This window comes from Amycolatopsis speibonae, assembly GCF_042647925.1.
GTDB classification, from domain to species: domain Bacteria; phylum Actinomycetota; class Actinomycetes; order Mycobacteriales; family Pseudonocardiaceae; genus Amycolatopsis; species Amycolatopsis speibonae.
In genome coordinates, this window is record NZ_JBHRWK010000004.1 from 54,653 (window position 1) to 110,342 (window position 55,690).

Annotated in this window: 53 protein-coding genes (2 of these 53 cut by a window edge); 27 read left to right on the forward strand and 26 right to left on the reverse strand. The window is 68.5% G+C overall.

Annotation, left to right across the window (positions count from 1 at the left end):
* Together ACFOSH_RS01740 and ACFOSH_RS01745 are read right to left on the reverse strand one after the other, a co-directional pair.
* Positions 1–277: the beginning of a globin domain-containing protein gene (locus ACFOSH_RS01740; protein ID WP_378236859.1), read on the reverse strand. It extends 824 nt beyond the left edge of the window; only the first 277 of its 1,101 coding nucleotides appear in the window; the start codon lies at positions 275–277; its stop codon lies beyond the left edge, outside the window.
* A gap of 531 nt (positions 278–808) precedes the next feature.
* Entirely contained in the window at positions 809–2,014 is a 1,206-nt protein-coding gene (locus ACFOSH_RS01745) for a globin domain-containing protein (protein WP_378236797.1), read from the reverse strand.
* 269 nt (positions 2,015–2,283) lie between these two features.
* Here ACFOSH_RS01745 and ACFOSH_RS01750 point away from each other — a divergent pair, with 269 nt between their 5' ends.
* The 4 genes from ACFOSH_RS01750 (at position 2,284) to ACFOSH_RS01765 (ending at position 7,615) form a co-directional block, all read left to right on the forward strand.
* A complete protein-coding gene (locus ACFOSH_RS01750) occupies positions 2,284–2,748 on the forward strand; it encodes a MarR family winged helix-turn-helix transcriptional regulator (RefSeq protein WP_378236798.1) in 465 nt (154 codons plus the stop codon).
* Positions 2,749–2,823: 75 nt separating this feature from the next.
* The gene (locus tag ACFOSH_RS01755) at positions 2,824–4,008 is read left to right on the forward strand and encodes an MFS transporter (protein WP_378236799.1); all 1,185 of its coding nucleotides are present in this window, start codon (positions 2,824–2,826) and stop codon (positions 4,006–4,008) included.
* Positions 4,009–4,097: 89 nt separating this feature from the next.
* A complete protein-coding gene (gene clpB, locus ACFOSH_RS01760; protein ID WP_378236800.1) occupies positions 4,098–6,695 on the forward strand; it encodes an ATP-dependent chaperone ClpB in 2,598 nt (865 codons plus the stop codon).
* A 209-nt stretch (positions 6,696–6,904) separates the two neighbouring features.
* Complete coding sequence (locus ACFOSH_RS01765) at positions 6,905–7,615, forward strand: hypothetical protein (RefSeq protein ID WP_378236801.1); 711 nt, start codon at positions 6,905–6,907, stop codon at positions 7,613–7,615.
* Here ACFOSH_RS01765 and ACFOSH_RS01770 read toward each other — a convergent pair whose 3' ends face one another.
* A complete protein-coding gene (locus tag ACFOSH_RS01770; RefSeq protein ID WP_378236802.1) occupies positions 7,616–8,749 on the reverse strand; it encodes a hypothetical protein in 1,134 nt (377 codons plus the stop codon).
* Between the two features lie 129 nt (positions 8,750–8,878).
* On the opposite strand from ACFOSH_RS01770, the gene ACFOSH_RS01775 reads away from it, so the two are divergent.
* From ACFOSH_RS01775 to ACFOSH_RS01800, 6 genes are all read left to right on the forward strand, one after another.
* Positions 8,879–9,646 (forward strand): SDR family NAD(P)-dependent oxidoreductase, encoded by a 768-nt coding sequence (locus ACFOSH_RS01775; protein WP_378236803.1) that lies wholly within the window; start codon positions 8,879–8,881, stop codon positions 9,644–9,646.
* Between the two features lie 307 nt (positions 9,647–9,953).
* Positions 9,954–10,712, forward strand: a complete 759-nt coding sequence (locus ACFOSH_RS01780) for an ABC transporter ATP-binding protein (protein ID WP_378236804.1) — start codon at positions 9,954–9,956, stop codon at positions 10,710–10,712.
* Positions 10,712–13,246: an FtsX-like permease family protein gene (locus tag ACFOSH_RS01785; RefSeq protein ID WP_378236805.1), complete on the forward strand. Its 2,535-nt coding sequence runs from the start codon at positions 10,712–10,714 to the stop codon at positions 13,244–13,246. Before ACFOSH_RS01780 ends, ACFOSH_RS01785 begins: the two co-directional genes overlap by 1 nt.
* A 46-nt stretch (positions 13,247–13,292) precedes the next feature.
* Positions 13,293–13,856: an orotate phosphoribosyltransferase gene (gene pyrE, locus ACFOSH_RS01790; RefSeq protein WP_378236806.1), complete on the forward strand. Its 564-nt coding sequence runs from the start codon at positions 13,293–13,295 to the stop codon at positions 13,854–13,856.
* A 120-nt stretch (positions 13,857–13,976) separates the two neighbouring features.
* The gene (locus tag ACFOSH_RS01795) at positions 13,977–14,369 is read left to right on the forward strand and encodes a DUF2784 domain-containing protein (protein ID WP_378236807.1); all 393 of its coding nucleotides are present in this window, start codon (positions 13,977–13,979) and stop codon (positions 14,367–14,369) included.
* 14 nt (positions 14,370–14,383) lie between these two features.
* Complete coding sequence (locus tag ACFOSH_RS01800; protein ID WP_378236808.1) at positions 14,384–15,040, forward strand: TrmH family RNA methyltransferase; 657 nt, start codon at positions 14,384–14,386, stop codon at positions 15,038–15,040.
* 96 nt (positions 15,041–15,136) lie between these two features.
* Here the strand turns inward: ACFOSH_RS01800 and ACFOSH_RS01805 are convergent, their stop codons facing one another.
* On the reverse strand, positions 15,137–17,272 hold the full coding sequence (locus tag ACFOSH_RS01805; protein WP_378236809.1) for a molybdopterin-dependent oxidoreductase: 2,136 nt from the start codon (positions 17,270–17,272) through the stop codon (positions 15,137–15,139).
* 73 nt (positions 17,273–17,345) lie between these two features.
* Here ACFOSH_RS01805 and ACFOSH_RS01810 point away from each other — a divergent pair, with 73 nt between their 5' ends.
* Positions 17,346–18,362, forward strand: a complete 1,017-nt coding sequence (locus ACFOSH_RS01810; protein ID WP_378236810.1) for a glycoside hydrolase family 76 protein — start codon at positions 17,346–17,348, stop codon at positions 18,360–18,362.
* A gap of 230 nt (positions 18,363–18,592) precedes the next feature.
* On the opposite strand, the gene ACFOSH_RS01815 is transcribed toward ACFOSH_RS01810, so the two are convergent.
* The 3 genes from ACFOSH_RS01815 to ACFOSH_RS01825 all read right to left on the reverse strand — a co-directional run bounded on the left by ACFOSH_RS01815 (position 18,593) and on the right by ACFOSH_RS01825 (position 21,166).
* Positions 18,593–19,126, reverse strand: coding sequence for a GNAT family N-acetyltransferase (locus ACFOSH_RS01815; RefSeq protein WP_378236811.1), 534 nt, complete (start codon positions 19,124–19,126; stop codon positions 18,593–18,595).
* 47 nt (positions 19,127–19,173) lie between these two features.
* Complete coding sequence (locus ACFOSH_RS01820; protein ID WP_378236812.1) at positions 19,174–20,043, reverse strand: LacI family DNA-binding transcriptional regulator; 870 nt, start codon at positions 20,041–20,043, stop codon at positions 19,174–19,176.
* Positions 20,044–20,131: 88 nt separating this feature from the next.
* Positions 20,132–21,166 (reverse strand): LacI family DNA-binding transcriptional regulator, encoded by a 1,035-nt coding sequence (locus tag ACFOSH_RS01825; protein WP_378236813.1) that lies wholly within the window; start codon positions 21,164–21,166, stop codon positions 20,132–20,134.
* 115 nt (positions 21,167–21,281) lie between these two features.
* Here ACFOSH_RS01825 and ACFOSH_RS01830 point away from each other — a divergent pair, with 115 nt between their 5' ends.
* The 7 genes from ACFOSH_RS01830 to ACFOSH_RS01860 all read left to right on the forward strand — a co-directional run bounded on the left by ACFOSH_RS01830 (position 21,282) and on the right by ACFOSH_RS01860 (position 26,968).
* On the forward strand, positions 21,282–22,298 hold the full coding sequence (locus tag ACFOSH_RS01830; RefSeq protein ID WP_378236814.1) for a substrate-binding domain-containing protein: 1,017 nt from the start codon (positions 21,282–21,284) through the stop codon (positions 22,296–22,298).
* Positions 22,298–23,287 (forward strand): ABC transporter permease, encoded by a 990-nt coding sequence (locus ACFOSH_RS01835; RefSeq protein ID WP_378236815.1) that lies wholly within the window; start codon positions 22,298–22,300, stop codon positions 23,285–23,287. The genes ACFOSH_RS01830 and ACFOSH_RS01835 overlap by 1 nt, the downstream gene beginning before the upstream one ends.
* Positions 23,284–24,105 (forward strand): ATP-binding cassette domain-containing protein, encoded by an 822-nt coding sequence (locus tag ACFOSH_RS01840; protein WP_378236816.1) that lies wholly within the window; start codon positions 23,284–23,286, stop codon positions 24,103–24,105. Before ACFOSH_RS01835 ends, ACFOSH_RS01840 begins: the two co-directional genes overlap by 4 nt.
* A 6-nt stretch (positions 24,106–24,111) precedes the next feature.
* On the forward strand, positions 24,112–24,981 hold the full coding sequence (locus ACFOSH_RS01845; protein WP_378236860.1) for a PfkB family carbohydrate kinase: 870 nt from the start codon (positions 24,112–24,114) through the stop codon (positions 24,979–24,981).
* Entirely contained in the window at positions 24,978–25,625 is a 648-nt protein-coding gene (locus ACFOSH_RS01850) for a nucleoside/nucleotide kinase family protein (RefSeq protein WP_378236817.1), read from the forward strand. Before ACFOSH_RS01845 ends, ACFOSH_RS01850 begins: the two co-directional genes overlap by 4 nt.
* Positions 25,622–26,368, forward strand: coding sequence for an SDR family oxidoreductase (locus ACFOSH_RS01855; RefSeq protein ID WP_378236818.1), 747 nt, complete (start codon positions 25,622–25,624; stop codon positions 26,366–26,368). The genes ACFOSH_RS01850 and ACFOSH_RS01855 overlap by 4 nt, the downstream gene beginning before the upstream one ends.
* 186 nt (positions 26,369–26,554) lie before the next feature.
* Positions 26,555–26,968, forward strand: coding sequence for a VOC family protein (locus tag ACFOSH_RS01860; protein ID WP_378236819.1), 414 nt, complete (start codon positions 26,555–26,557; stop codon positions 26,966–26,968).
* Positions 26,969–26,987: 19 nt separating this feature from the next.
* Here ACFOSH_RS01860 and ACFOSH_RS01865 read toward each other — a convergent pair whose 3' ends face one another.
* The 3 genes from ACFOSH_RS01865 to ACFOSH_RS01875 all read right to left on the reverse strand — a co-directional run bounded on the left by ACFOSH_RS01865 (position 26,988) and on the right by ACFOSH_RS01875 (position 30,603).
* On the reverse strand, positions 26,988–27,659 hold the full coding sequence (locus tag ACFOSH_RS01865; RefSeq protein WP_378236820.1) for a DedA family protein: 672 nt from the start codon (positions 27,657–27,659) through the stop codon (positions 26,988–26,990).
* 151 nt (positions 27,660–27,810) lie between these two features.
* Positions 27,811–30,081, reverse strand: coding sequence for an MFS transporter (locus ACFOSH_RS01870; protein WP_378236821.1), 2,271 nt, complete (start codon positions 30,079–30,081; stop codon positions 27,811–27,813).
* A gap of 3 nt (positions 30,082–30,084) precedes the next feature.
* Positions 30,085–30,603 (reverse strand): MarR family winged helix-turn-helix transcriptional regulator, encoded by a 519-nt coding sequence (locus tag ACFOSH_RS01875; protein WP_378236822.1) that lies wholly within the window; start codon positions 30,601–30,603, stop codon positions 30,085–30,087.
* Between the two features lie 234 nt (positions 30,604–30,837).
* Here ACFOSH_RS01875 and ACFOSH_RS01880 point away from each other — a divergent pair, with 234 nt between their 5' ends.
* Positions 30,838–31,263 carry a PPOX class F420-dependent oxidoreductase gene (locus ACFOSH_RS01880; protein ID WP_378236823.1) on the forward strand — a complete coding sequence of 142 codons (426 nt, stop codon included), beginning with the start codon at positions 30,838–30,840 and terminating at the stop codon, positions 31,261–31,263.
* 57 nt (positions 31,264–31,320) lie between these two features.
* Here ACFOSH_RS01880 and ACFOSH_RS01885 read toward each other — a convergent pair whose 3' ends face one another.
* Entirely contained in the window at positions 31,321–31,851 is a 531-nt protein-coding gene (locus ACFOSH_RS01885; protein ID WP_378236824.1) for a TetR/AcrR family transcriptional regulator, read from the reverse strand.
* A 91-nt stretch (positions 31,852–31,942) separates the two neighbouring features.
* On the opposite strand from ACFOSH_RS01885, the gene ACFOSH_RS01890 reads away from it, so the two are divergent.
* The gene (locus ACFOSH_RS01890) at positions 31,943–33,427 is read left to right on the forward strand and encodes an MFS transporter (RefSeq protein WP_378236825.1); all 1,485 of its coding nucleotides are present in this window, start codon (positions 31,943–31,945) and stop codon (positions 33,425–33,427) included.
* Between the two features lie 19 nt (positions 33,428–33,446).
* Positions 33,447–34,838, forward strand: coding sequence for an FAD-binding oxidoreductase (locus ACFOSH_RS01895; protein ID WP_378236826.1), 1,392 nt, complete (start codon positions 33,447–33,449; stop codon positions 34,836–34,838).
* A 634-nt stretch (positions 34,839–35,472) separates the two neighbouring features.
* Here the strand turns inward: ACFOSH_RS01895 and ACFOSH_RS01900 are convergent.
* The 4 genes from ACFOSH_RS01900 to ACFOSH_RS01915 all read right to left on the reverse strand — a co-directional run bounded on the left by ACFOSH_RS01900 (position 35,473) and on the right by ACFOSH_RS01915 (position 38,568).
* The gene (locus tag ACFOSH_RS01900) at positions 35,473–36,189 is read right to left on the reverse strand and encodes a DedA family protein (protein ID WP_378236828.1); all 717 of its coding nucleotides are present in this window, start codon (positions 36,187–36,189) and stop codon (positions 35,473–35,475) included.
* A 54-nt stretch (positions 36,190–36,243) separates the two neighbouring features.
* A complete protein-coding gene (locus ACFOSH_RS01905) occupies positions 36,244–36,672 on the reverse strand; it encodes a hypothetical protein (RefSeq protein WP_378236829.1) in 429 nt (142 codons plus the stop codon).
* Positions 36,673–36,689: 17 nt separating this feature from the next.
* A complete protein-coding gene (gene nagA, locus ACFOSH_RS01910) occupies positions 36,690–37,901 on the reverse strand; it encodes an N-acetylglucosamine-6-phosphate deacetylase (RefSeq protein ID WP_378236861.1) in 1,212 nt (403 codons plus the stop codon).
* Positions 37,902–37,992: 91 nt separating this feature from the next.
* Entirely contained in the window at positions 37,993–38,568 is a 576-nt protein-coding gene (locus ACFOSH_RS01915) for a SigE family RNA polymerase sigma factor (protein ID WP_007032484.1), read from the reverse strand.
* A 164-nt stretch (positions 38,569–38,732) separates the two neighbouring features.
* Here ACFOSH_RS01915 and ACFOSH_RS01920 point away from each other — a divergent pair, with 164 nt between their 5' ends.
* The gene (locus ACFOSH_RS01920; protein ID WP_378236830.1) at positions 38,733–39,017 is read left to right on the forward strand and encodes a YciI family protein; all 285 of its coding nucleotides are present in this window, start codon (positions 38,733–38,735) and stop codon (positions 39,015–39,017) included.
* A 4-nt stretch (positions 39,018–39,021) separates the two neighbouring features.
* On the opposite strand, the gene ACFOSH_RS01925 is transcribed toward ACFOSH_RS01920, so the two are convergent.
* From ACFOSH_RS01925 to ACFOSH_RS01950, 6 genes are all read right to left on the reverse strand, one after another.
* Positions 39,022–40,026, reverse strand: a complete 1,005-nt coding sequence (locus tag ACFOSH_RS01925) for a PDR/VanB family oxidoreductase (protein ID WP_378236831.1) — start codon at positions 40,024–40,026, stop codon at positions 39,022–39,024.
* Entirely contained in the window at positions 40,023–40,901 is an 879-nt protein-coding gene (locus ACFOSH_RS01930) for a metal-dependent hydrolase (protein WP_378236832.1), read from the reverse strand. The genes ACFOSH_RS01925 and ACFOSH_RS01930 overlap by 4 nt, the downstream gene beginning before the upstream one ends.
* A complete protein-coding gene (locus ACFOSH_RS01935; RefSeq protein WP_378236833.1) occupies positions 40,898–42,367 on the reverse strand; it encodes a flavin-containing monooxygenase in 1,470 nt (489 codons plus the stop codon). The genes ACFOSH_RS01930 and ACFOSH_RS01935 overlap by 4 nt, the downstream gene beginning before the upstream one ends.
* 81 nt (positions 42,368–42,448) lie before the next feature.
* The gene (locus tag ACFOSH_RS01940) at positions 42,449–42,922 is read right to left on the reverse strand and encodes a pyridoxamine 5'-phosphate oxidase family protein (protein WP_378236834.1); all 474 of its coding nucleotides are present in this window, start codon (positions 42,920–42,922) and stop codon (positions 42,449–42,451) included.
* Positions 42,923–42,928: 6 nt separating this feature from the next.
* The gene (locus ACFOSH_RS01945; RefSeq protein WP_378236835.1) at positions 42,929–43,828 is read right to left on the reverse strand and encodes an SDR family oxidoreductase; all 900 of its coding nucleotides are present in this window, start codon (positions 43,826–43,828) and stop codon (positions 42,929–42,931) included.
* Between the two features lie 147 nt (positions 43,829–43,975).
* The gene (locus tag ACFOSH_RS01950) at positions 43,976–44,887 is read right to left on the reverse strand and encodes an aldo/keto reductase (protein WP_378236836.1); all 912 of its coding nucleotides are present in this window, start codon (positions 44,885–44,887) and stop codon (positions 43,976–43,978) included.
* Between the two features lie 50 nt (positions 44,888–44,937).
* On the opposite strand from ACFOSH_RS01950, the gene ACFOSH_RS01955 reads away from it, so the two are divergent.
* On the forward strand, positions 44,938–45,759 hold the full coding sequence (locus ACFOSH_RS01955; protein WP_378236837.1) for an LLM class F420-dependent oxidoreductase: 822 nt from the start codon (positions 44,938–44,940) through the stop codon (positions 45,757–45,759).
* Positions 45,760–45,842: 83 nt separating this feature from the next.
* Positions 45,843–46,874, forward strand: coding sequence for a class II fructose-bisphosphate aldolase (gene fbaA, locus ACFOSH_RS01960; protein WP_378236838.1), 1,032 nt, complete (start codon positions 45,843–45,845; stop codon positions 46,872–46,874).
* Between the two features lie 98 nt (positions 46,875–46,972).
* Here the strand turns inward: fbaA and ACFOSH_RS01965 are convergent, their stop codons facing one another.
* A complete protein-coding gene (locus ACFOSH_RS01965) occupies positions 46,973–48,190 on the reverse strand; it encodes a hypothetical protein (protein WP_378236839.1) in 1,218 nt (405 codons plus the stop codon).
* A gap of 395 nt (positions 48,191–48,585) precedes the next feature.
* Here ACFOSH_RS01965 and ACFOSH_RS01970 point away from each other — a divergent pair, with 395 nt between their 5' ends.
* Positions 48,586–48,993 carry a DUF3151 domain-containing protein gene (locus ACFOSH_RS01970; protein WP_378236840.1) on the forward strand — a complete coding sequence of 136 codons (408 nt, stop codon included), beginning with the start codon at positions 48,586–48,588 and terminating at the stop codon, positions 48,991–48,993.
* Positions 48,994–49,061: 68 nt separating this feature from the next.
* Here the strand turns inward: ACFOSH_RS01970 and ACFOSH_RS01975 are convergent, their stop codons facing one another.
* Positions 49,062–50,288 carry a lipase family protein gene (locus tag ACFOSH_RS01975; protein WP_378236841.1) on the reverse strand — a complete coding sequence of 409 codons (1,227 nt, stop codon included), beginning with the start codon at positions 50,286–50,288 and terminating at the stop codon, positions 49,062–49,064.
* A gap of 134 nt (positions 50,289–50,422) precedes the next feature.
* Between ACFOSH_RS01975 and ACFOSH_RS01980 the strand changes: the two genes are divergently transcribed.
* On the forward strand, positions 50,423–51,004 hold the full coding sequence (locus tag ACFOSH_RS01980) for a TetR/AcrR family transcriptional regulator (protein ID WP_378236862.1): 582 nt from the start codon (positions 50,423–50,425) through the stop codon (positions 51,002–51,004).
* Here ACFOSH_RS01980 and ACFOSH_RS01985 read toward each other — a convergent pair.
* The 3 genes from ACFOSH_RS01985 to ACFOSH_RS01995 all read right to left on the reverse strand — a co-directional run bounded on the left by ACFOSH_RS01985 (position 51,001) and on the right by ACFOSH_RS01995 (position 55,374).
* Positions 51,001–52,320 carry a GGDEF domain-containing protein gene (locus tag ACFOSH_RS01985; protein WP_378236842.1) on the reverse strand — a complete coding sequence of 440 codons (1,320 nt, stop codon included), beginning with the start codon at positions 52,318–52,320 and terminating at the stop codon, positions 51,001–51,003. The two genes, ACFOSH_RS01980 and ACFOSH_RS01985, sit on opposite strands and share 4 nt — an antisense overlap.
* Before the next feature lie 201 nt (positions 52,321–52,521).
* Complete coding sequence (locus ACFOSH_RS01990; RefSeq protein WP_378236843.1) at positions 52,522–53,775, reverse strand: MFS transporter; 1,254 nt, start codon at positions 53,773–53,775, stop codon at positions 52,522–52,524.
* 459 nt (positions 53,776–54,234) lie between these two features.
* Positions 54,235–55,374 carry an LLM class flavin-dependent oxidoreductase gene (locus ACFOSH_RS01995; protein WP_378236844.1) on the reverse strand — a complete coding sequence of 380 codons (1,140 nt, stop codon included), beginning with the start codon at positions 55,372–55,374 and terminating at the stop codon, positions 54,235–54,237.
* Between the two features lie 123 nt (positions 55,375–55,497).
* Between ACFOSH_RS01995 and ACFOSH_RS02000 the strand changes: the two genes are divergently transcribed.
* On the forward strand, positions 55,498–55,690 hold the beginning of the coding sequence (locus tag ACFOSH_RS02000; RefSeq protein WP_378236846.1) for an FAD/NAD(P)-binding protein. The gene runs 1,796 nt beyond the window's last position; 193 of the gene's 1,989 nt are visible here — the first part of the coding sequence; it begins with the start codon at positions 55,498–55,500; its stop codon lies beyond the right edge, outside the window.

The following is a 55,690-nucleotide window of genomic DNA, read 5'->3' on the forward strand; positions in this document are numbered from 1 at the left end:
CGACGCCGACCGCGTCGTAATGACGGCCGAGGACGTCGAACTTCCGGTGATCCCGGCCGAGCTGACTGAGGAAGGTGGTCAGTTCTTCGGGCCGGTCCACCATCTGCACGACGTAGACGAGTGCGCGAAGTAAACGATTTCGTTGCGTGGCCATGTTGATCGGGAACAGTGCCCTGGTATCCGGCGAAACGGAGAAAAGTGCCCCGTAGAAGTACTGGGACAGCTCCTCGGCCCTCGTTTCGACGGAGGCGAAACTCTCGCGGACGAGCTTGGCCATCTGGACGGTCTTGTCCGCCGCGGGCGTTTCGATCAAGGGCGGGACGGGAATCGGTCCGGTGGCGGGATTCCGTGGTGGTGAAGATCTGGACGAACTCGGTGGATGCACGTACTTCACTGTTTCTGCAGTCATGGCTGAACGATGTTCTCCAGTTGTATCGGGCATATTCTCCAGACCCGATGTCGTGATGGCGATCGTGTTCCCCCGAGGGTTCCTGACTGTATGCCCGAAAGTCGGGAAAGGATCCGGTAAAAGATGTTTCCCGCTCGAACGGAGCAAACGATATACGCGCCGTCAACCCCGTCTGGCACTAAGTAAGGGTGATCATGCAAGGGGTATTTCCCTTGCTTCACCAGTGTTTTTCGCCAGTTTTCGGCGAAACCTGATCCGCCGATCGGGTGGCTTTCTTTCCGTGCTCAGCGGGTTGCGTAACGGTGCGCGGTCTTTTGCTGATCTCCATTGTGGAATAGCATTCAGCCGACGCGTTTCGAGGGCAGCCGGTGATCTTTGAACGGAGTGGGGAAAGACCTGTTAGTCGATGGTGAAGGGGTCGTACGCGATCTGGTCGAGAGCGCTGCCCGCCACCAGCATCCGCGACACGGTCGCCCGGATCATCGCGGGCGAGCCGGAGACGAGGATGCGATGTCCCGGCCAGGATCCTTGCTGTGTAACGGCTTCCGCGAGCGTGCCCTGGACGCAGCCGGGCGCTTCGTCACCGCGCTCGACCACCGGGGTCACGGTGAGCCACGGGTTCGTGGCCGCGAGAGCACGCAACTCGTCGAGGTCGTAAAGGTCCTCACGCGACGGTCCGCCGTAGAACAGCTGGACCTTCGGGTTCTCGCCCCATTGTGCGAGGTCGTCCAGAATGGCGCGCAACGGCGCGACGCCGGTGCCGCCCGCGATCATCAGGACGGCGCGGCCGTCGGCCCGGTCGATCGCGAGCCTGCCGAGCGGCGGCCCCAGCCGCCAGACGTCGCCCGGCTGCGTGTGGCTCACGATGGCGCGGGAAACCCAGCCGCCGTCGACCGCGCGCACGTGGAACTCGATGCCGCCGTCCTCGCGCGGCGCGTTCGCCGGCGACAGATAGCGCCAGAGCCTCGGCCGCTGCGGGACTTCGACGCTCATGTACTGACCGGGCTGATACGGCACCGGGAATTCGGGCTGGACCCGGACCAGGGCGAGATCCCAGGTGAGCCGCCGGTGTTCGAGCACGGTGGCCGACCACGACGCCGGGTTGACGTCGGCCGCGGCGGCCTCCTGCATCGCGCGGGCGACGATGGTGAACGCCTCCGCCCAGGCCCGTTCGACCTCCGGTGTCCACTCCGGCCCGAGGTGGCTCTTGAGTGAGGCGAGCAGTGCGGTGCCGACGGCCTCGTAATGCCGCGGGATGACGCCGAACTTGCGGTGGTCGCGGCCGAGCTGGGTCAGGAACGGCACGAGATCGTCCGGCCGGTCGACCATCTGCACGATGTGGACCAGCGCGCGCACCAGCCTGCCGCGCTGGACCTCCATGTTGATCGGGAAGAAGTCGCGGGTGGCGGGCGCGAGGGTGAAGAGCATCCCGTAGAAGAACTGGGAGATCTCCGGGATGAAGGGTTCCGACTTCGCCCAGGTTTCACGGATGAGCCGGACCATCGCGGTGACCGCGGGCGGGGCTTCTCGTGGCGCCGACGACCGGGGTACCGGACTGACCGCGTCGGCCGTCACGGGCTGGGAGTCGTTGATCGGGAAGCGCATACCGGTAGAGAGTTTCCCAGGTTCACGGACGAGTGACCACTGGAGAAGAATTCACGGATCATTCACCTCTCCGGTCAGTGGCTGGCGGCCGGTCGGCTGGTTCCGGCTCGCTCGCGAGACTAGCTGCCGAGAGCCCTTTTGCCTGCATCGTTGCTCCGGACGGGTGTACTCGAATCCGGCGGGCAGTGGGCGATCTCACGAGGTAAATAGTTGTCTTACGCAAGCTTCGCCGAATAAGGTTGTACTGTACAAGTAGCCAGGAGGCGCCGATGAGCTCCGACGACGACGTCAGGGTCGAACTGATGCGTGAGCTGAAGGCCGCCTCCCAGCTGCAGCACGCCTGGATCATGCAGGCCTGGCAGGACGATCCCGGCCTGCATCCGGCGGCCGCGATGCTGCTGTCCGATCTGGCGAAGCACGGCGAGGCGCGCCCCTCGGAACTCGCCAAACGGCGCTTTGTGGACCTTTCGGTCGTGAGCCGTCAAATCTCCCAGCTGTCCGCCGCGGGTATGGTCGACCGCCGTCCCGCGCCCGAGGACGGCCGCGCGTCGATCATCAGCATCTCCGAGCGGGGCCGTGAGGAACTGGGGCGGCGGCGGACCGGGTATCTGGAGTTCATGGAGCGCGCGCTCGGCGCTTGGGACGACGAGAAGGTCGTCGAGTTGACCATGCGCCTGGCGGAGATGAACGCCGACGTCCGCGCCGTCCTGTCCGTCCGCACGTGCGACGTCTGACGGGTGTCGTTGCTACCCGCCGGTCTTGACTGAACGGACCTTTCGTAGCGCTGTCACGCCGGTAGCGTCGAAGGTGTGCGGAGCAGGGTCGCGTTGCTGGTCGCTTTGGGAATCGACAACTTCGGCTCGGGACTCTTCCTCCCGCTGGGCCTCGTCTTCGTCATCCGTGTGGTGGGTCTGCCGCTCGCCCAGGCGGGGGCCGCCGTCACTCTCGGTGCGCTGGCCGGGCTGCTCGTCCCCGCGTTCGCCGGGCGGCTCGTCGATCTGATCGGCCCGCGGACGGTGATGATCTGCGCCCACGTCCTGCAGGCCGCCGGAGTGAGCGCTTTCCTGCTCGCCGGTGGCTTCACCGGCGTCGTCGGCGCGTCGGTCATGCTCGCGGCCGGGCAGCAGCTCTTCTACAGCTCGCAGTTCTCGCTCATCGCCGACGTCGCGGGCGAAGGGCCGAAGGACCGGCCGTTCGCCGAAGCCGCGATGGTCCGCTCCGCGGGCTTCGGGCTGGGCGGGCTCGCGGCGGCCGGACTGCTGGTGTGGATCGGGCGCGAGGGCCTGTACGTCGCCGTGATGGTCGACGTCGCCACCTTCGTCGTCGCCGCGGCCATCCTCTCGACCCTGGTCACGCCGGTGCCGCGGCATTCGCGACGGCTCTCGGGGCCCGCGCGGGTCTGGCGGAACCGCCCGTACCTGGCGCTCATCGTGTTCAGCGGGCTCTTCGCGCTCACGATGGACTTCTTCCTCATCGGGATGCCGGTGTACGTCTTCAACTCCCTGCAAGGCCCCCGCTGGCTGCCCGGCGCGATCATCGCGCTGCTCACCGTCGTCACCAGTCTGGGTGGAGTCGTCGGATTGCGGCTCACCCGGAAGCTGACCCGGATCGCCGCGATGCGCGCGGGCTCGGCGTTGTTCGCGGTGTGGTGCCTGGCGTGCCTCGTGGTGGTGTTCGTGCCGAAGGTCTTCCAACCGGTCTACCTGCTCGGCGCGACCCTCGTGCTGGCCGCGGGCGATCTCGCGTTCGGCCCGCGGTCCGGGGCGCTGGCCGAAGCCGCGGCGCCGCCCGAGGCGCGAGGCCGCTATTTGGCGGCCTTCCAATACGCGTTCACGCTCGCCGCGGTGATCGCTCCGGCCGTCGTCGGGCTGTTCTCCGTGGCAGTGTGGATCCCGTGGGTGCTCGTGGCCGCGTGCGCCTGTACGGCCGTCGTCGGACTCGGCCGGGTAGGCCCGCGCCTGCCCGCGGAGGCCGTCTCGCCGACGGGGAGTTGAACTTTTCTCAAGTTGAGCGGAACAGACTCAACTTTGCTGACGTTGTACGAGTCGAGAAGAACTTCGCAGGACCTAGTACGAGGTGAGGGATGGACGCTTTCAACCCGACCACGAAGACCCAGCAAGCGATCTCGTCGGCGGCGCAGGCTGCCACGATGGCGGGAAACCCGCACGTCGCGGCCGCGCATCTGCTCGGCGCCCTGCTGGCGCAGGGTGAGGGGCTCACCGCACCGCTGCTGACCGCGGTCGGGGCCGATCCGGAGCAGGTGCACAAGGAGCTGGAGCCGCTGATCGCGGCGCTGCCGTCGGCGACCGGCGCCACGGTGTCGAGCCCGCAGTTCGACGCGAACGCGGTCAAGGCGCTGACGCACGCGCAGAAGCTCGCGACCGAACTCGGCGACGAGTACGTCTCGACGGAGCACCTCCTCGTCGGCCTCGCCACCGAAGGCGGCCCGGTGGCCGACCTGCTCAAACGGCACGGCGCCACCCCGGACGCGCTGCGCGAGGCGTTCGCCAAGGTGCGCGGCTCCGCGCGGATCACCAGCGCGGATCCGGAGAGCACCTTCAAGGCGCTGGAGAAGTACGGCGTCGACCTGACCGAGCGCGCCCGCGCCGGCGAGCTGGACCCGGTGATCGGCCGCGACACCGAGATCCGCCGTGTGGTGCAGGTGCTCTCGCGCCGCACCAAGAACAACCCGGTGCTCATCGGCGAGCCCGGCGTCGGCAAGACGGCCATCGTCGAGGGGCTCGCCCAGCGGATCATCGCCGGTGACGTGCCGGAATCGCTGCGCGGCAAGCGCGTCGTGGCGCTGGACCTCGGCTCGATGGTCGCGGGCGCCAAGTTCCGCGGCGAGTTCGAAGAGCGGCTGAAGGCCGTGCTCAAGGAGATCACCGACTCCGCGGGCGAGGTCGTCACCTTCATCGACGAGCTGCACACCATCGTCGGCGCGGGCGCGACCGGCGAGGGCGCGATGGACGCGGGCAACATGATCAAGCCGATGCTCGCCCGAGGTGAGCTGCGCATGGTCGGCGCGACCACGCTCGACGAGTACCGCCAGCACATCGAGAAGGACGCCGCGCTGGAGCGGCGCTTCCAGCAGGTGCTGGTCGGTGAACCGTCCACTGAGGACACCATCGGCATCCTGCGCGGGCTCAAGGAGCGGTACGAGGTGCACCACGGCGTGCGCATCACCGACGCCGCGCTGGTCGCCGCCGCGACGCTGTCCGACCGCTACATCACCGCCCGGTTCCTGCCGGACAAGGCGATCGACCTGGTCGACGAGGCCGCGTCGAAGCTCCGCATGGAGATCGACTCCCGGCCGGTCGAGATCGACGAGGTCGAGCGCGCCGTGCGGCGGATGGAGATCGAAGAGATGGCACTGTCCAAAGAGGACGATGCCGCCTCGAAGGACCGGCTCGCCGTGCTGCGTTCGGAACTGGCCGAGAAGCGGGAGACGCTGACAGCGTTGACAGCGCGCTGGCAGAACGAGAAGGGCTCCATCGAGCGCGTCCGCGACCTCAAAGAGCAGCTGGAGCAGCTGCGCGGCGAGTCCGAGCGCGCCGAGCGCGACGGCGACCTCGGCAAGGCCGCCGAACTCCGCTACGGCCGGATTCCCGCGCTGGAGAAGGAGTTCGAGGCCGCGATCGCCGCCAGCGAGGTCAGCCAGCAGAACGTCATGCTCAAGGAAGAGGTCAGCGCGGACGACGTCGCCGACGTGGTCAGCGCGTGGACCGGCATCCCGGCGGGACGGCTGCTGGAGGGCGAGACGGGCAAACTGCTCCGGATGGAGGAGGAGCTCGGCAGGCGCGTCATCGGGCAGAAGGAGGCCGTGCAGGTCGTCTCGGACGCGGTGCGCCGCACCCGGGCCGGCGTCGCGGACCCCGACCGGCCGACCGGTTCGTTCCTGTTCCTCGGCCCGACCGGCGTCGGCAAGACCGAGCTGGCGAAGGCGCTGGCCGAGTTCCTGTTCGACGACGAGCGCGCGATGCTGCGGATCGACATGAGCGAGTACGCCGAGAAGCACTCGGTGGCGCGCCTGGTCGGGGCGCCTCCGGGCTACGTCGGCTACGACCAGGGCGGGCAGTTGACCGAGTCGGTGCGCAGGCGGCCGTATTCGGTCGTGCTGCTGGACGAGGTCGAGAAGGCGCACCCGGACGTGTTCGACGTGCTCCTGCAGGTGCTCGACGACGGACGGCTCACCGACGGCCAGGGCCGGACGGTGGACTTCCGCAACACCATCCTGGTGCTGACCTCGAACCTCGGCTCGCAGGCCATCGCCGACCCGGCGCTCGACGAGCGCCAGCGCAACGACGCGGTGATGTCGGTGGTCCAGCGGCAGTTCAAACCGGAGTTCCTGAACCGGCTGGACGACATCGTGGTCTTCCACGCGCTCGGCACCGACGAACTGACGTCCATTGTGGACATCCAGATCGAGCGGCTCGCCTCGCGGCTGTCGCGGCGCCGCCTGACGCTGGACGTCACCGCCGGGGCCCGCGAGTGGCTCGCGCTGAACGGCTTCGACCCGATCTACGGCGCGCGGCCGCTGCGGCGGCTGGTGCAGTCGGCGATCGGCGACAAGCTGGCGAAACAGCTGCTGGCCGGTGAGATCCGGGACGGCGACACGGTCCGGGTCGACATCCCCGGGCAGGAGGCGTCGGAGGCCCTCACCGTCACCCGGGTGGACTGACGCGAGTCGTTCACCTGCTGAACGCTATGAAAGGTCCTTTCCTTGCAAATTTCGCAAGGAAAGGACCTTTCATAGCGTTGACGACACAGCGATTTGTCGACCTTTCACCGCGTCTTTCGTGGTCTTTCCCGGGTGCGGCACCGAAAGGGGGGCGCGACACGGCGCCCGGCGATCACATCCGGTGAGGGCAGGGGGATACCCTGACCGGCGTGGGTATTCCGGCGTGGATCTGGTTCGTCATCGCCGCCGTCGCCTTGGTGGCGGGGCTGGCGCTGCTCGCGGCCGACCGGGCGAAGGAGGGCTCGCGCAATCGCGAGCGCATGCGCTGGGCCGAGTTGCGCGGCTGGCAGTTCGTCGAAGAGGACGAACGGCTGCCGAAGCAGTGGTCCAAGGGCGCGATCGGGTACTTCGGCGCCCAGATGGCGGTCAACGTCGTGGCCGGGTCCACCTTCACCTCAGACGGGCGGCGCCCCGTCTTCATCTTCGACATCGAGTCCGAGGGTCAGATCCCGGCGGTCGTCGTCGCCGTGCGCTGCAACCGCGTGCACGAGACGCCGCTGGAGATGTGGCTGTCCAGCGTGCCGTTCCAGCGCCAGGACATGCCCGAGATGCTCGGCCCGATCGGCCAGCGCTACGCCTTCGCGGACGACTCCGAGGGCGCCCGCAAGGTGATCACGCAGGAACTCGTCGACGCGGCCGACTCGCTCGGCGGCGACGTCGGCGTGGCGTGGCTGGAGAACGAGTGGGTGCTCGCGAGCGTCGCCCCGAACGCCGGGCCGTCGCGGCTCGAGCGGCTGCTGCGCGACCTGGGCGAGATCGCCGACATCGTGGACCCGTTCGACGAGGAGTACGACAACGCCTCGACCCCGGGCCGTCACTGGCAGGCCGATGCGCCCGAGGACGTCGAACCCCAGGGCTGATCAGGACTGCTCGATCTCCAGCGGAAGCGCGCCGGCGGTGAAGCCGGTGTGCGACGGCTGACCGAGCACGCTCAGGTCGAGTGTCCCGGACTGGGTCACCCGCCCGGCCCGCGCCGGATCGGTGGTGGGCAGCACCCCGCGCAGTGACGTCGTCGTGGTGCCGTGGGCGGACACCACTTCGCCGATGCCGAGGTCGCCGCTGATCGTGTTCGAGCCGGATCCGGTGAGCCCGGCGCCGTTCTGCGCCAGATCCGCGGCCTGTGCGGTGGTCACCAGCCCGGTCCCCGGACCGATGGTGCCGCCGAAAGCGTGCTCCTGGCCGTAGCCGACGCCCGAGCCGACGTCCATCGGCAGGATCCCTTTGAAGCGGCCGACGCCGTGCTGCGCCGACGTCGTCCCGATGGCGGCGAAGTCACCTACGTCGATCCCGTGCCCGGAAGACCGGCCCGCCTCCAGCACGCCGCCGAGGACGCCGGAGAACCCGCCGTCGAGCCGCAGGGCCCGGTCGAGGTCCCCGCCGGCGTGCTGCTGGGTCTCGTTGATCACGCCGACCCCGGGTAACGGGCGGACGGAGTGATAGGTCCCCTCGGACGCGCGGAGCCCGCGGCTGTCCTCGGAGACGAGCGTGGGGACGCCGGTGCGCGGGTCGATCGCCGCTTCGGTCAGCCGTTCGCCGGTCTTTTCGAGTTTGGTCTCGTTGCCGGCCACGACGCTGCCGTAGCGGGCGAGCCTCACCGTTTGCCGCTGGCCCTGCATGGCCGCTTCGGCGGTTTTCGCCGCGGCGAGCGCGCCGACCTTGTCGGGGCGGGCCGTGACGCCGTCGCGGGTCTCGACGGTCTCGCTCACCGACCGGCGGACTTCCGCGAGGACCTTCGCGTCGCCGAGGTCCTTGCTGTAGACGTCTCGCTCGGTGCTGGTCAAGAAGCCGCGAAGGACGGACGTGTCCCCTTCGCTGCTGAAGCCGACGCCGCGATCGAGGGTGCCTTCGCGCTGGTGGTCGAGGGGGAGCGGGATCGCCGGATCCGGCTGGGCGGCGAGCGCGGTGGCCGGACCGGCGAGCAACAACGCCAGCGGCGCCGCGCCGGCCGCGACCTTGGGCAGGTAGCTCGGCTTGCGCCTGCTGTGCTTCCCCATGGGGCGGGACGATACTTCCCGACTTCGACGATTGCACGACAGATCCCCACGGTGGGTGACCCCCACGCACGTCACTCGGCAGCGCTGGAGCACCTCTCCCGGAACCCGACCGAGGAGTAGGTTCCCGATATGACTCAAACCGCCCTGATCACCGGCGCCACCGCCGGAATCGGCGCGCAGTTCGCGCGCAGGCTCGCCGCCGAGGCCTACGACCTCGTGCTCGTCGCCCGCGACGTCGACAGGCTGGAGAGCTTCGCCGCGGAGCTGGTCGAGGCGCACGGCGTCGACGTCGTCGCCCTGTCCGCCGATCTGTCCGAAGTGGACGGACGCGCGCTGGTCGAGGACCGCCTGGCCGAAACGCCGGTGGATCTCCTGGTGAACAACGCGGGCTTCGGGCTCAACGGCGATTTCTGGACCATTCCGCCGGACGCGCTGCAACGTCAGCTCGACGTCAACGTCACCGCGGTCCTGCGGCTGACCCGCGCCGCACTGCCGGGGATGATCGAACGTGGCCAGGGCGCGATCATCAACGTCAGCTCGGTCGCCGGGTTCTTCAGCGGCCGCGGCTCGACCTACACGGCCAGCAAGAACTGGGTCACCTCGTTCACCGAGGGCATCGCCGCCTCGCTGCCGGAGAACATCCGCATGATGGCGCTCTGCCCCGGCTTCACCACCACGGAGTTCCACGAGCGGGCGGGACTGGACAAGCCCGGCCCGAAGGCGTTCTGGCTCGGCGTCGACCAGGTCGTGGACGAGGCGCTCGCGGATCTGCGCCGCGGCAAGGTGATCTCGGTGCCGAGCCTGCAGTACAAGGCGATCGTCGCGGTCGGCGGGCTGCTGCCGCGCGCGGTGCTGCGCAAACTCGGCGGTGGGTTCGGTGGGAAGGGCCGCACCTGACCGCCGGTCCGGTCCGTGAAGGCCTCCTTCCCTACCCTGACGGTAGTAAAGGAGCCCTTCACTACCTTCGCGATCGCCACGGTCGCACCAGGTCATCGCTTCTTTGGAGCCCGGACCCGACGGGTGGGAGATCAAAGTCGCGTCGCGTGGGCAGGAACACAAGGTCCGGGTGAGCCGGGACGGTGCTCAGGTCTTGGGCGAGCAGCGGACAGCCAAAGACCGGCGCGGTGAGGTAGGGCCCGCCCTACCCAGGAGACGCACGCTCGCCCCAGGGTGCGTTCGGCCCCCGGTTCCTAGGGTTTTCCCCATGAGCACTGGGTGGAACGGCGACGCTGTCCGGCTTGACGGCGTCCGCAAGGAATACGGCAAGGGCGTCGTCGCCCTGGGCGGGGTGACGCTGGCGTTCCCGCGCGGCGGCTTCACGGCCGTGATGGGGCCTTCGGGCTCGGGCAAGAGCACTTTCCTGCACTGCGCGGCCGGACTTGACCGGCCGACGTCGGGGTCCGTCGTGCTCGACGGGCAGGAGCTGGCCGGGATGAGCGAGACGAAGCTGACGAAGCTGCGCCGCGACCGGATCGGCTTCATCTTCCAGGCTTTCAACCTGCTCCCGGCGCTGACGGTCGAGCAGAACGTCACGCTCCCGCAGCAGCTCGCCGGCGCCAAGCCGGATCGTCGCGTCGTCGAGGAGATCCTGAACCGCGTCGGGCTTTCCGGGCGACGCAAGCATCTTCCCGGCGAGCTTTCCGGCGGGCAGGCGCAGCGCGTCGCGATCGCGCGGGCGCTGGTCACCCGGCCCGCGGTGGTCTTCGCCGACGAGCCGACCGGCGCGCTCGACACCCGCACCGCCGCCGAAGTCCTCGGCCTCCTGCGCGATTCCGTCCGCACCACCGGCCAGACCGTGATCATGGTGACCCACGATCCGATGGCCGCCTCCTACGCCGACCGCGTCATCTTCCTCGCCGACGGCCGGATCGCGGACGAACTGCACGCGCCGACCGCCGACGTCGTCGCCGAGCGCATGACCCACCTGGGTGCCTGGGGCAACCCGGCAAGGGCGGGTGCGTGATGCTGCGACTCGCCTTCCGGACCCTGCGCCTGCGCAAGGGCGGGTTCATCGGAACCTTCATCGCCGTCTTCTTCGGCGCGCTGATCGTCGCCTCCTGCGGTGGCCTGATGGAGACCGGGATCCGCAGCAACGCGGAACCGCAGCGCCTCGCCGCCGCCCCGATCGTCCTCACCGGCGGCCAGACCTTCGAACTGCCCAAGGAAGACCCGGCCTCCCTCGAAGCCGACGACAAACGCAAGTTCGAGGACGCGCGGCTCCCCGAGCGCGTCCGGCTCGACGACGGCCTGGTCTCCCGGTTGCGGTCCGTCCCCGGTGTCTCGGACGTCGTCGGCGAAGTGAGCTTCCCGCTCGCGGCGGGCGGGCAGCCCGCCCTCGGCCACGCCTGGGATTCCGCCGCGCTGACCCCGTACACGCTGGCGGCGGGCGCCGCGCCCGTCGCGGGCGAGGTCGTCGTCGAAGCCGCGTCGGGTCTGAAGCCCGGTGACCTGGTCGAGGTCGCCGCGCGCGGCAAGACCGAATCGTTCCGGGTCGCCGGCGTGGCCGGTGCGCCGCGTTCGATCACCCAGGCCGCCGTGTTCTTCTCCGCCGCCGACGCCGCGCGGCTCTCCGGATACCCCGGCAAGGCCGACGCCATCGGTGTCTTCACCAAACCGGGTGCCGACGTCGAAGCGGTGCAGGCGAAGGTCGCCGAGGTCGCCACAGGGGCGACCGTCCTGAGCGGCATCGACCGCGGTGTCGCGGAGTTCCCCGAGGCCGATTCGAGCGGGACCAACCTGATCGTCATCGCCGGTGTGGCGGGCGGGCTTTCGGTGATGGTCGCGATGTTCGTCGTCGCGAGCACGCTGAGCCTGTCCACCCAGCAGCGTTCCCGCGAACTCGCCCTGATGCGGGCGATCGGCACGACCCCGCGCCAGCTCCGGCGCATGGTGCTCGGCGAGGCGCTGGCCGTCGGCCTGCTCGCGACCGCGCTCGCCGCCGCGCTGGGTCCGCTCCTCGGCGAATGGCTCTTCGGCCAGCTCGTCGAAAACGGCGTCGTACCCGCGGTTCTGCGGTTCTACCAGGGTTGGCTGCCCGCCGTCGTCGGCGCGGGTGCCGCGATGCTCGCGGTGTTCATCGCCGCCTTCGTGGCGGGCCGCCGGGCCGGGAAGATCCGGCCGACCGAGGCGCTCGCCGAGGCCGCGGTCACCCGCCGCTGGCTGACCCCGACGCGGGTCGTGTTCGCGATCCTCTGCTTCGGCGGCGGCACCGCGCTGGCCATCGTGACCGTCGCGGTGATGACCGGTCCGGTCGCGGCCAGCACCGCCGGACCCGCCGTGATCCTCTGGGCGATCGGCGTCGCGATGATCACCCCCGGCGTCGCCAAGGTGATGACCGCGATCCTGCAGTGGCCGATGCGCCTGCTCGGCGGCATCGACGCCAGGCTCGCCGTGCTCAACACCCGCGCCGGGGTCGTCCGGGCGGCGGGCGCGATCACCCCGATCATGCTCGCCGTCGGGATCGCGACCGCCAACATCTACCTCCAGACCACCCAGCAGGAGCTGGCGAACCAGGCCTTCACGGAGGACGTCCGCGCCGACGCCGTGATCGGTTCCCCCGCGGGCGGGCTCTCCCCGGACCTCGTCCAGCGGATCCAGGCCGTCCCCGGGGTCGCCGGAGCCTCCGAGTACGTCACCAGCAGCGTGTTCCTCGAGGCGCCGTACGACAGCTCCGACGACGGACGCCCGGCGATCGGTCTCACCGCCTCCGGCGTGAGCGCGACGACCGACACCAAGGTGACCCAGGGCGACCTGAAGGCCCTGACCGGCCGGACCGTCGCGCTCCCCGACGTCTACGCGAAGGACTTCAATCGCGGCGTCGGCGACACGGTGAGCCTGAGGCTCGGTGACGGCACCCCCGCCGACGTCAAGGTCGTCGCGGTGACCAGCCAGCGCCGCGGTTTCGAGAGCCTGCTGCTCCCCGCCGATCTCCTGGCCCCGCACACCACCGCCGGACTCGCCCCGCAGATGCTGGTCCGCGCCGCCCCGGACGTCGATCCGGCGGCGCTCACCGAACGGCTTCGCGAGGCGACGGCCGGGCTGCCGGTGTCCGTCGGCGACCGTGGCGCGCTCATCGCGGCGCACGACAAGGACCAGGCCGTCGGCGCGTGGGTGAACTACCTGCTGGTCGGGATGATCATCGCCTACACGGTGATTTCGGTGGCCAACACGCTGGTGATGGGGACCGTGCGGCGGCGGCGCGAATTCGGCCTCCAGCGGCTCACCGGTTCGACCAGGGCGCAGGTGCTGCGGATGGCCGGTTTCGAAGGCGGGCTCGTCGCGCTGATCGGGATCGTGCTCGGCACCGTCGTCGCGGCGGGCTCGATCGTCCCGTTCTGCCTGGTGGCGGCCGATTCGGTGCTGCCGATGGGCTCCCCGCTGATCTACCTGTCCATCATCGGCCTCGCCGCCGCGCTCGCGCTGGTGGCCACCCTGGTCCCGGCCTGGGCGGCGACCCGCGGCCCGGCGGTGGACGCGGCGACGTCCGGCAGTGACTAGAGCTACCGTCGAAGGACGCCACGGGCCGTGTGTAAGACTCTCGGCCGTGGCGTACCCAGGGTTGGATCAAGCGGCGAAACTCGAACTGGCGAGACTGGTCGGCGAACTCTCCGTCGTGCACGGCAAGGTGACCTTGTCCTCCGGCAAGGAGGCCGACTACTACATCGACCTCCGGCGGGCGACGCTGCATCACGCGGCCGCTCCGCTCATCGGGAAGCTGCTTCGTCAGCTCACCCACGACTGGGACTACGTCGCCGCCGGCGGCCTGACCCTCGGCGCGGACCCGGTGGCGCTGGCGATGCTGCACTCCGCGGCGACCGACGGTGTCGTGCTCGACGCGTTCGTGGTCCGCAAGGGCGCCAAGGCGCACGGTATGCAGCGCCGGATCGAAGGTGTCGAGGTGCTCGGGCAGCGCGTGCTGGCCGTCGAGGACACCTCTACCACCGGCGGCAGCGTGCTCACCGCCGTCGAGGCGCTGCGCGAGGCCGGAGCGAACGTGGTCGGCGTCGCGACGGTCGTCGACAGGGACACCGGAGCGCGCGAGGCCATCGAAAAGGAAGGCCTCGAGTACCGTTACCTTCTGAACAAGGACGACCTCGGTCTGTCCTGACTAAAACGTCCCGAAGGGGGCATCCTCCGTTCGCGAACGGAGGATGCCCCTTTTTTTCGTGAGCGTTTCTCAAGACGAGAGGGGTAACGTCGCTGGTAGGGGTGTGAAAGGGGGCTTGAGGTGGCGGGTTTCCTGGCGAACGTGACAGTCGCGGTGCATGTTTTCGCGCTGCTGTTCATCGGATTCGGTGGTTTTCTCGCGTGGCGGTGGCCGAAGGTGATCTTCGTGCATGTGTTCTTCGCCGCATGGGGAGTTCTCGTCAACGTCTTCCCGTGGCCATGCCCGCTGACAGCCGCCGAGAACTACTTCCGGAGTCAGCAGGGCCTCGGCGATCTGCCGGGCGGCTTCAACGCCTACTACCTCTACGACACGGTGTTCCCTCGCTCGTCGCTGCCGCTAGTCGTCGTGATCGCGATGGCGACGGTGATCATCTCCTACGTCGGCGCGTACCAGCGCTGGCGCCACCGTCACCACGACGGCGACGCACCGGCGCACCGCGTCAGCATGGGCTGAGTGACAATCTCCGGGTGACTGAGTCGGAAGAAGCCGGGCCCACCGAATGGGTGGCGCGGGAAGAGGTCGGCGTCGGCCCGTGGGAAGGCGAGTGGCCCGCGGACGAGCGCTACGACCCGGAACTCCTGGCCGGAGGCGACCGCCGCAACGTCGTCGACCCGTACCGCTACTGGCGGCGCGAGGCCATCGTGTCCGATGTGGACAGCCGTCGGCACCCGTTCCACGTGGCGATCGAGAACTTCCAGCATGACCACAACATCGGCACCGTGGTCCGGACGGCGAACGCGTTCGCCGCGGCCGCCGTGCACATCGTCGGACGGCGGCGCTGGAACCGGCGCGGTGCCATGGTGACCGACCGCTACCAGCACCTTCTCCACCACGAGGACGTCGACGGGCTGCTGGCCTTCGCCGCGACGGAAGGCCTCGCCGTGGTCGCCGTCGACAACACCCCCGGCTCGCAGCCCGTGGAGACCGCCGAGCTGCCGCGCGAGTGTGTGCTGCTGTTCGGCCAGGAGGGGCCCGGGCTGTCGGCCGAGGCGCAGAAGACCGCGGCGCTGGTCGTTTCGATCGCGCAGTTCGGCACGACACGCTCGATCAACGCCGGTGTCGCCGCCGGGATCGTCATGCACGCCTGGGTCCGGCAGCACGCCGACCTCACCACCGCCTGGTGACCCCCGGTGCCCCCGCAATTAGTCACCTACTTGCGGCTGTTCCGCAGGCGATCAAGCGCGAGTCGCCGGCCGCAAGTAGGTGACTAATTGCGGTGGTCAGACGGGGGTGACCTCGACCGGGATCCCGTTCAGCACGGCGTTCCCGGACGGGACGTCCAGCAGGGTCTCGTCGGCGACCAGGTTCGAGTTGACCCCGGCGTGCGCTGTGGCGACCTTCGTCCGCGTTCCGTCGAGGTCGTGCCCCCAGCCGTGCGGCATGCTCACCACGCCGGGCCGGACGTCGGCCGTGACCTCCACCGGGGCTTCCAGCTTCCCCGCTCGCGACGTCACCGCCGCGAGCCCGCCGTCGGTCAGCCCGAGTCGGGAGGCGTCGTCCGGATGCACCTGGACGGTGCACCGGTTGCCGCCGCGCACCAGCGGTGTCAGGTTGTGCATCCACGAGTTGTTCGAGCTCAGGTGCCGCCGTCCGATCAGCAGCAGCCCGCCGTCCGGCGCCTTGTCCAGCTCCGCGCGCAGCCGGGGGACGTCCTTCGTGATCGCGTCCGGGGCCAGTTCGACCTTGCCGCTCGCGGTGGTGAGCACCTCCGGCAGCCGCGGCTTCAGCGCGCCGAGGTCGATGCCGTGCGGGGCGGCTTCGAGGTCGGCCAGTTTCAGCCCGTACGGCCCGCCTCGCAGCATCAGGTCGATCATCCGCGCCGGTCCCGTGCGGCCTTCGGCGAGGGACAGGTCGACGCCGGTGCGCCGCGCCGTCTCACCCGCGACCATCGTGTCGAAGGCGGCCACGTCGGCGTCCGGGCCCTGACCGGCGGCGATCCCGGCCATCCGCAGCAGGGTCACCCACTCCTGCGGCAGGTCCGTCTCGAGCGTCGACGGCGTCCAGTTCGCGACGTTCCGCACTGCGAGCGCGTACAGCGCGACGTCGTAATGTGGTCGTTCGAGCGGTGACGGTCCGGGGAGGATGACGTCGGCGTGCCGGGTGGTCTCGTTGAGGTACACGTCGAGGGAGACCATGAAGTCCAGCTGCCGCAACGCTTCCGTGAGCCGCGCGGAGTTGGGCGTGCTCAATGCCGGGTTACCGCTGATGGTCACCAGCGCCCGGACCTGGCCCTCGCCGGGCGTCTCGATCTCGTCCGCGAGCGTGGCCACCGGCAGCTCGCCGAGCACCTCGGGATACCCGCGCACCCGGCTCGTCCAGCGGCCGCTGGTGAACGGCGAGGATCGTCGCGGCTTCCAGAGGGCGGGCAGCGGGAACATCACGCCGCCCTCGCGATCGAGGTTGCCGGTGAGCGCGTTGACGACGTCGACCAGCCAGCTCGCGATGGTCCCGAACGACTGGGTCGTGGTCCCCATGCGGCCGTAGACCGCGGCCCGCCCGGCGTCCGCGAGGTCGAGCGCGATGCGACGGATCTCGGCGGCGTCGATCCCGGTCGCGGGCGCGACCGCTTCGGGCGTGAACGGCTCCGCGAGCGCGCGGACCTCGTCGACACCGGTGACATGCTCACCGGGACTGACCCGGTTCTCCGCGAACAGCACGTTGACCAGCGCGAACAGGAACAACGCGTCGGTGCCCGGCCGGATCGCGTGGTGCTCGTCGGCGAGCTGGGCGGTCCGGGTGCGGCGCGGATCGAGGACGACGATCTTGCCGCCCCGCTTCTGGATCCCGCGCAGCCTGCCGCGGGTGTCGGCGGCGGTCATCAGGCTTCCGTTGGACACCAACGGGTTCGCGCCCAGAATGAGCAGGTGCTCGGTACGGTCGAGGTCGGCGACGGGAATGGTCTGCGGGTCGCCGAAGAGATAGCCGGAGGAGAAGTGCTTCGGCATCTGGTCGACCGTGGTCGCGGTGTAGAAGTTCTTGGTGCCCAAGGCTTTGAAGAACACGCGGCCGTAGAGCACCAGTGCCGCGTTGTGCACCGTCGGATTGCCGGAGTAGACGGCGACAGCGTTCTTGCCGTGCTCGTCGATGATCGGCCGAAGGCGCCTGTCGATCTCGGCGAAGGCCTCGTCCCAGGTGACCTCGACGAACTCGCCGTCGCGTTTGACCAGCGGCGCTGTGAGTCTGTCCGGGTCGTGGTGCAGTGCGCCGAGCGAAGCGCCCTTCGGGCAGATGTACCCCTGAGAGAAGACGTCCTCGCGGTCGCCCTGCACCCGGGTGACCAGGCTCTTCTCGTCGATCGTCACCTCCAGGCCGCAGGTGGCTTCGCAGAGCGGGCAGGTCACGTGCGCCGTGGTCATGAAGCACCTCGCGAGATCGGGGACCGTCTCAACATACTGAGCGGTATGTCGGCGGGCAAGGGATGATGGCGCGATGACCGCACTCGCCGACCGGGCCGGGGCCGCCGAGCGCGCGGTCCGCGACCGGCATCTGCGCAGGGTGTGGGGGCTCCCGGGGACGGTGCTCGGCCGCAGCGGCTGGCCGCCCTCGGCCGGTCAGCGCGTGCACTGGCACTGGAACTACTGGTGGCAGGCGCATCTGCTGGACACCCTCGTCGACGCGCAGCTGCGGGATCCCTCACCGGAACGACTGAAGCTGATCGACCGGTTCGTGGCGTCTCTGCGGCTGCGCAACTTCGGCAAGTGGATCAACGACTACTACGACGACATCGCCTGGCTCGGTCTCGCGCTGCAACGAGTGGGGCATCTCGGCCTGGACGTCCGCGGCGGGCTGGAGGCGATCAGTTCGCGGCTGCGCGAAGGCTGGACCGACGACGCGGGCGGCGGGATCCGGTGGCGCGTCGGCGACGACTTCAAGAACGCGCCCGCGAACGGCCCGGCCGCGATCTTCCACGCCCGCGAAGGGGCGGCAGAGCACGCGCGAGGCCTGACAGCCTGGATGACCGAGCGGCTCGTCGATCCGGACAACGGACTGGTGTGGGACGGCCTGCGGGTCGAAACCGGCGAACTGGTCAAGCATATTTTCACCTACTGCCAAGGGGTTTATCTCGGCGCCTGTCTCGAACTGTCCGAAGTGGACAGAGTGGAGCGCACGATCCACGCGGTCGCGGAGCACGTCGCGCCGAACGGGGTGATCCGGGGACAGGGTGGCGGCGACGGCGGTCTGTTCGCCGGGATCCTGGCGCGGTACCTGGCGCTCGCGGCGCCGCTGCTGCCGAGCGGGGTGGCGCGCGACCTGGTCATCCGGTCGGCCGACGCCTGCTGGGCCGGCGCCACCGAGACGCCGCACGGGCCGCTCTTCAGTGCCGACTGGGCGACTCCGGCGCCTTCGCTGCCTCTCGCTCCCGACGCTCCCGAACGCGACCTGTCCGTCCAGGTGAGCGCGTGGATGCTCCTCGAAGCCGCCGCGACCCTGGACCATCGCATCTAGAGGACTGAACGCGGTACTTGCGTGTCACGGTCACTTGCCCGCCGGCGTGACGGGTTCGGATGTTGCGAAAGCCACTTTCGCAACGTCGCTTCCCGTCAGGTTGCCCCAGGTGGCCGTGAGTGGCAAGGAGCGTTCTAACGACACTTACCACTCACGACCAAGGCGCGGCCGACCCCACCGGTCAGTCCAAACCCACGCCACCCGTGCCCTACCTCAGGACGAAACGCGGGTCACCAGACGTCGCCCGAGCGCCAGTCCGCGGTGATCTCCCCGTCCAGATCCAGCGTGACCCCCACCGGCAGCACATGGATCGACCCGTCGTCCTCCTTCGTCGCCTTCACGCCCGAAGGCGTCATGGCCGACGAAGTACCGCGCCACAGCAGCCAGCCACGCGACGCGTAGAACTCCAGGGCGTCTTCGGCCGCCGAAAGCGCCCCGAGGTCGTACGCCTTCCTCAGGACCCGCTCCAGCGCGTCCATCATCGCGGCCCCATGACCGCGCCGCCGGTGATCCGACCGGACGGCGACCGCCTCGACATAACCCGTCCGGAGGGCCCGCCCGTCGTGCACGAGCCGCCGCTGGACCAGGGACGCGTGCCCGATCAGTTCGCCGGCCTCCCACACCAGCGTGTGCATGCCGCCGAGCGCGTTCTCCCAGTCGTGGTCGCTGAAATCGCCGTCGAATGCGTCGTCCAGCAGAGCGCGTGCAGCGGTCAGCACGCCTGCTTCGAGGTCGGCGGTGTGCACGGTCCACAGGTCGGTCATTCCGCCATCATCACCCGGCGGCGGCGTTCTGACCAGCGGGTTGTGAGTCAGCAGCCGCACGACTGACGGTGTATGAAGCGCGGTGCGAGCCGTACGGATTCGGGTCGTCGCTCAGGGTCGGTGATCCGGGCGAGCAGCAGTTCGACGGCCTTGCGCCCGATCTCCTCGATCGGCTGCGCCATCGTGGTCACCGCCGGGGTCACCTGCCCGGCCCACTCCATGTCGCCGTAGCCGACGATCGCGAGGTCGCGCCCGATCCGGATGCCGAGCCGGTGCGCCTCGTACTGGACGCCGATCATCATCGCCTCGCTCGCCACCACGAGCGCGGTCGGCGACGGCCAGCTGTCGAGCAGTTTCGCGGTCGCGGCGGCCGCCCCGCCCGGGGTCGACTGCCCGCACGCGACCAGCTGGGACGTCCACCGGATCCCGGAGCGGCCGAGGCCGAGCCGGTATCCCAGCGCCCGCTCCTCGTGAGTGGCCATGTCCTCTTCGCCCGCGATGAAGCCGATCTTGCGGTGCCTCAGCCCGGCGAGGTGCCGCACGAGCGCGCACACGGCCTGGATGTTCTCGGAGCCGACCTGGTCGACGTCGTTGCGGCCGGCCATCCGGTCGACGAGCACGGTCGGCACGCCCATCCTGACCAGCCCGTTGATCACCGCTTCGTCGCCGGCCGCCGGGACGAGCAGGACGCCGTCGACGCGGTCCGCCCGCAGCGCGCGGACGACCGCGGCTTCTTCGGAGACGCTGTCGCCGGTGTCGGCGAGGGTGATCTCACAGCCGTGACGGCGCGCGGCGCGGCGGATCGCCCGGACGAGTTCACCCGAATACGGGTTCGCGTGCATCGCCATGGCCACCCCGAACCGGTGGGTGACAGGGGTGTCCGCCCACAGGGGTAACGCCGGGGACAATGCGGTCATCGGTCCACGCCTTCATCCGAGCTTGAACGAAGGTAACGTCTTACGGAGCGTCGCCCGGCGGCGAGACCGGAAAGTCTCCCAACAATCATCAATGTGAGTGAACGAGAGCGCATCCGCAGGACGCTCGGTGGCGGAGCGTAGGCGGGATCCGCATCGTCTGGGCCTTGCGTGCGGGATCGTTGATCCTGGCGAGCAGCAGACGCACCGCCTGTGTGCCGATCTCCTCGATCGGCTGCGCCATCGTGGTCAGCGGCGGATCGACCAGATCGGCCCACTCGACGTCGTCGTAGACCACCACCGGCAGGTCGATCCCGGCGCGCAGTCCGCGCTTGCGCAGCTCGTGCAGGACGCCGACCATCATGGTGTCGTTGGCGACCACCAGCGCCGTCGGCGGCGAAGGCTGCGCGAGCAGCGTGCTGAGCGCGAGAGCCCCGCCCGCCTGCGAAGACTGCCCGCACGCGACCAGGTCCTCCGACCAGGTCAGCCCGGATCGCCCGAGGCCGAGCCGGTAGCCGAGGATGCGCTCCTCGCTGGTGCTCAGCCCGGCCGTCCCGCTGATCATGCCGATCCGCTGGTGCCCGAGCGACGCGAGATGCGCCGTCAGCGCGGACGTCGACTGGATGTTCTCCGCGCCGACCTGGTCGACGTCGGTGCGGGTGGACAGCCTGTCGATGAGCACGGTCGGGACGTCGAGCGAGATGAGCTCCCCGATCACCGAACCGTCGCCCGGCGAGGGCGTGATCAGCAGTCCGTCGACCCGGCGGGAACGCAGCGTCCGCACGGTTTCACGCTCGGTGTCGACGGCGTCGTGCGTGTCCGCCAGCAAGACCGTGTACCCGGCCAGCGCGGCTTCGCGTTCGATCGCCTGGATCAGCACCGCGAAGTACGGGTTCGCGATCAGGGAGATCGCGACGCCGATCGACCGCGTCCCGCCGGTGACCAGCGAGCGGGCGATCGCGTCGCCGGTGTAGCCGGTCTGTTCGATCGCGCGGAGGACCGCCAGTTTGGTGTCCTCGGCCACCGCCCTCGTCCCGTTGACCACGTGCGAGACCGTGGTGATCGAGACTCCCGCCAGCTCGGCGATGTCGCGTTGGGTGGGGCGGGACGAGCGAGACGGCGGCATCAACGTTCCTCGGTGAAAGTCAGCTGGCAAGCGTTTGCGCAAACGCTTGCGAGTGAGCATAACCCTGTCTACCTTCCGGTCCATCACGGACAGCCTTGAATCGGAGGGCATCCCCATGAGACAGCGACGTCTCGCCGCGCTCGCCCTGACCGCCGCACTCGCGGTGACCTCGGCCGGGTGCACCGTCGAACGCCACTGGGGTGGCGGGTCCAACGCAGGCGGTGGCGGCAAGGCCAAGGTCGGCCTGGTCACCAAGACCGACACCAATCCCTACTTCGTCGAACTGAGAGCGGCCGCCAAGGCCGCCGCCGAAGCGAACGGCGCGGAGTTCAGCGCGCTCGCCGGCCAGTTCGACGGTGACAACGACGGCCAGGTCCGGGCCATCGAGAACCTCATGCAGCAGGGTGCGAACACCATCCTGATCACGCCGAGTTCCTCGACCGGCGTCCTCGACGCCATCGACCGCGCCCGCAAGGCCGGGGTGCTGGTCATCGCGCTCGACACGGCGACCGAACCGGACACCGCCGTCGACGCCACCTTCGCCACGGACAACTTCGAGGCCGGACGCCAGCAGGGGGCGTATATCAGCGCAGCTCTCAATGGCAAGCCGCCGAAGCTGTTCATGGTGGACGGCACCGCCGGGTCCACTGTGGACACGCAGCGGCACACCGGGTTCCTCAAGGGCATCGGCCTGACCGACGCCTCGCCGGAGATCAAGGGCAAGACCCCCGCGAACGGTGATCAGAGCCTGGCTCAGCAGGGCGTGGAGAACCTCCTGCAGCGCACCACCGACATCAACGCCGTCTACACGATGAACGAGCCGATGGGCCGCGGCACCTACGCCGCGCTCCAGGCCCGCGGCCTGGCGAACCAGCTCGTGATGGGCTCGATCGACGGCGGCTGCGAAGGCGTCAAGAACGTGCGCGACGGCCAGTACGCCGCCACGGTCATGCAGTTCCCGAAGAAGATGGCCGAGCAGGGCGTCCTCGCCGCCATCGACTACGCCAAGACGGGGAAGAAGCCGAGCGGGTTCGTCAACACCGGTTCCGCGGTGATCACGGACAAGCCGATCCCCGGTGTGGACAGCCAGGACACCAAGTGGGGCCTCGAGAACTGCTGGGGGACGAAGTGATGACGACAGCGACCCTCAAAGGCAACGAACGCCCGACGATCGGTGAGTTCTTCCTGCGCGCGCCCGCGGTCGGGCCCGCGCTGGCCCTGCTCGTCGCGATCGTGGTGTTCTCCTTCTCGACCGACACCTTCCTCGACCTCGACAACCTTTCCCTTGTGGTGCAACAGTCCCTGGTGGTCGGCACGCTCGCGCTCGGGCAGACGCTGATCATCCTGACCGCGGGCATCGACCTGGCCAACGCGGCCGCGATGGTGCTCGCGACGCTGATCATGGCGAAGCTCGTGGTCGGCGGCGTCTCCGGGATCTGGGCGCTGCTGCTCGGAATCTTGGCGACGGTGGTGATCGGGATGGTCACCGGTTCGCTGGTCACCCGGATCAAACTGCCGCCGTTCATCGTCACGCTCGGCCTGCTGACGGTGCTCACCGCGGCCGCGAAACTGTTCGCGGGCGGCCAGGCCGTCCCGGTCGCCGACTCGCTGCTCAAATGGCTCGGCACCCGCCGCTACCTGTTCGGCGGCATCCCGATCACCTACGGCATGACGCTGGCTTTGCTGATGTACCTGGCACTTTGGTACGCGCTCACGCGGACGCCGTGGGGCAAGCACGTCTACGCGGTCGGCAACGCGCCGGAATCCGCGCGGCTGTCCGGGATCAAGGTCAACCGGACGATCCTTTCGGTGTACATCGTCGCCGGGGTGATCGTCGGGATCGCCGCCTGGCAGGCGCTCGGCCGCGTGCCGAACGCCGACCCGAACGCCTTCCAGCTCGGCAACCTCGACTCCATCACCGCGGTGGTGCTCGGCGGCGCGAGCCTGTTCGGCGGCCGGGGTTCGGTGCTCGGCACGATGATGGGCGCGCTGGTCGTCGCGGTCCTGCGGTCCGGACTGACCCAGCTCGGCGTGGACGCGCTCTACCAGGACGTCGCCACCGGCGCTCTGCTCATCGGCGCTGTCTGCGTCGACCGGTTCGCGAGGAGGCAGCAGTCATGACGACGCCCACGACGCTTGAACCGACTCTAGCCGCGAGCGGACTGGTCAAACGCTACGGACGGGTCACCGCCATCGACGGCGCCGACTTCGAGCTGTTCCCCGGTGAGGTGCTCGCCGTCGTCGGCGACAACGGCGCCGGGAAGTCGAGTCTCATCAAAGCCCTTTCGGGAGCGGTGATCCCGGACGCGGGTGAGATCAAAGTGGACGGTGAGACCGTCCACTTCAAGTCCCCTTTGGACGCTCGCCACTACGGGATCGAGACGGTGTACCAGGATCTCGCCGTCGCGCCCGCGCTCGATATCGCTTCGAACATGTTCCTCGGCCGCGAAAAGCGGCGAAAGGACCTCTTCGGTCAGCTGTTCAGGAAACTGGACACCGCGACCATGAGGGCCGACGCGCAGCGGATCCTGGACGAACTCGGCATCAACATCAAGTCCATCACGCAGCCGGTGGAGACGCTGTCCGGCGGGCAGCGCCAGGGTGTCGCGGTCGCGCGGGCGGCCGCGTTCGGCACCAAGGCGGTGATCATGGACGAGCCCACCGCCGCGCTCGGCGTCGCCGAATCCGGCAAGGTGCTCGACCTGATCAACCGGATCCGCGAACGCGGCCTGCCGGTGGTGCTGATCAGCCACAACATGCCGCACGTGTTCGACATCGCCGACCGCATCCACGTGCACCGCCTCGGGAAGCGAGTCGCGGTCGTCTCGCCGAAGACGCACACTATGAACCAGGTCGTCGGCCTGCTCACGGGTGCGCTGAAGATCGGCGATAACGGCGAGGTCGAAGAAGTCGCCGCGGCCGTCCACACGGGACTGTAGGTGCGGGTGCTGCTGGCGGGCCTGTGCACCGTCGACCAGGTTCAGCGCGTCGCCGAAATACCGGCGCCGGGCGAAAAGGTGCGTTCGCTGTCGATGGACGTCGCCGCCGGGGGGCCGGCGACGAACGCGGCGGTGACCGTGGCCGCGCTCGGCGCCGGGGCGAGGTTGCTGACGGTCGCCGGTGCGCATCCGCTGGCGGCACTCGCCCGCGCAGACCTCGAAGCGCACGGCGTCGACCTGGTCGACCTCGATCCCGAGCGGCCCGATCCGCCCGCGATCAGCGCCATCACCGTCCGTGACTCCGACGGCGAACGCACCGTCGTCTCGCGCAACGCCCACGCTTCCCCGCAATTCGGCACCTACTTGCGATCCTTGCACGCGCGACTACCGCAACCAGGTGACGAATTGCCGGGGTGCGTGCTCCTGGACGGGCACCATCCGGAAGTGGCGGTCGAGGTCGCGCGCTGGGCGCGGGAGTGCGGCGTGCCGGTGGTCCTCGACGCCGGGAGCTGGAAGCCGGTCTTCCCCGAACTCCTGCCGCTGGTCGACATCGCCGCGTGCTCCTCGCTCTACCGCGGGGACGATCCCCACGAGCACGGCGTGCCGGTGGTCATCACGACCGCCGGCCCCGAACCGGTCCGCTGGTCGACGGCGGACGGGTCCGGTGCCATCCCCGTCCCCGTCACCCAAGCGCGTGACACGCTGGGAGCGGGCGACGTCTGGCACGGAGCTTTCGCGTACGCGGTCGCCAGGGACACAGGGGATGTCCGGGGCTGGATCGAGTTCGCCAACGAGGTGGCCGCCGAACGGGTGCGGCATGAAGGACCGAGGTCGTGGACGGCCGCGGTCGCGAAGAGGAGAGAAGGACTGTCATGACTGACATGCCTCCGGTGTTCGAAGACCTGTTGAGCAGGGCGCAGACGCTGGCGAAGCCGGGACAGCGCAGTGTGCTCGGGATCGTCGGCGCTCCCGCGTCCGGCAAGACGACGCTCGCCTGGGGCCTCGCGAAGGCGCTGGGCACGAGGGCGGCCGTGGTCGGGATGGACGGCTTCCACCTCGCGCAGGTGGAGCTGCAGCGCCTCGGGCGGGTGGAGCGCAAGGGCGCGCCGGACACCTTCGACGCGGCCGGGTACGTGCACCTGCTGCGAAGGCTCGCCGAGGGCCGCGAGACGGTCTACGCGCCCGAGTTCCGCCGTGAGATCGAGGAGCCGATCGCCGGTGCCGTCGCGGTCACGCCGGACGTCCCGCTGGTCATCACCGAGGGGAACTACCTGCTCATGCAGGACGACCCGTGGAGTGGCGTGAAGCCGATCCTCGCCGAGTCGTGGTTCCTCGCGCCGGACGAACCCGAGCGCATCGAGCGGCTCGTTTCGCGGCACCGCCGCTACGGCCGTTCGCTGGTCGAAGCGCGTCGCCGCGCGCTCGGTTCCGACCAGCGCAACGCCGATCTGATCGCGTCCACCAGCGACCGGGCCGACCTGGTCCTCGAGAACCTCCCGCTGGTCAACTTCGCCATATGACCGGGGTCATCGTCGTCACGGGCGGCAGCAAGGGCATCGGCGCGGCGGTCTGCGAACTGGCCGCCGCGCGCGGTCACGACGTCGTCGTCAACTACGCGGGTGACGCCGAAGCGGCCGAAGACGTCGCTTCGCGCGCCCGGAAGCACGGCGTCCGAGCGATCACCCAGCGCGGGGACGTCGCCTCCGAGGACGACGTCGTGGCCCTGTTCGACGCCGCCGTCGAGCTCGGCCCGCTGGCCGGGGTGGTCGCGAACGCGGCCATCACCGGCAACACCCCGGGCCGCTTCGACGAGTACGAGGTCGACGTCGTCCGTCGCGTGGTGGACGTCAACGTCACCGGCGTCTTCCTGTGCGTCCGCGAGGGCATCCGCCGGATGTCCACCCGGTACGGCGGCGAGGGCGGCTCGATCGTGACGCTGTCCTCCACCGCCGCGCGCACCGGTTCGCCCGGTGAATGGGTCCATTACGCGGGCACCAAGGCGGCGGTCGAAACGATGACCTACGGCGTGGCGCAGGAAGTCGCGAAAGAGTCCGTCCGGGTCAACGCGGTCGCGCCGGGGATGATCCACACCGGACTGCACGCGGCGGCCGGGCTGCCCGATCGCATGGACCGGATCGCCCCGACCATCCCGATGGGGCGGGCGGGCGAACCCGGCGAAGTCGCGGAAGCCGTGCTGTGGCTGCTCTCCCCGGCCGCGTCGTACACCACCGGGACGGTGCTGACCGTCGGCGGAGGACGTTGACACCCAGGGGCCACGAGGCGGTCACGAGGCGATATCGGGTCCGCGTGCGGTTCAGCCACTTTTTAACACTCTTTCCCGGTGGATATCACGATTCATGTGGGAAGTCGGTGGATCACCTCGTGGCCCCAGGCGCCTGTGTCACCCTGGTGGCGCCCCCAAGATTCTTGATCAGGACGGTCATCCCCGATGTCCAAGCTCATGTCTGTGCACCACCTGGCACTCACCGTGACCGATGTGGACCGGAGCGTGCCCTGGTACGCCCGCGTTCTGGAACTCGAAGAGTTCACACGTCGCGAAGACCCGGAAACGGGTCTGCGGAAGGTCGTGCTCAGGTCGCCGAGCGAGGGTTTCGCGGTGGTTCTCGTCGAGCACAAGAACACCGAGCGGCCGCCGTTCGACGAACGGCGGACCGGTCTGGACCACGTGGCGTTCAAGGTCTCTTCTCGGTCGGAACTGGCGGAGTGGGAAGCGCGGCTCTCGGAGTACGGCGTCGTCTACACGCCGTCGAAGGGATCGCGGACCCTGGAAGGCTCTTCGGTCATCGTGTTCCGCGACCCCGACGGCATCCAGCTGGAGATCTGGGCCGACCCCGAGTTGTAGGCGTGCGAATGGGGATGGATCAGGTCGCCGCGTTCTCTTCGGCCTCTTCGGCGGGGCGCCGCATTTCCTGGCGGTAGCGGATCACGCCGTAGGCCGTGCCCGCGATGAAGAACGCGATGCTGATCCACAGCGCCGCCGTCTTGACCCACGGCAGCTCGTCCAGCAGACCGGCGCCGTAGTAGCCGAGCAACACCAGCGTCGGCACCCAGAGCAGCCCGCCGAGCGCTGTCGCGAGCGCGAACCGGCGCGGATCCATCCGCGCGGCCCCCGCGATGAGCGGCGCCAGCGTGCGGATCCACGGGATCCAGCGCGCGGCGACGATGGCGAAGAAACCCCGCCGGTCCAGGAACGCCCTGGCGCGTTCGAGATTGTGCCTGCTCAGCACCTTGCCGCCACGTCGGGCGATCAGCTTCGTGCCCGTGCCCCGGCCGATGTAATAGCCAACCTGGTTGCCGAGGATCGCGACGAGCAGCGCGGCGGCCGACAGCAGCCACGCGTTCAGGTCGGAGCCGTGCTGCGCGAGGACGACCCCGGCCGCGAACAGCAGGGAGTCGCCGGGCAGGAACAGCCCGATGATCAGCGCGCACTCCACGAAGATGAAGCTGAGCACGATCACCCAGACGAGCACGGGTCCGGCGGTGTCGAGCCAGCTCACGCCGATGCTCGCGGCCTCGGTGTACACCTCACTCACGCCGCGAGCCTACGTGTACTCGGCGAACCGCACTTCACCGAACGGTGGAATCGGGGTGTCTTCGGAGGTCCGGTCACGCGCCCCACACACGCTATGAAAGGTCCTTTCCTTGCCAAATTTGCAAGGAAAGGACCTTTCATAGCGCTCGTGCCTAGTGCTCGATCAGCTCGTCGAGCGCCTGGTCGTAGCTCAGCCGGACGTCGTGTTCCGCCTGGTCGCCGCCCAGCAGTTCCACCCGGCTGGTGGCGGGCGGGTAGCCGCTGGCGATCACCGTGTACGTCCCGGCGGGCAGGTCACTGACCGTGTAGTTGCCCTCCGCGTCGGTCCTCGCCACGGCGGCGACGCCGCCCGAGGAGTCGAGCACGGTGATCCGCGCGTCCGGCACGATCCGGTCCCCGTCGGTGCGGGCGACCCCGCTCAGCAGGATCGTGCTGACCAGTTCGACGTCGTGGCGCAGCACCCCGGCGCCGCTCGCGGTCAGCGTCGCCGCGACCGGCCGGAACCAGCGACCGCTGGCGACGATCGTGTACCGCCCGCCCACGATGCCGGCGAAGGAGTACACGCCGTTGTCGTTCGTGTGCGTCCTGGCCACCTGATTGCCGTTGTGGTCGATCAGGGTCAGCGCCGCACCCGAGACGTTCGTGGCGTCGTCCCGGCGGACGTGCCCGCTGATCTGCGCGGATCCCGCCCGGTAGACACCGTTGCCGTTCCCGTTGGTCAGCGCGTGCTTCCCGGGCTCGACGGGCGCGGTCACGACGGTCTTCTCGGAGGCCGTCTCGACGGGCGCGGCCGCCTCCTCTTCGAGAAGTGCTTCGCCGCCTTCGAGAGCCGAAGCCGCCGAAGGGGCCGAGCCGCCGAGAAGCGGGATCTCCTTCATGAACATCAGGACCAGCGTCGCCAGTAGCGCGACAGCGCCCGCCACGTAGAACACCGTGGTGATCGACTCGGTGAAGCCGATCAGCACCGGGGTCTTGATGGCCTCGGGCAGGCTCGCGATACCGCTCGTGTTCGACTGGATGTCGCCGAGCGCCGCCGCACCGGGCCCGCTGGGCGGGTTGCCGCCGAACGCCTTGGTGATGTTGCCCGGCAGGACGTTGAACAGGATCGTCAGGAACACCGCGACACCCGCGGTACCACCGATCTGCCGGAAGAACGTCGCCGACGCGGTCGAGACGCCCATGTCGCTGCGCGGGCCCGCGTTCTGCACCGCGATGATCAGCGTCTGCATGCAGGCACCGAGGCCGAGGCCGATGATCGCGGCCGCGACCAGCGGGTGCCACAGCGCGCTGTTGTACTCGACCTGCGCGAAGAAGAACGCGCCCGCCGCGATCAGCAGCGTGCCGACCACCGGGAACACCTTGTAGCGACCGGTCTTGCTGGTGATCTGGCCCGAGATGATCGAACCGCTCATGATGCCCGCCATCAGCGGGATCATCAGCAGCCCCGACTCGGTCGGCGAGAACTCCTGGACCACCTGCATGTACTGCGGGATCATCATGATCGCGCCGAACATCGCCACACCGACGATGACGCCGCCGACGATCGCGACCGTGAAGGTCGAGTTCTTGAACAGTCGCAGCGGGATCAGCGCCGCGTCCTTCATCAGCTTCTCGATGAAGATGAACGCGACCACGCCGATGGCGCCGATGATGTAGCAGATGATCGCGTTCTGCGAGCCCCAGCCCCACTTGTTGCCCTGCTCCGCGACGATCAGGAACGGCACCACGGCGACGACGAGCGCGAGCCCGCCCCACCAGTCGATCTTGTGGTCATGGCGCTGGTGCGGCACGTTGAGCACGCGGGCGACGACGAACAGCGCGACGATCGCGATCGGCACGTTGATCAGGAAGACCCAGCGCCAGCCGGCGATGTCGTAGCCGAAGACGCTGCCGAGCTTGTCGAAGTCGGCGAAGAACCCGCCGAGCACCGGGCCGAGCACGGTGGAGATACCGAACACGGCGAGGAAGTAGCCCTGGTAACGGGCGCGTTCCCGCGGCGGCACGATGTCGCCCATGATCGTCATCGCCAGCGACATCAGACCACCGGCGCCGAGACCCTGGATCGCGCGGAACGCGGCCAGCTCGTACATCGACGTCGCGAACGCCGAAGCGATCGAACCGACGAGGAAGATCGAAATCGCCGCGATGTAGAACGGCTTGCGCCCGTAGATGTCGGACAGCTTGCCGTAGATCGGGGTGACGATCGTCGAGGTGATCAGGTAGGCCGTGGTGATCCAGGCCTGCAGGTCGAACCCGTTGAGGTCGTTCGCGATGCGGACGATCGAGGTGCCCACGATCGTCTGGTCGAGCGCCGCCAGGAACATGCCCGACATCAGGCCGATCAGGATCGTGACGATCTGACGGTGACTGAGCCGGGGCCCGTCTTCATGGGCGACTGGTGGACTTTCTACTGCGGAACTCATTGTTCAGGCCCCCTTGGCCTTCGACGCCGATGCGGGATCGGCGAACTGTGGAGATGTTTGTTCGATGTCGTTGTTCAGCCGTCGGAACAGCGAGTTGAGGGTTTCCCGGTCGGCGTCGGACCAATCGCCGAGTACTTCGGCGAGCCACTGGTTCCGTTGCTTGCGGTTCTCCTCGAAGACCCGGAGTCCTTCGGCGGTCGGTGCGAGCAGGCAGGCGCGGCCGTCTTCGGGGTCGGCCAGGCGCTCGACCAGCCCGTGCTGGACGAGAGAGCTCGACTGCCTGCTGATGGTCGAGATCTCGGAGTGCAGGAACTCGGCGAGTTTGCTGGTGCGCTGGGGCCCGACGTGGATGAGGCAGAAGAGGATCGCGTACGCGGCCCGCTCGATGCCGTCCGGTCCCTGCTTGGACACCTGGGACTTGGCCCGGTTGACCAGGCGCACGAGCCGCACGAGCTCGTGCCCGAGGGTGTCGGCCAGATCGAGGTCGGCCTTCGACCTGGTGCCGGGTGTCGTGGGTGTCATGATGGTCTCTCTCGCCGGTTGCTTGGTCACTGCAACTAGTTGCCTTGAGCAAGAATGTTCCTCTTGGAGGAGCTTCGCAAGGAGAAAGTGACCGGGTGTGTCTGATGACACTTTAGTTGCCGCATGCAAGCACATTTATTCGTGCATGTTTGTCCGGTTCGCCCGTCTTGGGGCGCTGAGCAGGCCTTATGGCCGTCGCGGAACAAGCCGGACCGGCCGCGCTTTGATGAAGTCATGACCGACTCCGCGCTCTACGCGATCCTCGCCGGCCGCAACTTCGGCACCCTCGCCACCATCAAGCGTGACGGCAGGCCTCAGCTTTCGACCGTCAACTATCTCTACGACGCGGACGCCCGCGCGATCCTGATCTCGATCACCGCGCCGCGCGCCAAGACCAGGAACCTCCTGCGCGACCCGCGGGCGACGTTCCACGTCTCGACCGAGAGCGGCAACGGCTACGTCGTCGTCGAGGGTCCGGCCGTGCTCACGCCGACAGCCGCTTCGCGCGACGACGCGACCGTCGAGGCGCTGGTGGACCACTATCGGCGGGCTCGCGGCGAGCACCCGGACTGGGACGAGTTCCGGGACGCCATGGTCGCCGACCAGCGCGTACTGCTGACCATCCCGATCGAGCGCGTCTACGGCCTCTCCCGCAATTAGTCACCTACTTGCATGAGGTGCCTGCGCCTGGCCCTGCTCTCACCCGCAAGTAGGTGACTAATTGCGGGTGATGCGGGCCTTGATCTCGTCGATCCGGTCGAGCAGGGGGCTCGCGTCGTCCCGGCCGAGCGCCGCCCGCAGGTAGAGGCCGTCACCGACCAGGATGACCAGTTCGGCGGTCAGCGGGTCGCCGACTTGCTCGCTGATCAGGTCGTGGACCTTCTGGTTGTAGACCTGCACGACCTCGGCGACCCGCGGTTCGTTGAGCATGATCCGGATTGTCGCCATGGTCGTGCGGTGCAGCGGCTTGCGCTGGGTCACGTCGGTGATGGCGGTGCGCAGGTACCAGGAGACGACGCCTTCGGGCGCGCTCTGTGCCTGTTCGATGTCCGCGTCCGACAGGGTGGCGAGCCGGTCCATCAGGCCGTCGACCAGGGCTTCCTTGGAGCCGAAGTGGTAGAGCAGGCCACCCTTCGAGACCCCGGCGTGCGCGGCGACCGCATCGAGGGTGACCCCGCCGGGGCCTTGTTCGATGAGGATCTCCTCGTACGAGTCGAGGATGCGTTCCTTTGCGGTGGGCTTCGCCATATCAGTTGACTATACCGTCTGGACGGTTTACTTTCGAACGAGGCGGTAACTGTACCGTCCAGACGGTTTACCTAAATGAGGAGAGTGCGCCATGGCGGGGCGCAAGCAGTGGTGGGCGTTGGCGGTACTGGTGCTTCCGGTGCTGCTGATCAGTGTGGACATGACGGTGCTCGGGTTCGCGCTGCCGTTCCTGTCGGAGGATCTGGCACCCACCGGTGCGGAGCAGTTGTGGATCGTCGACATCTACTCGTTCATGCTGGCGGGCCTGCTGGTCCTGATGGGCACGCTCGGCGACCGCATCGGCCGCCGCAAGCTGCTGCTCATGGGCGCCGCGGCGTTCGGTGCCGCGTCGGTGCTCGCGGCCTTCTCGACCAGCGCGTTCATGCTGATCATCGCCCGGGCGCTGCTCGGCGTCGGTGGCGCGACGCTGATGCCGTCGACGCTGTCGCTGATCCGCAGCATCTTCACCGACCCGAAGCAGCGCCGGACCGCGATCGCGGTGTGGAGCGCCGGGTTCTCCGGCGGGATGGCGCTCGGGCCGGTGCTCGGCGGCTGGCTCCTGGAGCACTTCTGGTGGGGTTCGGTGTTCCTCATCAACGTCCCGGTGATGCTGGTGCTGCTCGTCGTCGGACCGTTCGTGTTGCCGGAGGCGCGTGACCCGAAGCCGGGCCGCTTCGACCCGCTCTCGGCGCTGCTGTCCCTGGCCGCGATGTTGCCGGTGGTCTACGGCATCAAGCTGGTCGCCGAACACGGCTTCACGGTGAAGGCCGCCATCAGCGTCCTGATCGGTCTCGCGCTCGGCTTCGCGTTCGTCCGCAGGCAGAACCGCCTCGACGAGCCGATGCTCGACCTGAAGCTGTTCTCGAACCGGGCCTTCAGCGGCTCCGTCGTGACGAACATGCTCGGCGTGTTCGCCATGGTCGGCCTGCTGTTCCTGGTGCCGCAGTACCTGCAGCTGGTGCTCGGGCTGACCCCGGTCGTCGCCGCGCTGTGGATGCTCCCGGCGACGGTCGCCGGTGTCGCCGGCGCGCTCCTCGCGGCCTGGCTCGCGAAGCGGATCCGGGTGTCCGTCCTGGTCAGCGTCGGTCTGCTGATCGGCGCGGTCGGGTTCCTGGCGTTGACCCAGGTGTCGTCCGGCGGCGGGCTCGCGTACGTCGTGGTGTCGTTCACGCTGCTCGGCGGCGGTGTCGCCCTGTCGGAGACGCTGACGAACGACCTGGTCATCTCGGCCGCCCCGGCCGAGCGGGCCGGGGCCGCGTCGGCGATCTCCGAGACCGGGTTCGAGCTGGGTGGCGCGCTCGGCACCGCGATCCTGGGCAGTGTCGCGACCGCGGTCTACCGGTCCGGCCTGCCGGAGGGTACGGCCGAGTCCGCGCGGGACACGCTCGGCGGTGCCGTCGCCACGGCGCAGCAGCTCGACCCTGTCGCCGGGCAGGCGCTCCTGGAGTCGGCTCGTGAGGCCTTCACCCAGGGGGTGCACGTCACCGCATGGGCGGGTGTCGCCGTGCTCGTCTATACAGGTGTACAGGCGTTCATTCTGCTGGATCGGAAAAAAAGTTCCGCAGTGCGGATCTAATGGAGCTTACGATGAGGGCATGAGCAGCAACCACGCCCTGGTCACCCGGCTCCGCGAGCATCTCGGCACCGCCGCGGTGCTCACCGACACCGACGTCACGGACGCTTATTCGCGCGACATGATGCCGCTGGCCGCCAGCGGCAAACCCCTCGCGGTGGTGCTGCCGTCCGATGTCGAAGAGGTGCAGGCCGTGGTCAAGGCCTGCGCGGAGTTCGAGGTGCCGATCGTGCCCCGCGGCGCCGGCAGCGGTCTGTCCGGCGCCGCGAACGCGATCGACGGCTGTGTCGTGCTGGTGCTGACCAAACTCGACCGGATCGTCGAGATCGACGAAGGCAACCGGCTCGCCGTCGTGCAGCCCGGTGTGGTGAACCTCGATTTCCGCGACGCGGTGGAGAAGCATGGCCTTTTCTATCCGCCGGACCCCTCCAGCTACGACTGGTGCACCATCGGCGGCAACCTGTCCACCAACGCCGGCGGACTGTGCTGCGTGAAGTACGGCGTCACCACGGATTCCGTGCTGGGACTGGAAGTCGTGCTCGCCGACGGGTCGCTGCTGAAGACCGGGCGCCGCACGGTGAAGGGCGTCGCGGGCTACGACCTCGCGCGACTCTTCGTCGGCAGCGAGGGCACGCTCGGCGTGATCACGCAGGCGACAGTCGCGCTGAAACCGTTGCCACAGTTGCCTTCCACCCTCGTCGCCGCCTTCAACAGCACGGAGGCCGCCGGTGAAGCCGTCGCGCGGGTCGTCCGCGAGGGGCTGGTGCCATCGCTGCTGGAGATCATGGACGCGACGTCGATCAAGGCCGCCGAGGCCTATCTCAAGACCGACCTCGGCACGAGCGCGGACTGCAAAGCCTTGCTGCTGGCGCAATCCGACTCCGGCGGCGAGGTCGCGCGGCGGGAACTCGCGGCGCTGGAACAGATCTGCGTCGATTGCGGCGCGGATCTGGCGTACGCCACCGAAGATCTCGAAGAGGGCAAGATGCTGCTGCAGGCGCGGCGGGTCGTGCTCACCGCGCTGGAGCTGTACGGCGTCTGGCTGACCGACGACGTCTGCGTGCCGCGCACCCGGATCGCCGAGCTGATCGCCGGTTGCGAGCGCATCAGCGAGGAAGTGGGGCTGCGGATCGCCGTCGTGGGCCACGCCGGCGACGGCAACATGCACCCGACGATCGTCTACGCGCCGGATTCCGAGGAGGAGTTCGCCCGCGCGCGGACGGCCTTCGACGCGATTCTGGAGGTCGCCCTGTCGCTGGGCGGGACCGTCACCGGCGAACACGGCATCGGCAGGATCAAGCGCGAGTGGCTCGCCAAGGAGATCGGTGAGGTCGGCCTGCGCGTGCATCGCCAGATCAAGCAGGCCCTCGACCCGGGGAACCTCTTCAACCCGGACTCGATGTTCTCCCTGTGACTGCGGGAATCGTCCGCTAAGCGGGTCGAGAGGCCTCGGCGCGACTGCTCCCGGGGGTCGGCTGAGGTTTCGGCCGGGGTGGTCGTGAGTGGCAAGTGGGGTTAGAGCCAACAGTGTCTTAGGTACCCACAGTCTGGCGGTTTCGCGTGATTGGAGGGGCAACACACGTGACTGGGTGGGCGACTCGCGGTGAGACCCTGGCCGCGCGGTGTGGCCCGTCCAATCACGCGTGTCGCCCGTCTGAGCACGCGTGTCGCCCACCCAGTCACGCGAAGCACCGACTCGGTCCAGTGGTCGTGAGTGGCATTTCGGGTTAGAACACGACTTACCACTCACGACCCCCTCGACCCAGTGCGTTCTCACTCTGAACGCTTCGTGAGTGGCAAAGAGCGTTCTGGCGGACCGGTATTTGTCTACCTGCGCCTGACCTGGGCGAAGGCGTCGATTCAGGGGCGTGCTGGGTCGAGGATGTAGGAATCGGGACGTTCAGTGTCCAGATTCCTACATCCTCGCGAGGGCTTCCCCCGTCGCATCTTCCACCCAGCACGAAGACATCGAGGCGAGACCAGATCCCAGTGGGTAGGCAATACCCGGTCCGCCCTAACCGTCCTAGCCACTCACGAGCCGGAGTGGGTCAGTCGCGCACGCGCGGGATCTGCTGCGTCGCGTCCATGTCCGCGGCCGGAGCGCCGGTGCCGCCCGAGTGCTTCTTCTCGCGCCGCGCCTTCAGATACTCGATCACGATCGGCACCACCGAGATCAGCACGATCAGGACGAAGATCGCGTCGATGTTCTTCTCGATGAAGGTGACCCCGCCGAGCAGGTGCCCGAGCGCGGTGATCCCGGCGGCCCACAGGATGCCGCCGATGACGGTGTAGGTGAAGTACTTCTTCGGGTCCATCTTGCCGATGCCGGCGATCCAGGTGATGAACGTCCGCACGAACGGCACGAACCGCGCCAGCACGACCGCCTTCGGCCCGTGCTTCTCCAGGAAGGCGTGGGTCTGGTCGACGTACTTCTTGTTGAAGAACTTCGAATCCGGCTTGCGGAACAACCAGGGCCCGATCTTCCAGCCGAGGCCGTAGCCGAGGAGGTTGCCGATCAGTGCGGCGAGGGTGACCAGCACGCACACCAGCCAGAGCGGAGCCTCGATCGAGCCGTTGGCGATCAGCAGGCCCGCGGTGAACAGCAGGGAGTCGCCGGGCAGCACCGGGAAGACGCTGCTCTCGATGAAGATGATCAAGCAGAGGATGGTGATGACCGGGACGGTCAGCCCGCTCAGCAGGATCTTCGGGTCCAGCCATTCCGGCAGGAGGCCCATCGTCGTCACGGTGTTCTGCGCCAGGATCACACCAAAACGGTACAGGGTGACGCAGCGTGCCTTGACCCGACGGGAGAGGCGGACTCAGATCAGCGTGAGCAACCCGATGACCGAACCGGCGGCCAGTCCCAGCAGTACAGCCAGCACCAACACCCAGTACGCGGGCAGCGGGGTGTTGCCGGGCGAAGGAGCCGGAGGCGGTGTCGGACGCTCTGCCAGCCGTGCCGTTTCCGCGTCCTCCAGCGCGACGCGCTCCCGTTCGAGCGAGTCGGCGCCGGCACCGGAAAGCAGCCCGTACTGCAGCGGCAGCTCGTTTTCCCCCGGCGTGGGCTGGGGGACGACGGAAACCTCATCGGTGTCCGAATTACCCTGAGTATCCGAATTGCCCTGTGCGTCGGGTTCGACGGGCTTTTCTGCGGACGCCTCTGAGATCCGCTCCGCCGAAGGGGCGAAGACGGCTTGAGCGCGCAGGGCGTCCGCCAGGAGTTTCTCCGGGTCCTTGGGCTCGCTCATCCGGACTCCCTTCGCCGCTACCCGTCGCTGACCGACACACCGCCTTCGACCGCGCCGCTCAGCGGGGCCGTGGCGCTCAATGTAGCCGCAGCCTCGTCCTTGACCCATTCACCCTGGCGAAGCACCTTGGCCGGACGCAGGTCGCGGTCGAGCACGACGAGGTCCGCCGCGAGCCCGGCGCGCAGCGAGCCTGTCCGGTCGGCGATGCCGAGCAGTTCGGCCGGACGGCCGGAGGTCGCGCGGACGGCGTCGAGCAGGTCGATGCCCGCGCCGCGGACGAGGTTGCGGAAGGCCGCGTCCATCGTCAGCGTGCTTCCCGCCAGCGAGCCGTTCCCGGCCAGCGTGGCGACGCCGTCACGGACGTCGACCTCCAGGCGGCCGAGGATGTAGCTGCCGTCGGCGGCGTCGGTGGCCGACATCGCGTCGGTGATGAGCACCGTCCGGCCCTTGCCCGCGTGGTGCGCGGCCAGCCTGAGCACGGTCGGGTGCACGTGGACGAGGTCGCAGATCAGCTCGACGGTGACCCGCTCGTCGTCGAGGAGGGCGCCGATCGGGCCCGGCTCGCGATGGTGGAGGGGCCGCATGGCGTTGAAGAGGTGCGTCGCGACCGAAGCGCCCGCGTCGATCGCGGGGATGATCTGGTCCTCGACGCCGTCGGTGTGCCCGATCGCGGCGATGACGCCCGATTCGGCCAGTTGCCGGACCGCCTTGACCCCGCCGTGCAGTTCGGGGGCGAGGGTGACCATCCGGATGTCGCCGCGGCCCGCGCCGAGCAGCGCGTTGACCGTCGCCGTGTCCGGCTCGATCAGCGTCGCCGGGTCGTGCGCTCCGCAACGGGCCTTCGAGATGAAGGGTCCTTCGAGGTGAATTCCGGCAAGTTCACCCTCTTGGACCAGCTCACGCAGTGCCGCGATCTGATCCCTGAGCACCGGGATGGGGTCCGAGACCAGACTGCCGAGCATGGTCGTGGTCCCGTGCCGCCGATGCGCGCGGACCGCGCGGAACAGCTCCTCGGGGTTCCCGCTGGAGAACGACCCGCCCCCACCGCCATGGCAGTGGGTGTCGATGAAGCCGGGTACGACCAGGCACCCGGCGACATCGACGTAGTCGGCACTGCCGATGTCCGGGGGTGTCCCGGACCCGACTTGGACGATCTTGCCGCCGGCGATAGCCAGCCAGCCGTCGTCGAGTACACGGTCCGGGGCGACTACCCGGCCGCCCACGATCACGAAATCTCCGGCGCCTCTCACGCCCCCCAGCATATATTGGTCTGGACCAAGCATGGCGGCACAACCCAGCGCTCGAGATGAAGGCCGAGCATCAGTTCGGTGACTGCATCGCTTTCTGCAGTGCTTCGAGTGCCCGGCTGGCGGTTGACTTCACGGTACCTTTCGAAATACCGGCGGCCTCGGAAATCTCGGCCTCACTCAGCCCACCGTAGTAACGGAGCACCAGAACTTCGCGCTGGCGAGGGGGCAGTTTGGACAAAGCGCTCACAACGGCCTGATGTTCACTCGACAGCATGGCGAGGCTTTCGGCCGAACGCGCGTTGACGGCGTGCGGCGCGACGTACTCGCGAGCGGTCTTGCGGCGGCGCAGCACGCTGCGTGATCCGTTGACCACGGCGGTGCGCAGGTAGCCGACGGCCGCGGCGGCGTCGCGCAGGCGTCCCCAGTTGCGGTGCAGCCCGGTGAAGGCCTCCTGGACGACGTCCTCGGCGGTGGCCGGTTCGTCCACGAGCAGGATGGCCAGCCGGACGAGCCGCATCCGGTGCTGGCGATAGAGATCCTCAAGGGTCAGCGGCGCCGCAGGCGGCGGTGGCGTGACCGGTCCGTCCATGGTGCGCAAGTGGCCGAGGGTCGCCTCGACACTGCGTTCCGCATTGCCCTCGAGCATGTACCCCTACCTGTTCATTTACCCCTTTGAAGCACAACCTGTGCATGGCGCTCGGTCAGCGTATCGGGTGGGGCGGGACTCCTGCCTGATCGGATCCTGAGAACGCCTTTCCGGTTCGGATAACGTCTACCACCGACCCGTTCGCAGCGATCTTGGAGACGTCGATGGCCTGGTTCCTGGTGGAGATCCGGTACGTGCAGGAGAAGCTGGAGGACGTGCGTCCCCGGCACCGGAAATTCCTCTCCGACCTCGCCGAACAGGGCGTCGTCGCGCTCGGCGGCCCGCTGGGCGACGGTTCCGGCGGCATCTCGCTCTACCAGGCGGCCGACGAGACCGCGCTGCTCGACGTCATCGACCAGGACCCGTACCACCTGGAAGGTGTCGTCGCGGAGCGATCGGTTCGCGAGTTCAAGCCGGTCATCGGCGCCTGGCTGCCCAAAGAAGCCTGACGGCTCAGAGGTCGAGGGTGACCGGCCCGCGTTCGACGCAGACCCGGACGCGGTCGCCGGTCACCGTCGGCAGCTCACAGGTGCCGCAGAACCCCTGGCGGCACGAATAAGCGATCCCGGGCACGGTTTCGCGCAGGACGTCGAGCGTCGTCCGGTCGGCTGGCACGTCCAGCGTCCGGCCGCTGCGGGCCAGTTCGACGCGGAACGGCTTGCCGCCGACGATCGGCGGCGTCGAGAACCGTTCGAAGAACACCGGTCCCGAACCGCGCAGCGCGGCGTCCGTCCGGACCCCGACGATCATCGGAGTCGGGCCGCAGCAGTAAATCGGGGCACTCTTCTCTGCCCCTTCGAGCAGTTCCGCGCCCGACGCGGGAATCCCGTAGTCCGTGTCCGGACGGATCCAGACACGGTCGCCGAATTCGGACAGTTCATCCAGAAATGGCATCGAAGCCTCGTCGCGACCGGTGTAGACGAGCCGCCAGTCCGCGCCGGAAGCGGCCGCGCGACGCACCATCGGCAGGATCGGCGTGATCCCGATGCCGCCCGCGACGAACAGGTAGGCCGGGCTCGCGACGAACGGGAACGCGTTGCGCGGGCCGCGTGCGGTGATCCGCGCCCCCTTCTTCAAGGCGTGCACCGCCGTCGAGCCCTCGCCGAGCAGCCGGACGCCGACGCGGTAGGCCGAGCGGTCGTCCGGGTCGCCGCACAGGGAGTACTGGCGGACCAGCCCCGGCCGCGGCGAGAGGTCGACGTGCGCGCCGGGCCGCCACCGGGGCAGCGGTTCTCCGTGTTCGTGCACCAGCTTGAGACTGACGACACCTTCGGCCTCGACGCGGAGATCGTCGACGACCAGCGGGAGATCGCGGTCGACGGCGGCCACCGGCGGGCGGCGGCGCCCGCTCACGCCGCTGAGCCTGCGGTACAGCGCGACGACCCCGGTCAGTGACGCCATCGCGCGATCGGTCCGCCCGCTGCCGTCGAGCCGCAGCGGGCGCGTCGGCGGCGTCACTGGGGTTCGTCGGCGGCCAGCGCGGCCGGGGAGCTCGCGAGGTACGCGACGGCCTGATCGGTGTTGCCGGTTTCGGTGGGGTGATAGGACTTCCGGAAGTACGGCAGGAGTTCGTGCCGTAGCTGCCTGCCCGAAGGCAGGAGCCCGAGCTTCGCCACCCGCAGATAGGTCCGGAACCTGGTCTTGCCCGGCCGCGTCGGGTCGTTCTTCATGAGGAACCTGGTTCCCCGCAGGAAGACCCACGCGAGCACCGGCGTCACCACGAGCATGCTGCGCACGCGGCGGCCGTAGCGGCCGTCGAGGTGCGTGAACAGATCGAAGGCCACCGAACGGTGCTCGACCTCTTCGGCGCCGTGCCAGCGCAGCAGATCCAGCATCGTCGGATGGGCGCCGGCCTTGTCGAGCGCCTCGGCGTCGAGGATCCACTGGCCGAGGAAGGCGGTGTAGTGCTCGATCGCGGCGATGACGGCGAGCCGTTCGATCAGCCATTCTTCGCGTCGTTTGGCGGAGAGCTCGCGGTCGCCGAGCAGACGGCGGAACATCCACTCCATCTGCGCGATGTACGGCCGTACGGCGACGCCCGCCGCTTCGAGGTGTCCGGCGGCCCCGTCGTGCGCCTCGGCGTGCATGGCCTCCTGGCCGATGAAGCCGAGGACGTCCTCCTTGAGCCGCTCGTCGCGGATCAGCGGCACGGCCTGCTTGAACACCTCGACGAACCAGCGTTCGCCCTCCGGCAGCGCCAGGTGCAGCACGTTGATCGTGTGTGTCGCCTGCGGTTCGCCGGGGATCCAGTGCATCGGCAGCGACGCCCAGTCGAACTTGACGTCCCGCGCGTGCAGGACGATCTGCTCGTGGTCCTCGTGCTGTGCGGTCACGACGCCCTCCCGCTGAGCTCGAAGTCGCTCGGGTCGACCTTGCGGGTCTCCAGCCAGTAGCGCCAGGTGAACCCGGGCCAGATCGTCCGGTTGACGCCCTTCGCGTCGAGGTACCAGCTCTTGCAGCCGCCCTGTGTCCACACACCCTTGACGAGCTTGTCCTGGATCTCGCGCTGGAACTTCTCCTGCACGCCGGTGCGGACGTCGAGCGCGGCGGCGCCCCGCGAATCGGCGAGCTTGATCGCGTCGACGACGTACCGCGCCTGCGACTCGATCATGAACACCACGGAGTTGTGGCCCAGCGCGGTGTTCGGGCCGAGGAGGAAGAACAGGTTGGGGAAGCCGGACACGCTGATGCCCTTGTGCGTGTGCATGCCCTCGGCGGCCCATTCCTTGGCGAGGTCGCGGCCGTCGATCCCGGTGATGTCCAGGTACTCCAAGGCATCCGTGACCTTGAAGCCGGTGCCGTAGACGATCGCGTCGACCTCGTGCTCGACGCCGTTCCCGTCGACGACGCTGTGCGCCTTGACCTCGCGCACGCCGTCGGTGTTGACGTCCACATTGGACCGGCCGAGCGCCGGGTAGTAGTCGTTGGAGATCAGCACCCGCTTGCAGCCCATGGTGTAGTCCGGGGTGACCTTCTCGCGCAGCTTGGGATCCTTGACGCCCTTGCCGATGTGGTGCTTCGCGATCACCTCGCCCGCCTTCATGATCGCGGGGTGACCGTTGAAGCCGACGGCGCGCACTTCGAGGAACCAGTACAGCGCGTTGCGGTAAAGCCGTTGCACGCCGGGAATCCGGCGGAACGCGGTCTTGGCCCAGCCGGGCATCGCGTGGTCGGGCTTCGGCATGATCCACGGCGGCGTGCGCTGGAACAGCGTCAGCTCGTCGACCTCGGGGGCGATCCGCGGGACGAACTGGACCGCGCTGGCGCCGGTGCCGACCACGGCGACCTTCTTGCCGCGCAGGTCGTACTCGTGGTTCCACTGCGCGGAATGCCAGGTCTGACCCTTGAACTTCTCGATCCCGGGAAGCTTGGGGACCTGCGGGATGTGCAGGCCGCCGACGCCGGAGACGACGAACTGGGCTTCGATCTCGCCCGACTTGGTCTGGACGTGCCAGAGGCGGGCGGCGTCGTCCCAGGTCGCGCCGGTGAGTTCGACGCCGAACCGGATCTTGCGCCGCAGCCGGTACTTGTCGGTGACGTCCTTCAGGTACCGGAAGATCTCCGGGGCGGGCGAGAACGACCGCGACCAGTCCGGGTTCTGCTCGTAGGAGAACGAGTACATGTGGGACTGCACGTCGCAGGCGCAGCCGGGGTACGAGTTGTCCCGCCACGTACCGCCGACTTCGTCCGCCTTCTCCAGGATCACGTAGTCGGTGATCCCGGCCTTCTCCAGCTGGATGGCCTGGCCGAGCCCGGAAAATCCGGTGCCCACGATCACGACCTTGAATCGCTCGGTCATCTGCTACGCCCTCCGCGTCGAGGCTTCCTGCGCGGATGACGTTACCTGAAGTAACAGTTACTTTCTAGTACGACTTACTGGTCAGTATGTTCCGCCGAGCTTCGAATGGTCCCAGCTCACGATCTTCGTCGGCGTGAAGATCAGCCCGATTCGCTTCGGGGCCTGCTTGCCGATGAAGCCGGCGAGCTCCGCGGGCACCGGGTCCCCGGGCTTCGCGCCCGCGTACCGCTGCATGAGGTTGATACCCATCTGGGTGACCACGGCCGTATCCGTGATGACCTCGACGTCGGCTTCGAGGGAGATCCCGCGGAGCTTGTCGTAGCTTTCGCCGTCCTCGATGAGCACCGTGGCACGCGGGTCGCGTTCCAGGTTCTTCGCCTTCTGGGAGGTGCCGTAGGTCCAGGTCGCGATGCCCGACTCGTGCGGGTAGTACCAGAGCGGCGCGAGATGCGGGCGGCCGTTGGGGCCGATCGTCGCGACGTTGATGACCTTCTGCCCGTCGAGGTACGCGGTGAGCTCGTCGGGTGTCATGCGGATCTGGTCGCGACGGGACATGCGTTGTCAGCCCTTCGTGTTCGATGCTGTGGCGGCCCGGCCTGCTTGACCGGTTATCGAAGATTCGTACGCGCCGCGCTCCTTGATGTCCATGAGGGCGGCGGCGTCGGCCTTCTTGATCCGGCCCTTCGCGCCGATCTCGATGATGGGCGGCAGGAACGCGCGGATCAGCTTGAGCCCGCCGACCCAGCGCGGCACGTGCACGGTGCGGGCGCGTTTGTTGACCCCGGCCTGGAGGTGGTCGAGCGCGACGGACAGCGGGTAGGTCTTGCCGAGCAGGCCGGGCATGCCGGTGCGGAGCTTGCCGAAGACCGGGTGCTTGTCGGCGCTCTCGACGAGGTCGGTGCGGATCCAGGTGGGGTGCGCGACGCCGACCTTCACGCCGAGGTGGGCGACTTCGGCGCGGAAGCTGTTGCAGAACGCCTCGACGCCGGCCTTCGCGGCGGCGTAGTTGGCCATGCCGGGCGCGTGGGTGATCGCGGCCAGCGAGGAGATCGCGAGCAGGTAGCCCTTGCGGTCGAGGACATGCGGAAGGGTGACGCGGAAGGTGCGCCAGACGCCGAGGAGGTCGACCTCGATGACCTTCTCGAAGGCGGCCGGATCCACCGACCGGACGAAACCGGAGGTCGCGATGCCGGCGTTCGCGATGACGATGTCGATCCCGCCGAAGTGTTCGACGACGCCGGCGGTGGCCCGCTCGAGGTCGTCCCAGCTGGTGACGTCGGCTTCCCAGGCGTGGGCGCTCGCGCCGATCTTGTCGGCGACGGCCTGCTGTTCCTTGGCTTCGATGCCGACCAAGGCGACCTTCGCGCCCTGCGCGGCCAGACGCTCGGCGAGTCCCGCGCCGATGCCCCTCGCGGCGCCGGTGATCAGGACGACCTTGCCGTTCACGCTGTTCTTGGCCACGCTGCCTCCTCGTCCGAGCCCTAAGGCTTTCGGACGTTACCCCAACCTACCCGGAGTAAGCTACCCGCAAGTAAGTCCGCAATTCGGCACCTGGTTGCGATAGTCGGCAGTACGAACCATCGCAACCAGGTGCCGAATTGCGGGGTTTCAGCGCGAGGCGGCGGTGAGGGCGTCCACCTCCTCGGCGGTCAGGGCGAGGTCGGCCGCGGGCAGGAGGTCGTTCAGCTGCTCGACCGAGCGGGCGCTCGCGATGGGCGCGGTGACCGTCGGCTGCGCGAACAGCCACGCGAGTGACACGGCCGCGACCGGGACGCCATGGGAAGCCGCGATCTCATCGAGCGCCGAGAGGACCCGCTCGCCGCGTTCGTCCAAATAGGATGAAGCGCGAGCGGCGCGCGGGCTGTCGCCGAGATTGTCCTTCGAACGGTACTTTCCGGCCAGGAAACCCTTCGCCAGCGCGAAATACGGCAGGACGGTCAGGCCTTCGCGTTCGACCGTCGGCGCCAGGTCGCGTTCGTAGTCCCGCTCGACGAGGTTGTAGTGCGGCTGCAGCGCGGCGAACTTCGCCAGGCCCTCGCGGTCCGAAATGGACAGTGCCTCGCTCAGTCGTTCCGCCGAGTAGTTCGACGCCGCGATGTGGCGGACCTTGCCCGCGCGCACGAGCGCGTCGAAGGCCCGCAGCGTCTCCTCGATCGGGGTCTCCGGATCGTCGATGTGCGCGTAGTAGAGGTCGATGTGGTCGACCCGGAGCCGTCGCAGCGAGTCCTCGGCCGCCGCCGCGATGTTCGCCGCCGACAGCCCCTTCCGCTGCTCCCACATACCGGTCTTGGTCGCGATGACGACGTCGTCGCGGCGCCCGCGCCGGGCAAGCCAGTCGCCGATGATCGTTTCGGATCCGCCGCCCGAGTAGAGGTCGGCGCTGTCGATGAAGTTGCCGCCGGCCGCCGTGTACGCGTCGAGGACGGCGAAGGACTGCTGCTCGTCCGCTGTCCAGCCGAAGACGTTCCCGCCGAGGTTGATCCCCCGGACGTCGAGGTCGGTGTTCCCGATTTTCGCCATGCTTCGAACATAAGGGAAGACATCGGGGAGAGGTGGTGTTAGCTCGAAGCATGGGAATCGAACTCGGCAGGATCGGCATCTGGCAACACGAAAGTGTGTTCACCCCGGAGCTCGCCCGTGAGCTGGAGGAGCTCGGCTACGGCGCCATCTGGCTCGGCGGCTCGCCGTCGGGTGACCTCACAAAGGCGGAGGAGCTCCTCGACGCGACGAAGACGATCAAGGTCGCCACCGGCATCGTCAACATCTGGCAGGACGACGCGGCGACGGTCGCCGAGTCGTACAAGCGCATCGAGGCGAAGCACCCGGGCCGCTTCCTGCTCGGCGTCGGCGCCGGGCACCGCGAGCACACCGCGGAGTTCAAGAAGCCGTACACCGCGCTGGTGGAGTATCTCGACGCTCTCGACGAGGCCGGAGTGCCCGTCGAAGGCCGCGCGCTCGCCGCTCTCGGCCCGAAGGTGATCAAACTCGCAGGAGACCGCACAGCGGGAGCCCACCCGTACCTGATGACGCCCGAACACACGCGTCAGGCGCGCGAAATCCTCGGCGAAGGACCGCTGCTCGCGCCCGAGCAGAAGGTCGTCCTCGAGGCCGATCCGGCGAAGGCCCGCGAGATCGCCCGGGGCACCGTCAAGTTCTACCTCGGCCTCGTCAACTACACGAACTCCCTGCGGAAACTCGGTTTCACCGACGAGGACCTGACCGGTCAGGGCAGTGACAAGCTGATCGACGCGCTGGCCGTGCACGGCGACGCCGAGACGGTCGCCCGCGGGGTCACCGCGCACATCGAGGCCGGGGCGGACCACGTGAACATCCAGGTACTGAACCAAGACCCCCTGCCGGTCTACCGCGCGCTCGCCGCCGTCCTTCTCTGACGCGACGGCTGTAGGCACCTCCCGGCCGACCTCGTACGATGCGGCCGAGAGGTGCACCAGCCTGCTTCGAGGAGGAGTAAACGATGCCCATCGCCACCCCCGAGGTCTACGCGGAGATGCTCGACCGGGCGAAGGCGAACGAATTCGCCTACCCGGCCATCAACGTGACCTCGTCGGAGACCCTGAACGCCGCCATCCGCGGGTTCGCCGAGGCGGAGAGCGACGGGATCATCCAGTTCTCCACCGGCGGCGCGGAGTTCGCCTCCGGCCAGAAGGTCAAGGACATGGTGACCGGTTCGGTCGCGCTCGCCGAGTTCGCCCAGGTCGTCGCCGCCAAGTACGACGTGAACGTCGCGCTGCACACCGACCACTGCCCGAAGGACAAGCTCGACGGCTTCGTCCGCCCGCTGATCGAGATCTCGGCGGAGCGGGTCAAGAACGGTCAGCTGCCGCTGTTCCAGAGCCACATGTGGGACGGCTCCGCGATCGACCTCGACGAGAACCTCGAGATCGCGCAGGAACTGCTCGCCAAGGCCGCGGCCGCGAACATCATCCTCGAGGTCGAGATCGGCGTCGTGGGCGGCGAGGAAGACGGCGTCGAGGCCGAGATCAACGAGAAGCTGTACACCGCCGAGGGCGACTTCCTGAAGACGATCGACGCGCTCGGGTCCGGCGAGAACGGCCGCTACCTGCTGGCCGCGACCTTCGGCAACGTGCACGGCGTCTACAAGCCCGGCAACGTGAAGCTGCGCCCGGACGTGCTCAAGGGCGGCCAGGAGGCGGCGTCGAAGAAGCTCGGCCTCCCGGCCGGTTCGAAGCCGTTCGAGCTGGTCTTCCACGGCGGTTCCGGCTCGCTGCCGGAGGAGATCCGCGAGGCGGTGTCCTACGGCGTCGTGAAGATGAACGTCGACACCGACACGCAGTACGCCTTCACGCGGCCGATCGCGGAGCACTTCTTCAAGAACTATGACGGCGTCCTGAAGATCGACGGCGAGGTCGGCAACAAGAAGGTCTACGACCCGCGGAGCTACCTGAAGGCCGCCGAGGCGGGCATGGCCGCACGCATCGTCGAGGCCGCTCAGTCGCTGGGGTCGGCGGGCAACAAGCTCTCCTGACCGCTCGGCTCGCGTTTAGTCCTCTGGACGCGTTGCCTCAAGTACGTGAAGGCCCCCTTCACCGCGTCTAGCGCAGTGAAGGGGGCCTTCACGTAGCCTCAGGCGGCCGGAAGCTCCGCGCGATCGCGCCGCTTCTCCAGCAGCGAGTTCACCGCCCGCGTCCCCGGCCCGGCGGCGGCCCACAGCACGCCGACCCCGACCAGGCAGACCGCGGCCGTCCAGTAGGCCACCGGCGGCGCCGACTCCGTATGCGCGTCGCCGAGGATCCACGGCCGGAACTGCGACTGCACCCACAGCATCCCGTAGCCGAACGCCGTCACCAGCAGCGCGCCCGCGCCCGCGGTCAGCAGGGGATGACCCCGTCCGATGCGGAACGCCAGGTCGACCGCGAGGCCGACGGCGAGCAGGTAGAACGGCACGACCGAGATCGGGAAGCCCATCCCGAGCAGCAGCGGCCACATCACCAGCCGGTAGCCGAGGTAGACGGCGGCGACCGTCGTCCCGGCCCAGCGGAAGCCGGTGGTGTGCCGCGCCAGCGCGAAGATCAGCGCCATCACGGCGATGCCCCACAGCGGGTAGACCCAGTCGGCGATCGGCATCGTGAAGTACTCGACGGCCACCTTGTCGACCGGGTGCCCGATCTGGTTGGCGGCGAAGTTCAGCAGTTCGGGCTCGGCCTCGGGCGCGCCGCGTTCCCAGGCGCGCAGGCCGAGGATGCCGTACTCCTGCTGGCCGTTCGGGAAGAACGTGTTCTCCAGGAAGAACGCCCACAGTCCGATCAGGACACCGGTGCGCGTCCGGCCGGGCTTGGCGTACTTCAGCCAGCCCATGATCACGCCGGCCTGCATGATGCCCGTTCCGATGTAGAGCATCATGTGCGACGGGCTCCACGCGGTCAGGTCGAGACCGTTGACGCGGTGGTTGATGACGTCCAGCGGCGCCGCGATGAGGAACACCACGAGCCCGATCTGCATCAGCCGCAGCGAACGCCGGTCGGCGCCCAATCCGGTGTAGGAGTGGATCGCCACCAGCACCATGATGATCACCGTGCCGACGGTGTTGATCAGGTGCGGCGGGGCGAGGTCGTCCCGCAGCCACATGAAATGCCACGACATGTCCCAGGACGAGCCCACCAGCTTGAAGGCGAACGCGGCCAGCCACATCGAGTAGCAGAACTTCAGCACCCAGTCCGGGGTCGCCTGTCCCGGCGCGCCGCGGTGCCAATGGAGTTTGAAGAACAGCCTCGTCTTCGCGATCGGGCTGCGGGGGATGACACCCGGCGAAAGGTCCCCGGTCACTTCTGTCGCCTTTGTCATGCGGGACATCTTCCCTGCTCCAGGTCACGGGATGGGCATTTGGGGTCGAAAATCGGGGTTCACCCGTAGGGGTGGTGGATTTGCGGTCGGCGTGCGAAGCAGGGCAAGGTGTGCCGCCATGATGCCGAAACGACTTGTCGCGGCGGTCCTCGTCGCCGCTCTGGTACTGGCCGGTGGGGGCATTCTCGGGAGCCTGTTCTTCTAGTCACAGTGTTGTCGATCGCGCGCTGACGAAAGCTCGCCGAAGGGGCGCAGTTTCGCCCGTCGGTCGAGTGCCGTGCGCAGGCGCCCCTTCAACGAGCTTTCGTGGCCTTCGGCCGACAGAGGGCGCGCGATGTGAAGTCTCCGTCGGGCGCAGGGCGCCCTTGGGGAGACGCGTTGGCAAGATGGGGTGCATGACGAATCTCCTCGGCCCCCAGCCGACGCACCTTCCCGAGCACACCGCCGCGCAGGCGGCGCTGGACGCCGGGACCGACCCGGCCGCCGTCGCCGCCGAGCACCCCGACTACAGCGAGGCGTGGGCCGCCCTCGCCGAGAAGGCGTTCGACGCGGGCGAGACCGTCGCCGCGTACGCCTACGCCCGCACCGGTTACCACCGTGGCCTGGACCAGCTCCGCCGCGCGGGCTGGAAGGGACACGGCCCGGTGCCGTGGGCGCACCGCCCGAACCAGGGTTTCCTGCGCGCCCTCGCCGTCCTCGGCAAGGCCGCCGGCAAGATCGGCGAGACCGAGGAGTACGACCGCTGCCGCACCTTCCTCAGCGACTCGGACCCGGCCGCCGCGGAAGCCACCGGCCTCAAGTAGCGCGCCATGAAAGGTCCTTTCCTTGCAAAATTTGCAAGGAAAGGACCTTTCATAGCATCCGGTGACTCCTAGAACAGCCCGCAGTTCCCCACGGCAGGCAGTCCCGCGAAGCGCCCCTCAAGCCAGGCGAAAGCCTCAGGGAAAGCCCGGATGGCCCCACCGACGTGCGTAGGAACCAGCGAAGTCGAGAACTGCACCTTCGCGCCCTTCGCACACCACGAGCGCGCCATGGTGCGGCCCTGCTCGTAGGGGACGATGTCGTCGAGTGCACTGTGGACGACCAGCGTCGGCGCACCCGGCTTCCGCGCGCCGATGAGCTGCTCGCCGACACGCGTCTTGTACGGCTCCTCGGCGAGGTACGCGGTCAGCGGCCTGCCGTCCTTCGTCAGGTTCTTCGACTGGGTGAACGCGTGCCCGAAGATCGCGTCCACTGTGCACTCCTGCTTGACCTTCTCGAACGCTTCGACGCCCTTCGCGTTCAGCACGGCCGGGATGTTCAGCTCCGGGTACGCCGCGTCCATGCTGACCAGCGTGAATCCGAGGAACCCGAAGGCGTAGTGCCCGTCGATGTTCTTGCCGACCTCGGAAAGGTCCGCCGGGACGGCGCCCGCGTACGAGCCCTTCAGCTTGAGTTCGGGCGCGTACGACGGCTGCAATTCGGAGGCCGCCGCCGACGCCCCGCCGCCCTGCGAGTAACCCGCGGTCGCGACGGGACCGCCGTCCGGCAGGTTCGCTTCGGGCAGGCGCTGCGCCGCGCGGATCGAGTCGAGGACGGCGTTGCCCTCGGCGACGCGGTTGACGTAAGTGTGGACGCCGGGAGTGCCGAGGCCTTCGTAGTCGGTGACGACGACGCCGTAGCCACGAAGCAGCAGTCCGGCGATGAAGGGTCCTTCGTACTCCATGCCTGCCGAGAGCGCTTTCGACGGCGCGCACTGGTCGCCGACGCCCTGCGTCCCGGCCGCGTAGCCGATGACCGGCCGCTGGCCCGCTCCGGTCCACGCCTTCTTCGGCGTGAGGACGGTGCCGGTCACGGCGTTCGCTTTGCCGTGGGTGTCGGTGCTGCGGTACATGATCCGCTGGACGTCCGCGTCGGCTTTGACGAGTTTCACGGGATCGACGTAGAACGTGGACGGTTCGTGCCGGATGATGTCGCCGGGAGCACCCGCGGGCAGTGGCGACGGGGGGTCGTAGAAGGACGGTTCGGCGATGGCCTGCTGTGCCCCGAAGGTCAGCAGGGCAGCGATGGTGGCCGCCGAGACGGCGGCGGCCATCCCGCGCCGGGATCCTGGACGCATGCTTGCTCCTCGTTGAGCAGAAACATTTTCGACAGGGGTGTCGAAAAAGAGAGTCAGTGAGGTGGCGCACGATGTCAAGTCCGGCGCCGAGAGGGCGGCCACGCAAGCTCCCGATCGGCGAGCAACGCGCGCGGGTGCTGGGTTCGGCGTCCGGTGTCTTCGCGGCGCACGGCGCGCAGGCCGCGACGATCGAGCAGATCGCGCGGCGCGCGGGGGTGTCCCGCCAGTCCGTCTACGAGCAGTTCGGTGATCGCGCGACGCTGTTCGCGCAGGTCGTGGCCGACATCGAGGAACGGGCCTTCGAGGCGATCGGCGCGCCCGCCCTCGATCTCTCGCAGCCCGAACTCCGCTCCTGGGCGCGCGGCAACTACGCCAACATGTTCGCCTTCGTCGCGGCGAATCCCGACGCGTTCCCCGTGCTGCGCGAGGCGGAGCGCATGGGCGACCCGGCCCTCACCCGGCTCCGGGAACGGCTCGCCGGGGTCTACACCGAGGCGAGCAGGCAACGCTGGGCCCGCCACGGCGTCGACTCCGGCCGCGCGGACAAGGCCCTGGTCACGCTGTTCTTCGCGATGACCGAGGCACTCGTCCAGGCGAGCTGGGACGGTGAGCCGCCCGACGCGGACGCGCTCATCGACCTGCTCACCGAATTCACCGTCGGGGGCGTGGTGCGGCTCCGGACCACGGCCGCCGACGTGATGGAACGGCTGCGCTAGGCGGCGACTGCCTCCAGGGACTTTCCGGCCTCTTCGGCGACCGTCGCCAGGTCCGGTGAGGACACGACCCGGTTGCGGCCGTTGCGTTTGGCCGCGTAGACGGACGCGTCCGCCGAGGCCAGGACCTCGTCGATCGTCCGGCCGTCGGGCGGGAAGGCCGCGACGCCGATCGACGCCGTCCGCTGCTCGATGACCACGGGATTGCCCTCGTTGTCCTGGGTCTTGATGACCATTTCGCTGATCCGCTGCCGGATGCGCTCGGCGACCGCGACGGACTCCTCCTTCGACGACGAGGTCAGGAGTACGACGAACTCTTCACCGCCGAAGCGGCCGGCGAGGTCCTGGGCCCGCGTTTCGGCCTTGACCAGCGCCGCGACCCCCTTGAGCACGTCGTCGCCCGCCAGGTGGCCGTAGGTGTCGTTGATGCTCTTGAAGTGGTCGAGGTCGATCATCAGCGTGCCGAACTGGCCGTTCTCGCGCTCGGCGCGGGCGATCTCGCGGACCGCGCCCTGCTGCCAGGTCGTGGCGTTGAGCAGCTGGGTCTTCTGGTCGGTGGTCGCGAGTTCTTCCAGCTGCTTGATCAGCACCGAACGCTGCAGCAGGTAGAGCGGCAGGAAGACGAGCAGCACGAGCACCGGCTGGTGCGGCAGCACGGTGAGCACGAGCGCGCCGATGCAGACCGTGGAGGCTTCGAGGATGTTGTCGTCCCAAGAGCCGAGGAGTGTCTGGATGGAGGCCTTCTTGGGCGCCGCGTAATACAGGCCGGTGCCGGTGAAGACGGCGTTCATCAGAAAGAAGGCGAGGCTCGCGGCGCAGATCGACGTCACCGACGCGAGGTCGGCGCCGATGGCCTGCACGGCTGCCCACGAGGCGAACGCGGTCAGCGTCATCGATGTGGCGTTCGCCACAGTCCGATGAGGATTGACCGTGCGAAGTCCCGCCCAGCTGCGGTATCCGAGGTGAAGGTAGATCACTGTCACGAGAAGCGCGGTCAACTGCGGCGGCAGCAGAATCGCGCCCGGCAGCACCCAGACCGAGGTCATGTTGATGTGCGGGGTGACGCTCATGCTGCGGCGTTGCCGCTCGATCCGGCGGGTCGCCTCGGTGTGCGCGATGGCGAGCCCCGCGAGCAGGAAACAAAGCAAGACCTGCGAAGACGTGATGGCGATGGATGCTGCGAAGACCCCCGTCAGTGCCAGCATCGTCGCCACGGAAAGCCCGGTGTAGGCGATCCAGTTCTTAGGCCTCTTCCACAGCTCCCACGTCGCTACCGTGAGAGCCGAACGATGTCCAGCGCGTTCCTCCGATGTGATCATCTTTCCCCCTGACTCTTGCGTCATTCTCCGAAACCCCCTACTTACGGACAGCTTCTACCGACTTGCGGGCTGTCGACAAGCTCCCTAGGTGTGTACTTTTCTCTGAGAGGTCGAGGGAAAGGTGCCAGCGATGGCCGGTAGGGATCAGTGAACTGGGCGCGCGCCGGAAGGCCGCGCGATCGGGCCGGCGCGTGGAACACCTCAATGTTCCGCGCGTGCGGCGTCTTTTTCCTGCCATCGATCCGGGTCGCCGCCGAGGGTCCGCCACCAGCTCAACGCCAGCGGGATGGTCAGTAGCAATCCCGCAAGCCCGAAGACGCCGACAGTCGACTGCGGGCCCACCTGATCCGCCAGGATGCCGCCGATCAGCGGGCTCACGCCCATCGTCGTGGTCAGCCCGGTGTTCGACAGCCCCATGACCTGCGCCCGGCTCTCGTCCGGCACGGCCAGCGTCAGTGACGCCGTCGCCTGCATCAGCGCCACCGTGCCGAAACCGCCGCAGGCCACGAACAACACGATCGACGACAGCGGACCCGGCTGCAGGAAGCACAACAGCAGCGGGATCGCCGCCAGCGCCGAAAGCGGTCCGATCAGTTTCGGTCTGACGTGCGCCGGCACCCAGCGCGAGTAGATGAACGCGCCGATCACGCTGCCGATCGGGTCGGCGGCCAGCAGCAGGCCGATGACTTCGGGGCCGCCGCCCGACGAAGCGACGTAGGGCGCCGCGATGCCCTCGTACACCGGCAGCAGACCCATCAGCCAGGTGAACAGCAGCAGCGAGCGCAGCCCTGAGCTGGCGAAGACGATCTTCCCGCCCGAGCCGATCGAAGCGAAGAACGATTTGCGCTTCTCGCCGGACGCCGCGGCGGGCCGGGAAGCCAGCCCGAAGCGGACGAACAGCGCCGAGATCACGAAGGTGACCGCGTCCAGCGCGAGGGCGATGTGGGGTTCGAGCGCGGTCAGCAGGAGTCCGCCGCCGGCGAATCCGGCCAGCTGCGCGGATTGGACGGTCATGCTGCGGATCGCCATGCCGACGACGAACCGGTCGCCTTCGAGGATCTGCGGCAGCAGGGCCAGCTGGGCGGCCTTGAACGGCGGGTTCAGCAGCGAGACGGTGCCGACGAGGACACACAGGACCCAGAACGGCAGCACCGGGACAGCGACCAGCGCGATCAGCGCGGCCCGCAGCAGGTCCACGACCATCATCACGGTCCGCCGGGGGAACCGGTCCGCGAACCCGGTGAGGAAGATGCCGCCGAGCAGGGACGGCGCGTAGGTCAGCGCGTAGGTGAGACCGGTCAGGGTCGCCGAGCGGGTTTCGGTGAAGACGAGGACGGAGAGGGCGACCCTGGCGAGTTGGTCGCCGAAGATCGAGAACAGCTCGGCGAACCAGAGCGAACGGAACTCGGCTACACCGAACACCTCTCGGTAAGTGACCCGTCCGGCCGAAGCCATGTTGCCCCCAATAGGGTCCTTATCATGCGACGAACTCGTGACCGAGAGTAACGCGGTCACGAGCTCGTCACGAAGCGTCATTCGTTCACGTAAGTGTCTCCTGACTGTTGGTGATTGGCTAGGTTCTTTCGCCGGGTTTCTGGAGTCGGAGATCTTTTTCGTGGACCGACGCCTCGCCGCGAAAATGTCCCGATCATCGGTAATGTGGTCCAGACCTGCGGTTTTCGGCTGGTTCGGGTCGTCAACCGGGGATTTCGGGCATAACCGTGTCGGCCGGTCCCGGCCACGAGCCTCCGCGGCGACGAGTCGTGTGAGCCGCTCGCCGCTTGTGTTCGGAGCGTGCCCGAATCCGCTTTGACTCCGCTGAGCGAGCATCGTGGCGCCTGAACGCGCTACTGGGCGATGTCGCCGCTATCCGCCAAACGGATGACGGGTCCGCCAACCGGTGTAGTTAGCGGCTCAGCCGTCTACTGCGAGCACTTCCCGCGCCGAAGCCGCTTTCACCGCCTTCGCCGCGTCGCGTTTGGCGACCTCTTCACGCACGATCGGGATGACGTGACGGCCGAAGTCGATCGTGTCGCCGAGCATGTCGTACCCGCGCGCCGAGAGGATGTCGACGCCGAGGTCGTAGTAGTCGAGCAGGGCCTGCGCGACGGTTTCGGGCGTGCCGACCAGCGCGTTGGAGTTCCCGGCGCCGCCGGTCGCGGCCGCGGTCGGGGTCCACAGGGCCCGGTCGAACCGCTCGCCCTCGGCGGCGACCGCGAGGAGCCGCTGTGAGCCGGTGTTCTCCGGGTTCGTGAGAGAATGCCGCCGGGTCAGTTGCCGCCCGCCGCTCGTCCGGGCCTTGATGGTGTCGACCGTCCGGTGCGCCTTCTCCCAGGCGAGTTCTTCGGTCGGCGCGATGATCGGGCGGAACGCGACCTGGATCCGCGGGACGTCGGTCCGGCCGGCGGCCTTCGCCGCGGCCTTGACGGACTCGATCTGCTCGGCCGTCTGGGCAAGGGGTTCACCCCAGAGGCAGAAGATGTCCGCTTCTGCCCCTCCGGCCGCGTACGCCGCCGGAGACGAGCCGCCGAAGGAGACACCAGGGCGTGGCTGCTGCACAGGCCGGACATCGAGGACGAAGTCCGCAAAACGATAGTGCTCGCCTTCGTGGTCGAAGGGCTCCTCGGACGTCCACGCCCGCTTCACGATCTGGATGTACTCGCGCGTGCGTGAGTAGCGCTTGTCCTTGGTGAGGTAGTCGCCTTCGCGCTGCTGCTCGTGATCGCTGCCGCCGGTGATGAAGTGGACCGTGAGCTTCCCGTCCGAGAGCTGGTCCAGCGTGGCGAACGTCTTCGCGGCGAAGGTCGGATACGAGACGTTCGGCCGGTGGGCCAACAGGATCTGGAGCTTGTCGAGCTTCGCCGCGACGTACGCCGCCGCCTGCGCCGGGTCCGGCCCGCTGGAGCCGTACGCGAACAGCACCCTGTCCCAGCCGAAGTCTTCGTGCGCACGCGCGAGGCGCAGCGTGTAGTCCTTGTCGAAGACGCCGCCCGACCGCGGATGTGTCTCCGAACCGTCGTTGGTGCCTCCGATACCCAGGAATTCGACCGGCATCGTCCGTCCCTCTCGTCCGTGTCCCCCGACACGACGAGTACGCGCCGGTTCGTCGGTGTGGCAACGAGTTCCGCTCCTTGAGAACCCGCACGCGACCCGGAATCCCGGCGTAGCTTCGGCTTCGTGAGTACCGCAGACCCTCCCTACGTGCTCGCGGTGGTCGGCGCGGGTCCCCGTGGGGTGGGCGTGCTCGAGCGGCTCGGCGCGAACGCCGCCGAACTGCCCGGCGGGCGGCGGCTGGTCGTGCATCTGGTCGATCCGTTTCCGGCGGGCCCCGGCCGGGTCTGGCGGTACGAGCAGTCGCCGCTGCTGCGGA

Bases quoted from the DNA above. Each gene is read 5' to 3' on its own strand.
- ACFOSH_RS01745 (WP_378236797.1), bottom strand. From the start codon at position 2,014: ATGCGCTTCCCGATCAACGACTCCCAGCCCGTGACGGCCGACGCGGTC.
- ACFOSH_RS01750 (WP_378236798.1), top strand. From the start codon at position 2,284: ATGAGCTCCGACGACGACGTCAGGGTCGAACTGATGCGTGAGCTGAAG.
- clpB (WP_378236800.1), top strand. From the start codon at position 4,098: ATGGACGCTTTCAACCCGACCACGAAGACCCAGCAAGCGATCTCGTCG.
- ACFOSH_RS01770 (WP_378236802.1), bottom strand. From the start codon at position 8,749: ATGGGGAAGCACAGCAGGCGCAAGCCGAGCTACCTGCCCAAGGTCGCG.
- ACFOSH_RS01775 (WP_378236803.1), top strand. From the start codon at position 8,879: ATGACTCAAACCGCCCTGATCACCGGCGCCACCGCCGGAATCGGCGCG.
- ACFOSH_RS01780 (WP_378236804.1), top strand. From the start codon at position 9,954: ATGAGCACTGGGTGGAACGGCGACGCTGTCCGGCTTGACGGCGTCCGC.
- ACFOSH_RS01785 (WP_378236805.1), top strand. From the start codon at position 10,712: ATGCTGCGACTCGCCTTCCGGACCCTGCGCCTGCGCAAGGGCGGGTTC.
- ACFOSH_RS01805 (WP_378236809.1), bottom strand. From the start codon at position 17,272: ATGACCACGGCGCACGTGACCTGCCCGCTCTGCGAAGCCACCTGCGGC.
- ACFOSH_RS01810 (WP_378236810.1), top strand. From the start codon at position 17,346: ATGACCGCACTCGCCGACCGGGCCGGGGCCGCCGAGCGCGCGGTCCGC.
- ACFOSH_RS01815 (WP_378236811.1), bottom strand. From the start codon at position 19,126: ATGACCGACCTGTGGACCGTGCACACCGCCGACCTCGAAGCAGGCGTG.
- ACFOSH_RS01820 (WP_378236812.1), bottom strand. From the start codon at position 20,043: ATGACCGCATTGTCCCCGGCGTTACCCCTGTGGGCGGACACCCCTGTC.
- ACFOSH_RS01825 (WP_378236813.1), bottom strand. From the start codon at position 21,166: ATGCCGCCGTCTCGCTCGTCCCGCCCCACCCAACGCGACATCGCCGAG.
- ACFOSH_RS01830 (WP_378236814.1), top strand. From the start codon at position 21,282: ATGAGACAGCGACGTCTCGCCGCGCTCGCCCTGACCGCCGCACTCGCG.
- ACFOSH_RS01835 (WP_378236815.1), top strand. From the start codon at position 22,298: ATGACGACAGCGACCCTCAAAGGCAACGAACGCCCGACGATCGGTGAG.
- ACFOSH_RS01840 (WP_378236816.1), top strand. From the start codon at position 23,284: ATGACGACGCCCACGACGCTTGAACCGACTCTAGCCGCGAGCGGACTG.
- ACFOSH_RS01850 (WP_378236817.1), top strand. From the start codon at position 24,978: ATGACTGACATGCCTCCGGTGTTCGAAGACCTGTTGAGCAGGGCGCAG.
- ACFOSH_RS01855 (WP_378236818.1), top strand. From the start codon at position 25,622: ATGACCGGGGTCATCGTCGTCACGGGCGGCAGCAAGGGCATCGGCGCG.
- ACFOSH_RS01860 (WP_378236819.1), top strand. From the start codon at position 26,555: ATGTCCAAGCTCATGTCTGTGCACCACCTGGCACTCACCGTGACCGAT.
- ACFOSH_RS01870 (WP_378236821.1), bottom strand. From the start codon at position 30,081: ATGAGTTCCGCAGTAGAAAGTCCACCAGTCGCCCATGAAGACGGGCCC.
- ACFOSH_RS01875 (WP_378236822.1), bottom strand. From the start codon at position 30,603: ATGACACCCACGACACCCGGCACCAGGTCGAAGGCCGACCTCGATCTG.
- ACFOSH_RS01880 (WP_378236823.1), top strand. From the start codon at position 30,838: ATGACCGACTCCGCGCTCTACGCGATCCTCGCCGGCCGCAACTTCGGC.
- ACFOSH_RS01885 (WP_378236824.1), bottom strand. From the start codon at position 31,851: ATGGCGAAGCCCACCGCAAAGGAACGCATCCTCGACTCGTACGAGGAG.
- ACFOSH_RS01890 (WP_378236825.1), top strand. From the start codon at position 31,943: ATGGCGGGGCGCAAGCAGTGGTGGGCGTTGGCGGTACTGGTGCTTCCG.
- ACFOSH_RS01895 (WP_378236826.1), top strand. From the start codon at position 33,447: ATGAGCAGCAACCACGCCCTGGTCACCCGGCTCCGCGAGCATCTCGGC.
- ACFOSH_RS01905 (WP_378236829.1), bottom strand. From the start codon at position 36,672: ATGAGCGAGCCCAAGGACCCGGAGAAACTCCTGGCGGACGCCCTGCGC.
- ACFOSH_RS01915 (WP_007032484.1), bottom strand. From the start codon at position 38,568: ATGCTCGAGGGCAATGCGGAACGCAGTGTCGAGGCGACCCTCGGCCAC.
- ACFOSH_RS01920 (WP_378236830.1), top strand. From the start codon at position 38,733: ATGGCCTGGTTCCTGGTGGAGATCCGGTACGTGCAGGAGAAGCTGGAG.
- ACFOSH_RS01935 (WP_378236833.1), bottom strand. From the start codon at position 42,367: ATGACCGAGCGATTCAAGGTCGTGATCGTGGGCACCGGATTTTCCGGG.
- ACFOSH_RS01940 (WP_378236834.1), bottom strand. From the start codon at position 42,922: ATGTCCCGTCGCGACCAGATCCGCATGACACCCGACGAGCTCACCGCG.
- ACFOSH_RS01950 (WP_378236836.1), bottom strand. From the start codon at position 44,887: ATGGCGAAAATCGGGAACACCGACCTCGACGTCCGGGGGATCAACCTC.
- ACFOSH_RS01955 (WP_378236837.1), top strand. From the start codon at position 44,938: ATGGGAATCGAACTCGGCAGGATCGGCATCTGGCAACACGAAAGTGTG.
- fbaA (WP_378236838.1), top strand. From the start codon at position 45,843: ATGCCCATCGCCACCCCCGAGGTCTACGCGGAGATGCTCGACCGGGCG.
- ACFOSH_RS01965 (WP_378236839.1), bottom strand. From the start codon at position 48,190: ATGACAAAGGCGACAGAAGTGACCGGGGACCTTTCGCCGGGTGTCATC.
- ACFOSH_RS01970 (WP_378236840.1), top strand. From the start codon at position 48,586: ATGACGAATCTCCTCGGCCCCCAGCCGACGCACCTTCCCGAGCACACC.
- ACFOSH_RS01975 (WP_378236841.1), bottom strand. From the start codon at position 50,288: ATGCGTCCAGGATCCCGGCGCGGGATGGCCGCCGCCGTCTCGGCGGCC.
- ACFOSH_RS01985 (WP_378236842.1), bottom strand. From the start codon at position 52,320: ATGATCACATCGGAGGAACGCGCTGGACATCGTTCGGCTCTCACGGTA.
- ACFOSH_RS01990 (WP_378236843.1), bottom strand. From the start codon at position 53,775: ATGGCTTCGGCCGGACGGGTCACTTACCGAGAGGTGTTCGGTGTAGCC.
- ACFOSH_RS01995 (WP_378236844.1), bottom strand. From the start codon at position 55,374: ATGCCGGTCGAATTCCTGGGTATCGGAGGCACCAACGACGGTTCGGAG.